Source organism: Streptomyces sp. NPDC003720, assembly GCF_042875075.1.
In the GTDB taxonomy this organism is placed as follows: Bacteria; Actinomycetota; Actinomycetes; order Streptomycetales; family Streptomycetaceae; genus Streptomyces.
The window spans coordinates 1-55693 of record NZ_JBIANZ010000009.1; the positions used below are offsets into that span (position 1 = coordinate 1).

The 55693-nt window shown below is 72.7% G+C and carries 57 protein-coding genes and 2 riboswitches (1 of these 59 cut by a window edge); of the genes, 36 read left to right on the plus strand and 21 right to left on the minus strand.

Features of this window, described 5'->3' with window-relative positions:
• From ACFYU0_RS24335 to ACFYU0_RS24345, 3 genes are all read left to right on the plus strand, one after another.
• A partial coding sequence (locus tag ACFYU0_RS24335; RefSeq protein WP_389304148.1) for a cbb3-type cytochrome c oxidase subunit I occupies nt 1-858 on the plus strand: 858 nt, incomplete at its 5' end.
• On the plus strand, nt 855-1253 hold the full coding sequence (locus ACFYU0_RS24340) for a cytochrome c oxidase subunit 4 (RefSeq protein ID WP_351673575.1): 399 nt from the start codon (nt 855-857) through the stop codon (nt 1251-1253). The genes ACFYU0_RS24335 and ACFYU0_RS24340, both read left to right, overlap by 4 nt.
• A gap of 141 nt (nt 1254-1394) precedes the next feature.
• Nucleotides 1395-2660, plus strand: coding sequence for an Ig-like domain-containing protein (locus tag ACFYU0_RS24345; RefSeq protein WP_389304151.1), 1266 nt, complete (start codon nt 1395-1397; stop codon nt 2658-2660).
• Between the two features lie 48 nt (nt 2661-2708).
• Here ACFYU0_RS24345 and ACFYU0_RS24350 read toward each other — a convergent pair whose 3' ends face one another.
• Nucleotides 2709-3110, minus strand: a complete 402-nt coding sequence (locus ACFYU0_RS24350) for a hypothetical protein (protein ID WP_389304152.1) — start codon at nt 3108-3110, stop codon at nt 2709-2711.
• Between the two features lie 146 nt (nt 3111-3256).
• Between ACFYU0_RS24350 and ACFYU0_RS24355 the strand changes: the two genes are divergently transcribed.
• The 6 genes from ACFYU0_RS24355 to ACFYU0_RS24380 all read left to right on the plus strand — a co-directional run bounded on the left by ACFYU0_RS24355 (nt 3257) and on the right by ACFYU0_RS24380 (nt 10372).
• Entirely contained in the window at nt 3257-3877 is a 621-nt protein-coding gene (locus ACFYU0_RS24355) for a heme-copper oxidase subunit III (RefSeq protein WP_143636562.1), read from the plus strand.
• 59 nt (nt 3878-3936) lie between these two features.
• Entirely contained in the window at nt 3937-4749 is an 813-nt protein-coding gene (locus ACFYU0_RS24360) for a c-type cytochrome (protein ID WP_351673581.1), read from the plus strand.
• On the plus strand, nt 4746-5804 hold the full coding sequence (locus ACFYU0_RS24365; protein WP_351673583.1) for a Rieske 2Fe-2S domain-containing protein: 1059 nt from the start codon (nt 4746-4748) through the stop codon (nt 5802-5804). The genes ACFYU0_RS24360 and ACFYU0_RS24365 overlap by 4 nt, the downstream gene beginning before the upstream one ends.
• On the plus strand, nt 5801-7432 hold the full coding sequence (locus ACFYU0_RS24370; RefSeq protein ID WP_351673585.1) for a cytochrome bc complex cytochrome b subunit: 1632 nt from the start codon (nt 5801-5803) through the stop codon (nt 7430-7432). Before ACFYU0_RS24365 ends, ACFYU0_RS24370 begins: the two co-directional genes overlap by 4 nt.
• Before the next feature lie 123 nt (nt 7433-7555).
• The gene (gene trpD, locus ACFYU0_RS24375) at nt 7556-8620 is read left to right on the plus strand and encodes an anthranilate phosphoribosyltransferase (RefSeq protein WP_389304155.1); all 1065 of its coding nucleotides are present in this window, start codon (nt 7556-7558) and stop codon (nt 8618-8620) included.
• An 84-nt stretch (nt 8621-8704) separates the two neighbouring features.
• A riboswitch (SAM riboswitch) is annotated at nt 8705-8821 on the plus strand.
• Nucleotides 8822-9001: 180 nt separating this feature from the next.
• Entirely contained in the window at nt 9002-10372 is a 1371-nt protein-coding gene (locus ACFYU0_RS24380; RefSeq protein ID WP_351673589.1) for an aminotransferase class V-fold PLP-dependent enzyme, read from the plus strand.
• A gap of 26 nt (nt 10373-10398) precedes the next feature.
• Here ACFYU0_RS24380 and ACFYU0_RS24385 read toward each other — a convergent pair whose 3' ends face one another.
• Both ACFYU0_RS24385 and ACFYU0_RS24390 read right to left on the minus strand, forming a co-directional pair.
• A complete protein-coding gene (locus ACFYU0_RS24385) occupies nt 10399-10680 on the minus strand; it encodes an Lrp/AsnC ligand binding domain-containing protein (RefSeq protein ID WP_351673591.1) in 282 nt (93 codons plus the stop codon).
• The gene (locus ACFYU0_RS24390; protein ID WP_351673593.1) at nt 10677-11420 is read right to left on the minus strand and encodes a rhomboid family intramembrane serine protease; all 744 of its coding nucleotides are present in this window, start codon (nt 11418-11420) and stop codon (nt 10677-10679) included. Before ACFYU0_RS24390 ends, ACFYU0_RS24385 begins: the two co-directional genes overlap by 4 nt.
• Nucleotides 11421-11572: 152 nt before the next feature.
• Between ACFYU0_RS24390 and ACFYU0_RS24395 the strand changes: the two genes are divergently transcribed.
• The 5 genes from ACFYU0_RS24395 (at nt 11573) to ACFYU0_RS24415 (ending at nt 16961) form a co-directional block, all read left to right on the plus strand.
• Nucleotides 11573-11812 carry a hypothetical protein gene (locus tag ACFYU0_RS24395; protein ID WP_029382693.1) on the plus strand — a complete coding sequence of 80 codons (240 nt, stop codon included), beginning with the start codon at nt 11573-11575 and terminating at the stop codon, nt 11810-11812.
• 37 nt (nt 11813-11849) lie between these two features.
• On the plus strand, nt 11850-13193 hold the full coding sequence (locus tag ACFYU0_RS24400; RefSeq protein ID WP_389304158.1) for an NYN domain-containing protein: 1344 nt from the start codon (nt 11850-11852) through the stop codon (nt 13191-13193).
• Nucleotides 13194-13405: 212 nt separating this feature from the next.
• Nucleotides 13406-14437 carry an NlpC/P60 family protein gene (locus ACFYU0_RS24405; protein ID WP_389304160.1) on the plus strand — a complete coding sequence of 344 codons (1032 nt, stop codon included), beginning with the start codon at nt 13406-13408 and terminating at the stop codon, nt 14435-14437.
• Nucleotides 14438-14672: 235 nt separating this feature from the next.
• On the plus strand, nt 14673-15695 hold the full coding sequence (locus ACFYU0_RS24410) for an NlpC/P60 family protein (protein WP_389304162.1): 1023 nt from the start codon (nt 14673-14675) through the stop codon (nt 15693-15695).
• A 63-nt stretch (nt 15696-15758) separates the two neighbouring features.
• Nucleotides 15759-16961 (plus strand): hypothetical protein, encoded by a 1203-nt coding sequence (locus ACFYU0_RS24415; protein WP_351672697.1) that lies wholly within the window; start codon nt 15759-15761, stop codon nt 16959-16961.
• Here the strand turns inward: ACFYU0_RS24415 and ACFYU0_RS24420 are convergent.
• A complete protein-coding gene (locus tag ACFYU0_RS24420) occupies nt 16918-18147 on the minus strand; it encodes a glycosyltransferase family 87 protein (protein WP_351672699.1) in 1230 nt (409 codons plus the stop codon). The two genes, ACFYU0_RS24415 and ACFYU0_RS24420, sit on opposite strands and share 44 nt — an antisense overlap.
• Nucleotides 18148-18230: 83 nt before the next feature.
• Here ACFYU0_RS24420 and ACFYU0_RS24425 point away from each other — a divergent pair, with 83 nt between their 5' ends.
• Nucleotides 18231-19373: a glycosyltransferase family 4 protein gene (locus ACFYU0_RS24425; protein ID WP_389304164.1), complete on the plus strand. Its 1143-nt coding sequence runs from the start codon at nt 18231-18233 to the stop codon at nt 19371-19373.
• 117 nt (nt 19374-19490) lie between these two features.
• On the opposite strand, the gene ACFYU0_RS24430 is transcribed toward ACFYU0_RS24425, so the two are convergent.
• The gene (locus ACFYU0_RS24430; protein WP_389304166.1) at nt 19491-21287 is read right to left on the minus strand and encodes an AMP-dependent synthetase/ligase; all 1797 of its coding nucleotides are present in this window, start codon (nt 21285-21287) and stop codon (nt 19491-19493) included.
• Between the two features lie 307 nt (nt 21288-21594).
• On the opposite strand from ACFYU0_RS24430, the gene ACFYU0_RS24435 reads away from it, so the two are divergent.
• From ACFYU0_RS24435 to ACFYU0_RS24460, 6 genes are all read left to right on the plus strand, one after another.
• Entirely contained in the window at nt 21595-22392 is a 798-nt protein-coding gene (locus ACFYU0_RS24435; RefSeq protein WP_351672705.1) for a metallophosphoesterase, read from the plus strand.
• A 127-nt stretch (nt 22393-22519) separates the two neighbouring features.
• The gene (locus ACFYU0_RS24440) at nt 22520-22963 is read left to right on the plus strand and encodes an SRPBCC family protein (protein ID WP_351672707.1); all 444 of its coding nucleotides are present in this window, start codon (nt 22520-22522) and stop codon (nt 22961-22963) included.
• 43 nt (nt 22964-23006) lie between these two features.
• Nucleotides 23007-24179, plus strand: coding sequence for an ArsA-related P-loop ATPase (locus ACFYU0_RS24445; RefSeq protein ID WP_389304168.1), 1173 nt, complete (start codon nt 23007-23009; stop codon nt 24177-24179).
• A 56-nt stretch (nt 24180-24235) separates the two neighbouring features.
• Nucleotides 24236-24727 carry a DUF5304 domain-containing protein gene (locus ACFYU0_RS24450; RefSeq protein ID WP_351672711.1) on the plus strand — a complete coding sequence of 164 codons (492 nt, stop codon included), beginning with the start codon at nt 24236-24238 and terminating at the stop codon, nt 24725-24727.
• A gap of 66 nt (nt 24728-24793) precedes the next feature.
• Nucleotides 24794-25747 (plus strand): ROK family glucokinase, encoded by a 954-nt coding sequence (locus tag ACFYU0_RS24455; RefSeq protein ID WP_351672713.1) that lies wholly within the window; start codon nt 24794-24796, stop codon nt 25745-25747.
• 68 nt (nt 25748-25815) lie between these two features.
• Nucleotides 25816-26568: an endonuclease/exonuclease/phosphatase family protein gene (locus ACFYU0_RS24460; protein ID WP_389304170.1), complete on the plus strand. Its 753-nt coding sequence runs from the start codon at nt 25816-25818 to the stop codon at nt 26566-26568.
• Between the two features lie 13 nt (nt 26569-26581).
• On the opposite strand, the gene ACFYU0_RS24465 is transcribed toward ACFYU0_RS24460, so the two are convergent.
• Together ACFYU0_RS24465 and ACFYU0_RS24470 are read right to left on the minus strand one after the other, a co-directional pair.
• Nucleotides 26582-27139, minus strand: coding sequence for a hypothetical protein (locus ACFYU0_RS24465; RefSeq protein ID WP_351672717.1), 558 nt, complete (start codon nt 27137-27139; stop codon nt 26582-26584).
• Entirely contained in the window at nt 27132-27911 is a 780-nt protein-coding gene (locus ACFYU0_RS24470; RefSeq protein ID WP_389304172.1) for an alpha/beta hydrolase, read from the minus strand. Before ACFYU0_RS24470 ends, ACFYU0_RS24465 begins: the two co-directional genes overlap by 8 nt.
• Nucleotides 27912-28061: 150 nt before the next feature.
• On the opposite strand from ACFYU0_RS24470, the gene ACFYU0_RS24475 reads away from it, so the two are divergent.
• From ACFYU0_RS24475 to ACFYU0_RS24490, 4 genes are all read left to right on the plus strand, one after another.
• A complete protein-coding gene (locus ACFYU0_RS24475; RefSeq protein ID WP_351672771.1) occupies nt 28062-28796 on the plus strand; it encodes a lysophospholipid acyltransferase family protein in 735 nt (244 codons plus the stop codon).
• A gap of 30 nt (nt 28797-28826) precedes the next feature.
• Nucleotides 28827-30059: a MacS family sensor histidine kinase gene (macS, locus tag ACFYU0_RS24480; protein WP_351672721.1), complete on the plus strand. Its 1233-nt coding sequence runs from the start codon at nt 28827-28829 to the stop codon at nt 30057-30059.
• Entirely contained in the window at nt 30056-30733 is a 678-nt protein-coding gene (locus ACFYU0_RS24485) for a response regulator transcription factor (protein WP_351672723.1), read from the plus strand. Before macS ends, ACFYU0_RS24485 begins: the two co-directional genes overlap by 4 nt.
• A 124-nt stretch (nt 30734-30857) precedes the next feature.
• On the plus strand, nt 30858-31886 hold the full coding sequence (locus tag ACFYU0_RS24490) for a 6-phosphofructokinase (RefSeq protein ID WP_389304175.1): 1029 nt from the start codon (nt 30858-30860) through the stop codon (nt 31884-31886).
• Nucleotides 31887-31955: 69 nt separating this feature from the next.
• Here ACFYU0_RS24490 and ACFYU0_RS24495 read toward each other — a convergent pair whose 3' ends face one another.
• The gene (locus tag ACFYU0_RS24495; RefSeq protein ID WP_389304177.1) at nt 31956-33818 is read right to left on the minus strand and encodes an anthranilate synthase family protein; all 1863 of its coding nucleotides are present in this window, start codon (nt 33816-33818) and stop codon (nt 31956-31958) included.
• 105 nt (nt 33819-33923) lie between these two features.
• Nucleotides 33924-33980 carry a trp operon leader peptide gene (locus tag ACFYU0_RS24500; protein WP_115913573.1) on the minus strand — a complete coding sequence of 19 codons (57 nt, stop codon included), beginning with the start codon at nt 33978-33980 and terminating at the stop codon, nt 33924-33926.
• Between the two features lie 105 nt (nt 33981-34085).
• Between ACFYU0_RS24500 and ACFYU0_RS24505 the strand changes: the two genes are divergently transcribed.
• The gene (locus ACFYU0_RS24505) at nt 34086-35438 is read left to right on the plus strand and encodes a class II 3-deoxy-7-phosphoheptulonate synthase (RefSeq protein ID WP_351672728.1); all 1353 of its coding nucleotides are present in this window, start codon (nt 34086-34088) and stop codon (nt 35436-35438) included.
• A 136-nt stretch (nt 35439-35574) separates the two neighbouring features.
• Nucleotides 35575-35799 carry a (2Fe-2S)-binding protein gene (locus tag ACFYU0_RS24510; protein WP_351672730.1) on the plus strand — a complete coding sequence of 75 codons (225 nt, stop codon included), beginning with the start codon at nt 35575-35577 and terminating at the stop codon, nt 35797-35799.
• Nucleotides 35800-35830: 31 nt separating this feature from the next.
• Here the strand turns inward: ACFYU0_RS24510 and bfr are convergent, their stop codons facing one another.
• Nucleotides 35831-36349, minus strand: coding sequence for a bacterioferritin (bfr, locus tag ACFYU0_RS24515; protein ID WP_351672732.1), 519 nt, complete (start codon nt 36347-36349; stop codon nt 35831-35833).
• A gap of 173 nt (nt 36350-36522) precedes the next feature.
• Between bfr and ACFYU0_RS24520 the strand changes: the two genes are divergently transcribed.
• On the plus strand, nt 36523-37155 hold the full coding sequence (locus ACFYU0_RS24520; protein ID WP_351672734.1) for a sulfite oxidase-like oxidoreductase: 633 nt from the start codon (nt 36523-36525) through the stop codon (nt 37153-37155).
• A gap of 19 nt (nt 37156-37174) precedes the next feature.
• On the opposite strand, the gene ACFYU0_RS24525 is transcribed toward ACFYU0_RS24520, so the two are convergent.
• From ACFYU0_RS24525 to thiO, 6 genes are all read right to left on the minus strand, one after another.
• Nucleotides 37175-37714, minus strand: a complete 540-nt coding sequence (locus ACFYU0_RS24525; protein ID WP_389304180.1) for a DUF4396 domain-containing protein — start codon at nt 37712-37714, stop codon at nt 37175-37177.
• A 78-nt stretch (nt 37715-37792) separates the two neighbouring features.
• Entirely contained in the window at nt 37793-38695 is a 903-nt protein-coding gene (locus ACFYU0_RS24530; protein WP_389304181.1) for a deoxyribonuclease IV, read from the minus strand.
• A 65-nt stretch (nt 38696-38760) separates the two neighbouring features.
• Nucleotides 38761-40686, minus strand: coding sequence for a Stk1 family PASTA domain-containing Ser/Thr kinase (gene pknB, locus ACFYU0_RS24535; RefSeq protein WP_351672738.1), 1926 nt, complete (start codon nt 40684-40686; stop codon nt 38761-38763).
• Between the two features lie 85 nt (nt 40687-40771).
• Complete coding sequence (locus tag ACFYU0_RS24540; RefSeq protein ID WP_351672740.1) at nt 40772-41581, minus strand: thiazole synthase; 810 nt, start codon at nt 41579-41581, stop codon at nt 40772-40774.
• 2 nt (nt 41582-41583) lie between these two features.
• A complete protein-coding gene (thiS, locus tag ACFYU0_RS24545) occupies nt 41584-41784 on the minus strand; it encodes a sulfur carrier protein ThiS (protein WP_389304534.1) in 201 nt (66 codons plus the stop codon).
• Nucleotides 41785-41786: 2 nt separating this feature from the next.
• Nucleotides 41787-42947, minus strand: coding sequence for a glycine oxidase ThiO (gene thiO / locus ACFYU0_RS24550; protein WP_389304183.1), 1161 nt, complete (start codon nt 42945-42947; stop codon nt 41787-41789).
• Nucleotides 42945-43056, minus strand: a riboswitch (TPP riboswitch). It overlaps the preceding gene by 3 nt.
• A 52-nt stretch (nt 43057-43108) precedes the next feature.
• Here thiO and ACFYU0_RS24555 point away from each other — a divergent pair.
• The 6 genes from ACFYU0_RS24555 (at nt 43109) to ACFYU0_RS24580 (ending at nt 47916) form a co-directional block, all read left to right on the plus strand.
• Nucleotides 43109-43459 carry a hypothetical protein gene (locus ACFYU0_RS24555; RefSeq protein ID WP_351672746.1) on the plus strand — a complete coding sequence of 117 codons (351 nt, stop codon included), beginning with the start codon at nt 43109-43111 and terminating at the stop codon, nt 43457-43459.
• 32 nt (nt 43460-43491) lie between these two features.
• Nucleotides 43492-44721: an NAD(P)/FAD-dependent oxidoreductase gene (locus tag ACFYU0_RS24560; protein ID WP_389304185.1), complete on the plus strand. Its 1230-nt coding sequence runs from the start codon at nt 43492-43494 to the stop codon at nt 44719-44721.
• A 64-nt stretch (nt 44722-44785) separates the two neighbouring features.
• Nucleotides 44786-45151 (plus strand): Rv2175c family DNA-binding protein, encoded by a 366-nt coding sequence (locus tag ACFYU0_RS24565; RefSeq protein WP_351672750.1) that lies wholly within the window; start codon nt 44786-44788, stop codon nt 45149-45151.
• Between the two features lie 86 nt (nt 45152-45237).
• Nucleotides 45238-45885, plus strand: a complete 648-nt coding sequence (thiE, locus tag ACFYU0_RS24570; protein WP_351672752.1) for a thiamine phosphate synthase — start codon at nt 45238-45240, stop codon at nt 45883-45885.
• Nucleotides 45886-46018: 133 nt separating this feature from the next.
• Nucleotides 46019-46942 (plus strand): methylenetetrahydrofolate reductase [NAD(P)H], encoded by a 924-nt coding sequence (gene metF / locus ACFYU0_RS24575; protein ID WP_351672754.1) that lies wholly within the window; start codon nt 46019-46021, stop codon nt 46940-46942.
• A gap of 56 nt (nt 46943-46998) precedes the next feature.
• The gene (locus ACFYU0_RS24580; RefSeq protein WP_389304187.1) at nt 46999-47916 is read left to right on the plus strand and encodes a hypothetical protein; all 918 of its coding nucleotides are present in this window, start codon (nt 46999-47001) and stop codon (nt 47914-47916) included.
• Nucleotides 47917-47938: 22 nt separating this feature from the next.
• Here ACFYU0_RS24580 and ACFYU0_RS24585 read toward each other — a convergent pair whose 3' ends face one another.
• From ACFYU0_RS24585 to ACFYU0_RS24605, 5 genes are all read right to left on the minus strand, one after another.
• The gene (locus ACFYU0_RS24585; protein WP_389304188.1) at nt 47939-49453 is read right to left on the minus strand and encodes a phytoene desaturase family protein; all 1515 of its coding nucleotides are present in this window, start codon (nt 49451-49453) and stop codon (nt 47939-47941) included.
• 57 nt (nt 49454-49510) lie between these two features.
• Nucleotides 49511-50125 carry a DUF4126 domain-containing protein gene (locus tag ACFYU0_RS24590; RefSeq protein WP_351672760.1) on the minus strand — a complete coding sequence of 205 codons (615 nt, stop codon included), beginning with the start codon at nt 50123-50125 and terminating at the stop codon, nt 49511-49513.
• 412 nt (nt 50126-50537) lie between these two features.
• A complete protein-coding gene (locus ACFYU0_RS24595; RefSeq protein ID WP_351672762.1) occupies nt 50538-51167 on the minus strand; it encodes a TetR/AcrR family transcriptional regulator in 630 nt (209 codons plus the stop codon).
• Between the two features lie 47 nt (nt 51168-51214).
• Nucleotides 51215-53299 (minus strand): YhgE/Pip family protein, encoded by a 2085-nt coding sequence (locus tag ACFYU0_RS24600; protein ID WP_389304190.1) that lies wholly within the window; start codon nt 53297-53299, stop codon nt 51215-51217.
• Nucleotides 53271-54125: an ATP-binding cassette domain-containing protein gene (locus ACFYU0_RS24605; protein WP_389304192.1), complete on the minus strand. Its 855-nt coding sequence runs from the start codon at nt 54123-54125 to the stop codon at nt 53271-53273. Before ACFYU0_RS24605 ends, ACFYU0_RS24600 begins: the two co-directional genes overlap by 29 nt.
• A 166-nt stretch (nt 54126-54291) precedes the next feature.
• Here ACFYU0_RS24605 and ACFYU0_RS24610 point away from each other — a divergent pair, with 166 nt between their 5' ends.
• Entirely contained in the window at nt 54292-54852 is a 561-nt protein-coding gene (locus tag ACFYU0_RS24610) for an SAV_6107 family HEPN domain-containing protein (RefSeq protein WP_389304194.1), read from the plus strand.
• Between the two features lie 179 nt (nt 54853-55031).
• Nucleotides 55032-55693, plus strand: the 5' portion of a protein-coding gene (locus ACFYU0_RS24615) for a methyltransferase (RefSeq protein ID WP_351672769.1). It continues 109 nt past the right edge of the window; 662 of the gene's 771 nt are visible here — the first part of the coding sequence; its start codon is at nt 55032-55034; its stop codon lies off the right edge, out of view.

The following is a 55693-nucleotide window of genomic DNA, read 5'->3' on the forward strand; positions in this document are numbered from 1 at the left end:
CCGATGTTCGGCTACATGGGCCTGATCGCCGCGACGATCTCCATCGCCGGCCTGTCCGTGACCGTGTGGGCCCACCACATGTACGTCACCGGCGGTGTGCTCCTGCCGTTCTTCTCCTTCATGACCTTCCTGATCGCGGTCCCGACCGGTGTGAAGTTCTTCAACTGGATCGGCACCATGTGGAAGGGCTCGCTGTCCTTCGAGACCCCGATGCTCTGGGCCATCGGCTTCCTGATCACCTTCACGTTCGGTGGTCTGACCGGTGTCATCCTGGCCTCGCCGCCGATGGACTTCCACGTGTCCGACTCGTACTTCGTGGTGGCCCACTTCCACTACGTGGTCTTCGGCACCGTCGTCTTCGCCATGTTCTCCGGCTTCCACTTCTGGTGGCCGAAGATGACCGGCAAGATGCTGGACGAGCGCCTGGGCAAGATCACCTTCTGGACGCTGTTCGTCGGCTTCCACGGCACGTTCCTGGTCCAGCACTGGCTGGGCGTGGAGGGCATGCCGCGCCGGTACGCCGACTACCTGGCGGCCGACGGCTTCACCGCCCTGAACACGGTCTCGACCATCAGCTCGTTCCTGCTGGGCCTGTCGATCCTGCCGTTCCTCTACAACGTGTGGAAGACGGCCAAGTACGGCAAGCCGGTCGGCGTGGACGACCCGTGGGGCTACGGCCGCTCGCTGGAGTGGGCGACGTCCTGCCCGCCGCCGCGGCACAACTTCCTCACCCTGCCGCGGATCCGCAGTGAATCCCCGGCGTTCGATCTGCACCACCCCGAGATCGCCGCGCTCGAGCAGCTCGAGCACGCCGGTCACGGCACCGCCATCGCGGGCGAGAAGGAGGCCGGCAAGTGAGGATCCAGGGCCGGATGTTCATCTGGCTGAGCTTCTTCCTCCTGATCATGGCCGTCGTGTACGGCGTGTGGTCGAAGGAGCCCGCCGGCACCACGGCGCTCTTCCTGGCCTTCGGCCTGGCCATCATGATCGGCTTCTACCTGGGCTTCACCGCCCGGCGAGTCGACGCCGGTGCCCAGGACGACAAGGAGGCCGATGTCGCGGACGACGCGGGAGAGCTGGGTTTCTTCAGCCCGCACAGCTGGCAGCCGCTCATGCTGGGCGTCGGCGGCGCGATCGCCTTCCTCAGCATCGCGGTCGGCTGGTGGCTGATCTTCTTCGCCGCACCGATCATCCTCATCGGCCTGTTCGGCTGGGTGTTCGAGTACTACCACGGTGAGAACCGCACCCAGTAGCACGCGGTGACGCCGGCGCCGAGCGCGCCAGGAGCCCGGACCCTCCGTCAGGAGGGTCCGGGCTCCTGCTTTCGCCACGGCGCATCACCCGAACGACTTACGTACCGCGCCAAGCAGGTCCTCATCTCATAGCGTGATCATATGAATCACACTCCGCGGACCCGCACCGTCGTCAGCTGCGCGTTGCTGGTGATCGCCCTCGGCGCGGGCGTCACCTCCTGCGGTTCGGACGGCAACCCTCTGTCGGCCAGTCCGTACGACGCGGCGGGCGAGATCTCCTTCAACGGCCCCACCGAAGCGGGGAAGCGGGCCGACCCGGACAAGCCCCTGGAGATCACCGCCGAAAGCGGTGAGGGGCGGATCACCGACGTCACCGCCCAGGACTCCACAGGGCGCTTCGTGGCGGGCGAACTCGCCGCCGACGGCAGCCGCTGGCACAGCATCTCCCCGCTGGCCGCGAACGCCCACTACACGGTCCGCGTCAGCACCGAGGACGACGACGGGGCGCCCGGCCGCAAGGTCCTCACCTTCGACACCAGCAAGCCCACCAGCAAGCAGCGGCTGAACGTCACGTTCGGGCCCGAGGCGGGCGTCTACGGTGTCGGGCAGCCCATCACCGCGCAACTCGACCGCGAGGTCAAGGACAAGGCGCAGCGGGCCGTCGTGGAGCGCGGCCTGCGGGTGGACTCCGTGCCGGCCGTGCAGGGCTCCTGGTACTGGGTCAGCAACAAGGAGCTGCACTTCCGCCCCAAGGACTACTGGCCCGCCCACGCCACCATCCAGGCGCACAGCAACCTGGAGGGCGTGAAGATCAGCGACCGGCTCTGGGGCGGCAAGGCGAAGGCGTTGAAGATCACAACCGGTGACCGGATCGAGGCGATCACGGACGCCTCCACCCACCAGTTGACGTACTACAAGAACGGGCAACAGGTCGAGCAGATCCCGGTCACCACGGGCAAGCCCGGCTTCGAGACCCGCAACGGAGTCAAGGTCGTCCTGGAGAAGCAGTACTTCGTACGCATGCGCGGCACCACCGTCGGCATCGCCGAGGGCAGCTCCGACTCCTACGACCTGCCGGTGTACTACGCCACCCGGGTCACCTGGTCCGGCGAGTACGTGCACGCCGCGCCCTGGTCGGTCGGCTCCCAGGGCTCCGCCAACGTCAGCCACGGCTGCACCGGGATGAGCACGTCCAACGCCGAGTGGTTCTTCGACAACGTCCATCCGGGTGACATCGTCAAGGTGGTCAACTCCAACGGCGACCCGATGGAGCCCTTCGGTAACGGCTTCGGCGACTGGAACCTGGACTGGAACAAGTGGCGCACGGGCAGCGCCCTGACGGCGGGCACGCCGGACGCCTCGGCACCGTCCCGCGACGCCCCCAGGCTGCGGCCGGTGGCCCTGTGACCCGGGGCGCGGGGCGGTACGGCCCGCCCCGCGCCCCAGGCCCGCCCGTCAGACGCCCAGCAGCCGCTTGCGGCGCAGCAGGGAGGCCAGGGCGGAGGCGAACTCCACCGGCTCCACCGGCAGCGTCACAGCGGCGTCCGCACGGCTCCAGGTGGCCAGCCAGGCGTCCTGCGGCCGCCCCATGAGCAGCAGCACGGGCGGGCAGTCGAACACCTCGTCCTTGATCTGCCGGCACACCCCCATGCCGCCCATCGGCACGGCCTCGCCGTCGAGCACGCACACGTCGATGCCGCCCTTGTCCAGCTCGCGCAGCACCGCCTCGGGCGTCGCGCACTCCAGGAACTCCACGGCCGGCACGTCCGGCGCGGGCCGCCGCCCGGCGGCCAGCCCCACCTGCTCGCGGGTGTTGGAGTCGTCGCTGTACACCAGCACTGTGGCGGTCGGCTGCATGCTTCCTCCGAGACGTGGGCGTCGTGCGGACAGGGCCGTTCGTGGCGGATGTTACTCCCATGAACACCACGTCAACACCGGTTCGGCGGGGCAAGACACTCCGAACGGCACCCCCCGGAGTGAGGGCGGGATAAGCGACCGACATAATGTCGGTCGTGGCGACAGCAACGACAGTAGAAACCGGGCACGCGCACCCGTCGGTCAATCGGCCGAACCTCACCAGCGTCGGAACCATCATCTGGCTGAGTTCCGAGCTGATGTTCTTCGCGGCCCTCTTCGCGATGTACTTCACCCTCCGGTCGGTGACCGGACCGGCGCACTGGAAGGAGATGGCGGAGGCACTCAACGTGCCGTTCTCCGCCACGAACACCACGATCCTGGTGCTCTCCTCGCTGACCTGTCAGCTCGGCGTCTTCGCCGCCGAGCGCGGGGACGTGAAGAAGCTCCGTGGCTGGTTCATCCTCACCTTCATCATGGGCGCGATCTTCATCGGCGGTCAGATCTACGAGTACACGGAGCTGGTGAAGAAGGACGGGATCTCCCTGTCCTCGGACCCGTACGGCTCGGTGTTCTACCTGACCACCGGCTTCCACGGCCTGCACGTGACGGGCGGTCTCATCGCCTTCCTGCTGGTCCTCGGCCGTACATACGCGGCGAAGAGGTTCACGCATGAGCAGGCGACCGCCGCCATCGTCGTGTCCTACTACTGGCACTTCGTCGATGTCGTCTGGATCGGCCTCTTCGCCACGATCTACCTGATCAAGTAGCCGGGACCGTTCCCGCACATCCAGCATCGACGCAGAAGATCCTGACACCGGGGTAATCCGTGAAAAAGCTCTCCGCACGACGACGCCATCCGCTGGCGGCGGTCGTCGTCCTACTCCTCGCGCTGGCGGCCACTGGGGGGCTGTACGCCGCGTTCGCGCCCGCGAGCAAGGCACAGGCCGATGAAACCTCCCAGTCCCTGACCATCAAGGAGGGCAAGAAGCTCTACGAGGTCGGCTGCGCCAGCTGCCACGGCACCGGTGGCAAGGGCTCCTCCGACGGGCCGAGTCTGGTCGGCGTGGGCGCCGCGGCCGTCGACTTCCAGGTCGGCACGGGGCGCATGCCCGCCTCGACCTCGCAGATGGCGCAGATCCCGCGCAAGAAGGTCGTGTACACCCAGGCCCAGATCGACCAGCTCGCCGCTTACGTGGCGTCGCTGGGCGCCGGCCCGAACGTGCCGACGAAGCAGCAGTACGGCCCGGAGGGCGCGGACATCGCCAAGGGTGGCGAGCTGTTCCGCACCAACTGCGCGCAGTGCCACAACTTCACCGGCAAGGGCGGTGCCCTCACCAAGGGCAAGTACGCGCCGAGCCTCGAGGGCGTGGCCCCCAAGCACGTCTACGAGGCCATGCAGACCGGCCCGCAGAACATGCCGTCCTTCCCCGACACCACGATGTCGGAGAAGAACAAGAAGGACATCATCGCGTACCTGAACGCGGTCAACGGTGACGAGACGGTCAACCCGGGCGGCCTCGAGCTGGGCGGCCTCGGGCCGGTCAGCGAGGGTCTGTTCGCCTGGATCTTCGGTCTCGGCGCACTGATCGCGGTTGCCGTGTGGGTCGCCGCCCGGACCGCAAAGGCCAAGAAGTCATGAGTAGCCAAGACATTCCAGAAGAGAACCTGCCTTCGGCGCAGGACCACGCGCACGGCGCCGTGAGCGTCGCGGACGAGGCGAACCCGTTCGCGGACCCGGGGCTGCCGCCCCACGAGCACCGGATCCAGGACATCGACGAGCGGGCCGCCAAGCGGTCCGAGCGCGTCGTGGCCCTGCTGTTCACGGTCTCGATGCTGGCCACCGTCGGCTTCATCGCCTCGTACGTGACGATCACGCCCGACACCTCGGTCTACATCTTCCCGATCGGGCACATCAGCGCGCTGAACTTCGCGCTCGGCCTGACCCTGGCCGTGGCGCTGTTCTGCATCGGCGCGGGCGCGGTCCACTGGGCCCGCACCCTGATGTCCGACGTGGAGGTCGCCGACGAGCGGCACCCGATCGCGGCCTCCCCGGAGGTCCGCGCCAAGGTCCACGCGGACTTCCGCGAGGGCGCCAAGGAGTCGGCGCTCGGCCGTCGCAAGCTGATCCGCAACACGATGCTCGGCGCGCTCACCCTGGTGCCGCTCTCCGGCGTCGTCCTGCTGCGCGACCTCGGTCCGCTGCCCGGCACCTCGCTGCGGCACACCCTGTGGGCCAAGGGCAAGCTCCTCGTCAACATGAACACGAACCAGCCGCTGCGTCCCGAGGACGTCGCCGTCGGTTCGCTCACCTTCGCCAGGCCCGAGGGCCTGGAGGAGACCGACGAGGACTTCCAGAACGAGATCGCCAAGGCCGCCCTGATGATCATCCGGCTGCAGCCGGGCAACATCAAGGACAAGCGCGAGCTCGACTGGTCGCACGAGGGCATCGTCGCCTTCTCGAAGATCTGCACCCACGTCGGTTGCCCGATCTCGCTGTACGAGCAGCAGACGCATCACGTCCTGTGCCCGTGCCACCAGTCCACCTTCGACCTCTCCGACGGTGCCCGAGTGATCTTCGGCCCCGCCGGTCACGCCCTGCCGCAGCTCCGCATCGGCGTGAACGACGAGGGTTACCTCCAGGCGCTCGGCGACTTCGAGGAGCCCGTCGGTCCTGCATTCTGGGAGCGCGGATGAGCACCAACGGAAACAACGAGCGACGCGGCAAGGCGCCGGCAGGCGAGCGCGTCGCGGACTGGGCCGACGGCCGGCTGGGGATCTACTCCCTCGCCAAGGCCAACATGCGCAAGATCTTCCCCGACCACTGGTCGTTCATGTTGGGCGAAGTGTGCATGTACAGCTTCATCATCATCATCCTCACGGGTGTGTACCTGACGCTGTTCTTCCACCCGTCGATGAACGAGGTGGAGTACCACGGCAGCTACGTCCCGCTGCAGGGCCAGCTGATGTCCGAGGCGTTCAACTCGACCCTGCACATCTCCTTCGACGTGCGCGGTGGTCTGCTCATCCGGCAGATCCACCACTGGGCCGCGCTGATCTTCCTCGCGGGCATGTTCGTGCACATGATGCGCGTGTTCTTCACCGGCGCCTTCCGCAAGCCGCGTGAGATCAACTGGCTGTTCGGCTTCCTGCTGTTCGTCCTGGGCATGTTCACCGGCTTCACCGGTTACTCGCTCCCGGACGACCTGCTCTCCGGCACGGGTGTGCGCTTCACCGAGGGCGCGATCCTGTCCATGCCGATCGTCGGCACGTACATCTCGTACTTCCTCTTCGGCGGCGAGTTCCCCGGCCACGACTTCGTGGCCCGGTTCTACTCGATCCACATCCTGCTGCTGCCGGGCATCATGCTCGGCCTGATGGTGGGCCACCTGATCCTGGTCTTCTACCACAAGCACACGCAGTTCGCGGGTCCCGGAAAGAGCAACAAGAACGTCGTCGGCATGCCGCTGCTGCCGGTGTACATGGCCAAGGCCGGAGGCTTCTTCTTCCTGGTCTTCGGCGTGATCGCGGCCATCGCCGCGATCACCCAGATCAACCCGATCTGGGCCATGGGCCCCTACCGGCCCGACCAGGTGTCCACCGGCGCCCAGCCCGACTGGTACATGGGCTTCGCCGAGGGTCTGGTCCGCTACATGCCGGGCTGGGAGATCAACTTCTGGGGTCACACGCTCGTCCTGGGCGTGTTCATCCCGCTGGTCCTCTTCGGCCTGGTGCTCGCCGCGATCGCGCTCTACCCGTTCATCGAGTCCTGGGTCACCGGGGACAAGAACGAGCACCACATCCTGGACCGCCCGCGCAACGCCCCGACGCGCACCGCGTTCGGCGTCGCCTGGATCACGGTCTACATGGTCGGCCTGGTCGGCGGTGGCAACGACCTCTTCGCGACCCACTTCAGCCTGTCGCTGAACGCGGTCACGTGGTTCGTCCGGATCTCCTTCTTCGCCGGACCGGTCATCGCCTTCATCGTCACCAAGCGGATCTGCCTCGGCCTGCAGCGCCGGGACCGCGAGAAGGTGCTGCACGGCCGTGAGACGGGCATCATCAAGCGCCTGCCGCACGGTGAGTTCATCGAGATCCACGAGCCGCTCAGCCAGGAGCAGCTCCACACCCTCACCGCCCACCACCAGTACGAGCCGGCCGAGATCGGCCCGACGGTGGACGAGAACGGTGTCGAGCGCAAGGTGAAGGGGTCCGAGAAGCTGCGCGCCAAGCTCAGCAACGCCTACTACGGCGAGGACAACCAGATCCCGAAGGCAACCGTCGAGGAGTACCGGGAGATCACCAGCGGCCACGGCCACCACTGATCCCCGAGCGTCGCCACGCCACAGTCGAAGGGCCCCGTCCGGCTTGCGGACGGGGCCCTTCGCCGTGTCCGGGGCTGGATAGGGTGGGAGCACACCGTTGTGCGACGACACCCAGGAGCGGCTATGAGCGCTGTGACCCCCGCTGGAGGCGACACCGCGGCGGGCCGTTCCTGGCCCGCCCTGCTGAACGGCCTGCTGGACGGCCGGGACCTGTCCGCCGACGACACCGCCTGGGCCATGGACCTCATCATGCGCGGGGAGGCGACCGACGCCCAGATCGCCGGGTTCATGGTGGCGCTGCGCGCCAAGGGCGAGACGGTGCAGGAGATCACCGGACTCGTGCGGACCATGTACGAGCACGCCAATGTGATCGAGGTGCCCGGGCCGGCCGTCGACATCGTCGGCACCGGCGGCGACGGCGCGAAGACGGTGAACATCTCCACCATGTCGTCGATCGTCGTCGCCGGCACCGGCACGAAGGTCGTCAAGCACGGCAACCGCGCCGCGTCCTCCGCCTCCGGCTCCTCCGACGTGCTGGAGAAGCTCGGCATCAACCTGTCCCTGACCCCGCGGCGGGTCGCCGAGGTCGCCGAAGAGGCCGGCATCACCATCTGCTTCGCGGTGAAGTTCCACCCGTCGCTGCGCCATGTGGCGGCGGCGCGCGGCCAGTTGGGCATCCGCACCACCTTCAACGTGCTCGGCCCGCTGACCAACCCGGCCAAGGTGCGCGCCCAGGCGGTCGGCGTGGCCGATCCGCGCATGGCGCCGATCGTGGCCGGGGTGCTGGCCGAGCGCGGCAACTCCGCCCTTGTCTTCCGGGGCGACGACGGGCTGGACGAGCTGACCACCACCTCGACGTCCCGGGTGTGGGTGGTCCGGGACGGCGAGGTCGCCGAGGAGCGCTTCGACCCCCGGGACGCCGGCATCGAGCTGGTCCCCGTGGAGGCGCTGCGCGGCGCCGACGCCTCGTACAACGCGGAGGTGGCCCGGCGCGTGCTGGACGGCGAGCACGGCCCCGTCCGGGACGCGGTGCTGCTGAACTCGGCGGCGGCGCTGGTCGCCCTGCGGCCGTCCGGCGAGCCGCTCACCGAGCAGCTCCGGGCCGGCATGGCGAGGGCGGCGGAGTCCATCGACAGCGGTGCGGCGAAGCGGACGCTGGAGCGCTGGGTGGCGGCCAGCAACGCCTGACCCGCCCCGGTGCGACGCGAGGCGCGGTCCGGATGCCGGACCGCGCCTTGCGCATAGAAGATCGTGTGGCAGGATACTGAACCAGGTCATGAGTGACAGCCATTCGGCCCCGGCCGGCTGTCCGGCAACCCTCCGTCCGTGGCGGGGTGCCCCGGGTGAGGACCAGGTCGTGGGCAGCGAGGTCCACGGCAAGCGCGGACCCCTCGCGCGGCTCCTGAAGGAGCGCGGGACCAGGGGTCCTGGTCGTCGAGGGAGCCTTCTGTGAGCAAGCGAATGCGATAGGGCGTAGAGCCCCGCCTCCGCGTACCCCTTTTCACCTTCCGCCGTGCTCGAGCCGTACCGCTCGCACGGTGATTCCAGCCTGCCTCACGGGAGTTCACCATGTCCGTCTCCACCGCTGCCGCCGTCCAGACCATTTGTGGCGAGCTGCCCGTTCTGGGCCGCGACGTCTCCGTCCCGCTCGTCACGGGCGGCGAGGTCGCCTACGCCGCGCTCGACTACGCCGCCAGCGCCCCCGCCCTGCAGCGCGTCTGGGACGACGTCGCCGCCTACGCGCCGTACTACGGCAGCGTCCACCGCGGCGCCGGCTACCTCTCCCAGCTCTCCACCGACCTGTTCGAGAACGCCCGCCGGACGGTCGCCGGATTCCTCGACTGCCGCGCCCAGGACCAGGTGGTCTTCACCCGCTCGACCACGGACTCCCTGAACCTCCTCGCCCGGGCGCTCCCGGCCGGCTGCGAGGTCTTCGTCTTCGAGACCGAGCACCACGCCGCCCTGCTGCCGTGGCGGGACGCGCGGGTGACCGTCCTCGACGCGCCGCGCACCCCGCGGCAGGCCGTGGAGACGCTGGAGCGGGCCCTCGCCGACCGCGACCCGTACGGCCCGGCCCTGGTGTGCGTCACCGGCGCCTCCAACGTCACCGGCGAGCTGTGGCCGGTGCGCGAGCTGGCCGCCGCGGCCCACGCGCACGGGGCCCGGATCGTCCTGGACGCCGCCCAGCTCGCCCCGCACCACCCGGTGTCCGTCCGGGACCTGGACGTCGACTGGGTGGCCTTCTCCGGGCACAAGCTGTACGCGCCCTTCGGCTCCGGCGTGCTGGCCGGCCGCGCCGACTGGCTGGCCGCGGCCGAGCCGTACCTCGCGGGCGGCGGCGCCAGCCGCAGGGTCACGCGGCGCGAGGACGGGGGAGTGGACGCGGAGTGGCACGAGAGCGCCGCCCGCCACGAGGCCGGCTCCCCGAACGTCATCGGCGCCTACTCCATCGCCTCCGCCTGCAAGGCCCTCACCGAGGCCGGCTGGGAGGCCCTGGTGGCCCGCGAGCAGCACCTGATCGCCCGGGTCCGGGCGGGTCTCGCCGAGGTCCCGGAGGTCAGGGTGCTGTCGCTGTTCGGCGACGACGCCCCGCGGGTCGGCGTGATCTCCTTCGTGGTCGAGGGCTGGAACAGCTCCCACTTCGCCGCCGCGCTCTCCGCCGAGTACGGCATCGGCGTCCGCGACGGCCTGTTCTGCGCCCACCCGCTGGTGCGCACCCTGCTGGGCGGCGACCCCGGGGCGCCGGGAGAGTGCGGGGCGCCCGAGGCCGCGCCCGGCGAGAGGTCCCTGAACGCGGTCCGGGTCAGCTTCGGGGCGGGCACGCCCGACGAGCACGTCGAGCGCTTCGTCGACGCGGTGCGGGAGCTGGTCCGCGACGGCGCGCGCTGGCGCTACCGCACCGAGGACGGCCGCTGCGTGCCGGTGCGCGATCAGGTCTGAGCCGCAGGCGCGACGTCAGGCGGCGTTCACGAGTCGAGGCCGATCGCGAACGCCGCCTCCAGGTCGTGCTGGGAGTAGGTGCGGAACGCGACGTGCGTGTCGGTGCCCTCCACGCCGGGGATCTTGCTGATCCGCCCGGGGATGACGTCGGCCAGGTCGTCGTGCCGCCGCACCCGCACCATGGCGATCAGGTCGTAGGTGCCCGTGACGGAGAAAACCTCGCTCACCGAGTCCAGCGAAGCGATCTGCTCCGCGATCTCGGGGATCCGGTCCACGCTGGTCTTGATCAGGACAATCGCGGTGATCACGGTTGGTTCTCTCCCTCGGGGGCCGGGGCCGGTGCGGTCCTCACTCTAGTAGTCGGCCCGTAGCGCACCCACGCGTAGCCGAAGCCGAGGCCGAAGCCGATCAGGTGGGCCAGGTAGGCCACCCCGGGACCCTGGCCGGCACGGCCCGCCGCGAGCCACTGCAGGGCCGCCCAGAAGGGCAGCACGACCCAGGCCGGGAAGCGCAGGGGGAGGAAGAACAGGAAGGGGAGGAGACTGGTCACACGGGCACGTGGGAACAGGTAGAGGAACGCTCCGAGAACCGCCGAGATCGCCCCCGAGGCGCCCACCAGCGACTGTCCGGAGGCGGAGTTGGCGGCCGCGTAGCCCAGCAGGGCCAGGTAACCGCAGCCCACGTAGAAGAGGGTGAACTCGACCCGGCCCATCCGTTCCTCGGTCATCAGCCCGAAGACGAAGAGGAAGAGCATGTTCCCGAGCAGATGCACCCAGCTGCCGTGCACGAACAGCGCGGTGACCGGGGTCAGGGCCGCCCGGAGCGAGGGCTCGAACAGCTCGGCCGGGACCACGCCCCAGTGCCGGAAGTACGCCCGCTGCGCCGCGAACAGCGCGCCGCCCGAGCCGTACGCCGGGGTGAGGCCGGAAGCCGGGCCCAGCACGAAGATCACGGCGCACAGGACGAGGAGGACGTACGTCATCGGCGCGGAGACGCCCCGGACCGCCCGGAACGCATCCCGGGCCGCCGTGCCCCAGGTGCGGATCATGACTACAGAGCATGACGTAACGGGACACAGGTCGACAGATCGCCTCGCCGCCGTGGACGGACGGGCGGCGATCGACCGGCAGGCCGTAGGGTTACGAGCCACACGCGTCGGGGAGCGGCGCGGACGTCCCGAGAAGGAAGCGAACAGTCACGATGACGGTTCCCCTGCCGACCGCCACGACACGGTGGCGCTGCGCCCTCTGCGGCAACCTCACCCGCTTCGACGTGACCCGCTCGTCGAAGGTCGTCGAGTACGTTCACCTCGACCTCGCGGGCGAGCCGACGGTGGAGGAGCGCGAGGTGGTCAGTGAGACCATCGAGTCGGTCCGCTGCCGCTGGTGCAACGCGGTGGACCAGGTGGAACTCGTGGACAGGCCGGGCGCCGGCTCCTGAGCGGAGCGGGCCCCGTAGAGGTATTGGGGTGTGACGGATGGTGGAGACCGCAGGCGGGGGGCCGGGCGACGGCACCGCTGAGGTGCTTGACCGTCCGCTGCCCGACGGCGTGCGCCGGCGGGTCGTGCAGATCGTCTCGGACGGCTTCGGACTGCTGACCGTGACGGAACTGCCCGCCCAGTTGCGGCAGTACGCCCGGTTCGCCCCCAATCGCCGGGCCAAGTTCGCCGGTAACGCGATGGCGGCCGCGGTGGAGACCGACACGCTGTTCCGGCAGCGGATCGGGGAGAAGTTCAGAGAGGCGCAGCCGGAACTCTCCGGCGCCCTCGACTCCGGCTCGCCGCCCCCGGCCGCGGATCCGCTCGATGTGGCGGCCGCGGCCTACGTACTGCGGCCCGCGGGCTGGGTGAAGCTGGTGACCGCGGCCGGCGAGGAGGCGCAGCGCGCCGACGCCGAGCGGGCCGACGAGGAGAGCCGCGCCGAACTCGAGCGGCTGCGCGCGGAGCTGGACCAGGCCCGTGAGCAGGCCCGTACCGAGACCGAACGGCTGCGCGCCGAGGCGGAGTCGGCCAAGCGGGAGGCGGAGTCGCTGCACCGCAAGCTGCGGGCCGCGCTCAGCGACGTCAAGCGCGGCGAGGCCGCGCTGCGCAAGGTCCGCGGCGAGATCGACGCCGTGCGCGCCGAGGGGCACGCGCAGCTCTCGGCCGCGGAGAGCGAGTCCCGGCGGCTCAAGGCGCGCCTGGGCGAGGCGGAGGCGGCGCTGGAGGCCACCCGCCGGGCCGCCCGCGAGGGCCGCAGCGTGGAGGACATGCGGGTCCGGCTGCTGCTGGACACCCTGCTGGACGCCGCCCAGGGGCTCCGGCGCGAACTCGCCCTGCCGCCGGTCTCCGTGCGCCCGGCCGAGACCGTGGACGCGGTCGAACCGGGACGGATGACCCCGAAGGACATCGCGGCCCGGGCGCTGTCCGAGAACGACCCGGCGATCCTCGACCAGTTGCTGGCGCTGCCGCAGGCCCATCTGGTGGTCGACGGCTACAACGTCACCAAGACCGGCTATCCGCAGATGCCGCTGGAGAAGCAGCGGCTGCGTCTGCTGGGCCAGCTCTCGGCGCTCGCCGCGCAGACCGGCGCCGAGGTGACCTGTGTCTTCGACGGGGCCGAACTGGCCGCGCCGGTGCTGCTCGCGCCGCCCCGCGGAGTGCGGGTGCTGTTCTCCAAGCCGGGCGTCACGGCGGACGAGCTGATCCGCCAGCTCGTGCGCGCCGAGCCGCCGGGCCGTCCGGTCATCGTCGCCTCGACCGACCGGGAGGTGGCCGACGGGGTGGCCCGCGCCGGGGCCCGGCCCGTCGCCTCTGCGGTACTTCTGAAGCGACTGTCCTGAACGTGCAACGCGCATATGCATTGCCCGAATTGGCCGTATCGTCACGCAACGTAGCGTCAATCGGGCATCACCGCACGTGAGTTGCGTGCAAAGAATGCGTTGCGTCACCGGATTTTTCGCCGCGGGGATTTGAACTGATCACAACTGGGTCACTAGGGTCTGGGCTCGAACCTCCGAACGGGTGATCACTCACAAGAAGGAGATCGTCCCTCGTGGCGTCCCACCGTCGACCCAAGCAGCCCAGCCGCACGCGTGTCACCGTGCTGACCACCGCGGCCGCCGCCGCCGTCGCGCTGAGCGCGAACGCCGCCAACGCCGCTCCGAGCGAGAAGCTCGGCAAGGACGAGGTCAAGGCGAAGGTCGACAAGCTCTACGAGCAGGCGGAGCAGGCCACCGAGAAGTACAACGGGGCCAAGGAGAAGCAGCAGAAGCTGCAGAAGGAAATCTCCACCATCCAGGACAACGTGGCCCGCGGCCAGGAGGAGCTCAACAAGCTCCGCGACGGCCTGGGTTCGCTGGCCACCGCGCAGTACCGCTCCGGCGGCATCGACCCCTCGGTCCAGCTCTTCCTGTCCGCGGACCCGGACGACTACCTCGACAAGGCCTCCACGCTCGACCAGTTGAGCGGCCAGCAGGTCGAGGCGCTGAAGAAGATCCAGGACAAGCAGCGCGAACTCGCCCAGGAGCGGGCCGAGGCCACGGAGAAGCTCAAGGACCTGGCCTCCACCCGTACCGAGCTGGGCAACAAGAAGCAGGAAGTCCAGGGCAAGCTCGCCGAGGCGCAGAAGCTGCTCAACACCCTGACGGCCAAGGAGAAGGCGGCCCTCGCCGCCGAGCAGCAGCGGGCCAACCGCTCCTCCACCGACCGGGTGGACCTGGGCAACGACTCCTCCGCCTCCGGCCGGGCCGCCGCGGCCTTCTCCGCCGCGCAGAGCAGGATCGGCTCGCCGTACGTCTACGGCGCCACCGGTCCGTCCTCCTTCGACTGCTCGGGCCTGACCTCCTGGGCCTACGCCCAGGCCGGCGTCTCCATACCGCGCACCTCCCAGGCCCAGGCGGGCTACGGCGCCCACCTGTCGCAGAGCCAGCTCCAGGTCGGCGACCTGGTGTTCTTCTACGGCGACCTGCACCACGTCGGCCTCTACGCCGGCAACGGCCAGGTGCTGCACGCCCCGCACACCGGCGCCGTGGTCCGCTACGAGTCGATCAACAACATGCCGTTCCAGTTCGGCGTCCGCGTCTGACCCCGCCCGGCGCCGGTCCCGGAGCGCCCGAACGGGCGAATCCCGAGTACCGCGACTGACCCTCCGCCCCGCCCTGACCTGCGTCAGCGGCGGGGCGCGGTGGTTGTGGGGCCGTTGACGGCCTTTGGCCGCCGTCCTCCCGCACGGTTACTGTCTGCCGCGTTTCCCCGGCGCGGGGGTCTCCCCGTCCCCCGCGCCGGAGAGACCGCTCCTGTCCGCCAGCAGAAGGACCGCCGTGGGTTCCCATCGCCGTCTCGCACCGTCCGGGTTCGACCGGGGCGCCTCGGTCGCCCTGTGCGCGCTGTCGGCCGCTGCCGCCGCCCTCGGGGCCGCACCGGCCGGCGCGGCGCCGCACCACGACACCCGTGCCGAGGTGGACCGCCTCTACGAGGAGGCGGAGAAGGCGACCCAGGCCTACGACAAGGCCGACGAGCGGGCCGACGCGCTGCGCCGCGAGGTCCGGGACGCGCAGGAGCACATCGCGCGCCGGCAGCAGCGTGTCAACACCATGCGGGAGCGGCTGGGTTCGCTGGCCGGCGCCCAGTACCGCTCCGGCGGCCTCGACCCGGCCGTCGCCCTCCTCCTGTCCGACGACCCGGACGCCTACCTCGACCGGGCCGCCACCCTCGACCGCATCGGCGTCCAGCAGGCCGGACAGCTCCGGGAGTTGCGCGGCGAGATGCGGCGACTCGCCCAGGAGCGGGCCGAGGCCGCCGGGAAGCTCGCCGAGCTGGAGCGCAGCCGCAAGGCCGTCGGCACCCACAAGCGGATCGTGGAGCGCAAGCTCGCCCGGGCCCGGCAGCTGCTCAACTCCCTGCCCGCCGCCGAACGCGCCGCCTACGACCGCGCCTCCCGCGCCGGCCGCACCGATCTGCCCGGACTGCCGGACCTGGCCGGCGCCGTCGCCCCCGACGCCCGCGCCGCGGCCGCCGTCGCCGCCGCCCGCTCCGCCCTCGGCCGCCCCTACGTGTGGGGCGCCAGCGGCCCCTCCGGCTTCGACTGCTCGGGCCTGATGCAGTGGTCGTACGCCCGGGCCGGCGTCCATCTGCCGCGCACCTCCCAGGACCAGCGGCACGCCGGCCGGCAGATCCCGCTGTCCCAGATGCGCCCCGGCGACCTGGTCGTCTACCGCTCCGACGCCAGCCACGTGGGGATGTACGTCGGCGACGGCCGGGTGATCCACGCGCCCTACCCGGGCGCGCCGGTGCGCTACGACCCGGTCGGCATGATGCCGATCTCCTCCGTCACCCGGCCCTGACCCTCCGGGGCCCCGGCCCGATCCGTGGGACGCACCCCGTGTCACGCGCCGTACGATCGGCGGGTGACTGTTCGTGGACGGGCCCGGCGGACGTGGCGCGCCGCGGCGGCGGGGCTCTGCCTGCTGCTCCTGCCACCCCTGGCCGGGTGCGCCGGACGGACGGCCGCCGACCCGGTCACCGCCGAGGTGCAGCGGGTCCTCGACAAGCGGTCGGCGGCCCTGCTCGGGCACGACGAGAAGGCCTTCGGCGCGACCGGCGCCCGCACCGCCTACGTCCGGCTGCGCGCGCTGCCCCTGGCCTCCTGGGCGTACCGGGTGACGGACCTGCGCCGCCGCGGCGGCGGCGCCACCGCCGACGCCGAGCTGCGCTACCGGGTCGCCGGCTACGACCGGGCTCCGGTCAGCGTCCGCCGCACCCTCACCCTGCGCCGCGCCGACGGCGCCCGGTGGTACGTCACCGGCGACCGGCCCGCTGGGAAGTCCGGTCAGCAGCTCTGGGACCAGGGCCCGGTCACCGCCGTCAGGGGCGCCCGCAGCCTGGTCCTCGGAACCGGCCAGGGCGCCGCCGAGCTGCGCCGCTACGCCCGGCTCGCCGACCGCGCCGTACCGGCCGTCTCCGCGGCGTGGGGGACGTCCTGGCCCCGGCGGCTCGTCGTCCTGGTCCCGCGCAGCCTGGAGGGCATGGCGGGACTCCTCGGCTCACCCGCCTCCGGCTACCGGGGCATCGCCGCGGTCACCACCGGCGAGGCCGGCAGCCCGGGGAGCGCGCCTGCGGACCGCGTGGTGGTGAACCCGGAGGCGTACGCGGTGCTGGGGGAGACCGGCAAGCAGGTGGTGCTCACGCACGAGACCACCCATGTGGCCACCCGGGCGCACACCACCGCCGCCACCCCGCTCTGGCTTTCCGAGGGCTACGCCGACTGGATCGGCTACCTCGGCACCGGCCGCACACCGGCCGAGGCCGCTCCGGAACTGAGCCGCGCGGTCCGGGACGGCAAGGTGCCGGCCGCCCTGCCCACCGACGGCGACTTCGCCTTCAGCGGCGACCCCGACCGCCTCGCGCAGGCCTACGAGGGCGGCTGGCTGGCCTGCCGGATGATCGCCGCCCACTGGGGCGAGAGCCGCCTCGGCGCCTTCTACCGTGCCGTGGGCGCCCACGGCGAGCGCGCCGGCGCCCTCGACGAGGCCCTGCGCAAGACCCTCGGCACCACCCCGAAGGCGTTCACCGCCCAGTGGCGCGACTACGTGCGGGATCAGCTGGGCTGACCGGCACCGGCGCGGCGCCCGCCGGGACGGTGGACCGCCACAGGGTGCGGGCCGCCGAGAGGGCCGCGGTGACGAGCAGGGCGTTGCGCAGCAGGAGCAGGGCCACGCCGTAGGCGTCGCTCTGGATGACGTGGACGAAGCCGACGGGGAACTCCAGCAGCGTGACGAGGGCGGCCGCCAGGACCAGGGCGGCGGGCCGGCCCGTCCGGCTCGCCGGGAAGCACCCGCAGACGGCGGCCAGCCCGATCAGCCACACCAGGTACTGCGGGCTGAGCACCCGGCTGGTGACGGTGAGGAGCAGCACCGCGGTGAAGGCCGCGTCGGCGAGTGTGTGCGGCTCGAACCTGACCGCCCGCAGCCGCCACAGCAGCAGCCAGCACAGGGCGCCGGCGCTCAGCGCCACCGCGGCCTTGCCGATCAGCCCGGCGTACGGGCCGAGGAACTCCACCGAGCCGTAGTTCAGCACCACTTCGCCCGGCCAGCCGAAGCGCCGGGCCACATGGAGGACCAGGCCGCCCAGCGACTCCACCTCGGTGCCCCGGTCCCGCTGGAAGGCCAGGAAGGCGAAGGCGCCCGGCATCGTCACCGCGAACAGCGCCGCGCCCCCGCCCGCGGTCACCGCCGCCGAGAGCCACGCCCGCAGCCGGGTGGCGCCCACCAGCAGCAGTACGGGCCACACCTTCAGCAGCGCCCCGAACGCCGCCAGCGCGCCCAGCACCCGCGGGTGGCGGGTCCCGGCGAGCAGCGCCGCCACGGCCACCGCCGTCACCATCAGGTCGTACCGGGCGTACGCCGTCGGGCCGAGCAGCGGCAGGCCCGCCACCCAGATCCACGCGCCGCGCGACGACCGCCCGGGCCGCCGGCCGGCGTACGCCAGCAGCCCGGACACGGCCAGGTCGGCGAGGCAGGTCAGCACGAAGAAGGCGGGCGCGTAGCCGAGGAACGGCAGCAGGGCGGGGGACAGGATCGCCAGCGCGGCCGCGGGCGGGTACTGCCAGGTCACGTCGTTCAGCGGGAACGAGCCCTGGCGCAGCACCTCGGACCAGCCCTGGTAGATCACCGACACATCGGTGGTGACGTCCGCGCCGGGCAGGGAGACCACCCGGAAGACCAGCAGCAGCAGCGCCAGCCGGGTGGCGCACCAGGTCCACGGCAGCGCCGCCGGCCACCCGCCCGTCCTCTTCACCCGCGCTCCCGTCCGTCCGCCGTCCAGGGTCAGGGAACCATGATTCCCCAGCGGGCCGCGGGCGCGCGGTAGGGTCGGCGGCGATGCACAAGACCCTCATCGTGACCAACGACTTCCCGCCCCGGCCGGGCGGCATCCAGGCCTTCCTGCACAACATGGCCCTCCGGCTGGACCCCGAGCGGCTCGTCGTCCACGCCTCCACCTGGAAGCGCGGCGAGGAGGGCGCCCGGGCCACGGCCGCCTTCGACGAGGAGCAGCCTTTCACCGTCGTACGCGCCCGTACGACCATGCTGCTGCCGACGCCCGCGGCCACCCGGCGGGCCGCCGGGCTGCTGCGGGAGCACGGCTGCACCTCGGTGTGGTTCGGGGCGGCGGCGCCGCTCGGTCTGATGGCCCCGGCCCTGCGGAAGGCGGGCGCCGAGCGGCTGGTGGCGACCACCCACGGGCACGAGGCCGGCTGGGCGCAGCTGCCCGCGGCCCGGCGACTGCTGCGCCGGATCGGCGAGTCCACGGACACCCTCACCTACCTCGGCGAGTACACCCGCTCCCGGATCGCCACCGCCCTCACCGAGGACGCGGCCGCGCGCATGACGCAGCTTCCGCCCGGGGTCGACGAGAAGACCTTCCACCCGGACTCGGGCGGCGACGAGGTGCGGGCGCGGCTCGGGCTCACCGAGCGGCCGGTGGTGGTGTGCGTCTCGCGGCTGGTGCCGCGCAAGGGCCAGGACACCCTCATCCAGGCCATGCCCCGGATCCTGGCCGCCGAGCCGGACGCCGTGCTGCTGATCGTCGGCGGCGGGCCCTACGAGCGGGACCTGCGGCGGCTGGCCCGGGAGACCGGCGTGGAGGCCTCGGTCCGCTTCACCGGCGCCGTGCCCTGGGCCGAGCTGCCCGCGCACTACGGCGCGGGCGACGTCTTCGCCATGCCGTGCCGCACCCGGCGCGGCGGACTGGACGTGGAGGGGCTCGGCATCGTCTACCTGGAGGCCTCCGCCACCGGGCTGCCGGTCGTCGCCGGCGACTCGGGCGGCGCGCCGGACGCGGTGCTGGACGGCGAGACCGGCTGGGTCGTCCGGGGCGGCGAGCCCGCCGAGGCGGCCGAGCGGATCACCGCTTTGCTCGGCGACGCGGGGCTGCGCCGCCGGATGGGCGAGCGCGGCCGCCAGTGGGTCGAGGAGAAGTGGCGCTGGGACCTGCTGGCGGAGAAGCTCAGGGCCCTGCTCTAGGCGCGCCCGCGGCACACGCACGGCGACGCACGGCGTACGCACGGGGACGCCCGGCGACGCACGACGGCGCGGATCCCCGTCGGGGACCCGCGCCGTGACGCGTTCTCGGCGGGCGGCCTACTTGGCGTAGATCGCCTCGATCTCGTTCGCGTAGTCCTTCGCCACCACGTTCCGCTTCAGCTTCAGCGACGGGGTGAGGTGGCCCGACTCCTCGGTGAACTGCGCCGGCAGGATGCGGAACTTGCGCACCGACTCGGCCTTCGACACCGCGGCGTTGCCGTCGTCGATCGCCGCCTGGATCGCCGCCCGCAGTTCCGGGTCCTCGCGCAGCGACGCCGCGGTGCAGCCGGCCGGCTTGCCGTGCTCCTCCGCCCAGCGGCCCAGGAACTCCTCGTCGATGGTCACCAGCGCGCCGACGAACGGGCGCCCGTCGCCCACCACCATGCACTCGGCGACCAGCGCGTGCGCCCGGATGCGGTCCTCTATCACGGCCGGGGCCACGTTCTTGCCGCCCGCCGTGACGATGATCTCCTTCTTGCGGCCGGTGATCCGCAGATAGCCGTCCTCGTCGAGGGTGCCTATGTCACCGGTGTGGAACCAGCCGTCCGCCAGCGCCTCGGCGGTCGCGCCCGGGTTGTTCCAGTACTCCTTGAACAGGTGCTCGCCGTGCAGCAGCACCTCGCCGTCGTCCGCTATCCGGACCACCGAGCCGGGCAGCGGCTGGCCGACCGTGCCGATCTTCTGCCGGTCCCAGGGGTTGAACGCGGTGGCCGCGCAGGACTCGGTCAGGCCGTAGCCCTCCAGCACCGTGAAGCCGATGCCCCGGAAGAAGTGGCCGAGCCGCTCGCCCAGCGGGGCGCCACCGGAGATCGCGTACTCGCCGCGGCCGCCGAGGACCGCGCGCAGCTTGCCGTAGACCAGCCGGTCGAAGACCTTGTGCTTGATCTTCAGGCCGAGGGACGGGCCCGAGGGGGCGTCCAGCGCCTTGCTGTAGGCGATCGCGGTGTCGGCCGCCTTGTCGAAGATCGCGCCCTTGCCGTCCGCCTGCGCCTTGGCGCGGGCCGTGTTGTAGACCTTCTCGAAGACCCGGGGCACGCCGAGGACCAGGGTCGGCCGGAACGCGGCCAGTTCGTCGGTGAGGTTCTTGATGTCCGGGACGCAGCCCAGCTTGATCGGCGCCATCATCGGGGCGATCTGCACCAGCCGGCCGAAGACGTGCGCGAGCGGCAGGAAGAGCAGCACCGAGCACTCGCCGGTGCGGAACAGCGGACGCAGCCGCTCGACGATGTTGCCGCACTCGGCGAAGAAGCTCCGGTGGGTGAGCACACAGCCCTTGGGGCGGCCCGTCGTGCCGGAGGTGTAGACGATGGTCGCCGGGTCGTCGGCCCGGGCGAGCGAGCTGCGCTCCTCCACGGTCGCGTCCGCGACGCCCTGGCCGAGCCGGGCCAGTTCCTCCAGGCCGCCGGCCTCGATCTGCCAGACGTGCTTCAGCGCGGGCAGCGAGGCCCGCACCGACTCCACGGCCTCGGCGTGGCCGTCCAGCTCCACGACACAGGCGGTCGCGCCCGAGTCGGACAGGATCCACTGCACCTGCTCCGGCGAACTGGTCTCGTACACCGGCACGGTCACCGCGCCCGCGCTCCAGATCGCGAAGTCCATCAGCGTCCACTCGTACCGGGTGCGGGACATCAGCCCCACCCGGTCGCCCGGCTGCACTCCGGCGGCGATGAGGCCCTTGGCGGCGGTGTGCACCTCGGCGAGGAACCGGGTCGCCGTCACGTCCTGCCAGACGCCGCCCACCTTGCGGGCGATGACGGCGACGTCGGGATGCTGCGCGGCGTTTCTGCGGACGATGTCGGTCAGGTTGCCGTCGGCAGGGACCTCGTACAAAGCCGGAAGGCTGAACTCGCGCAAGACTGCTGCTCCTCATAGGGCGCCGGCGCCACGACTCTGTGTGATGCGACGGTGCGGTCCAAGGCTCGGGAGTGCTCCGGAGATCACATGCGGATTCACATGTTGAAATCCTGAGCACGACTGGACGGCCCGGACGTTACCCGCCGGTATGGCTTCTACGACAGGGGGTCCCGGTGAGATGTTCGCTGCGTCACACAGGTTGGCGTTCCTTCGCGCACAGTAGTCCACGGCACAACCGACCGGCGAGTAACCGCAGGCCGGACCGGCACTGTTCACAAGGGCCGCGCGCCGCCTACGCTTGATCGCCATGGCACCCACACCGACCGGCGGCCGCAGGACACGGGTCCACGTGGTCAGCGACGTGCACGGCAACGCCCGCGATCTCGCCCGCGCCGGCGAGGGTGCGGACGCCCTGATCTGCCTGGGCGACCTCGTCCTCTTCCTCGACTACGCCGACCACTCGCGCGGGATCTTCCCCGACCTGTTCGGCGAGGAGAACGCGGACCGGATCGTGGAACTGCGCACCGCCCGCCGGTTCGAGGAGGCCCGGGCCTTCGGCGCCCGGCTGTGGTCCGGGATCGGCGCCGACCGGGCCGCCGCGATCGAGCGCGCGGTGCGCAAGCAGTACGCCGAGCTGTTCGCCGCGTTCCCCACACCGACGTACGCCACCTACGGCAATGTCGACATGCCGCCCCTGTGGCGGGAGTACGCCCGGCCCGGCACCACCGTGCTGGACGGCGAGCGGGTGGAGATCGGCGGCCGGACCTTCGGCTTCGTCGGCGGCGGACTGCGCACGCCGATGCGTACGCCGTACGAGATCGACGACGAGGAGTACGCGGCGAAGATCGAGGCGGTCGGCGAGGTGGACGTGCTGTGCACCCACATCCCGCCCGAGGTGCCCGAACTGGTCTACGACACGGTCGCCCGCCGCTTCGAGCGGGGGAGCCGGGCGCTGCTGGACGCCATCCGCCGCACCAGGCCGCGCTTCGCCCTGTTCGGGCACGTCCACCAGCCGCTGGTGCGCCGGATGCGGATCGGCGCGACCGAGTGCGTGAACGTGGGGCACTTCGCGGGCACCGGCCGGCCGTGGGCGCTGGAATGGTGATCGGAACGCCGACGCGGACGGGGTGAAGGCGGCAGGTCGGGGGCGCGGTAGCCTTCACGCTGCACACACGTGCGCGGCCCGCGCACGGCAAGAGTCTCTTCGGTCCGTATCTGGAGGAGCCACGGCGATGGCGGAACACACCAGTTCGAGCATCACGATCGAGGCGGCTCCGGCCGACGTCATGGCGGTGATCGCCGACTTCGCCCGCTACCCGGACTGGACCGGCGAGGTCAAGGAGGCCGAGGTGCTGGCGGCCGACGAACGGGGCCGCGCCCAGCAGGTCCGCCTCGTCATGGACGCCGGCGCCATCAAGGACGACCAGACGCTGGCCTACACGTGGACCGGCGAGAACGAGGTCTCCTGGACCCTGGTCAAGTCCCAGATGCTCCGCTCACTCGACGGCTCGTACATCCTCAAGCCGACGGGACCGGGCGCCACCGAGGTGACCTACCTGCTGACGGTGGACGTCAAGATCCCCATGCTCGGCATGATCAAGCGCAAGGCCGAGAAGGTCATCATCGACCGCGCCCTGGCGGGTCTGAAGAAGCGCGTGGAGTCGGGGGAGAAGTAGTCACCCCGTCCGGAGCCCGCGCACTCCGTTACCGTTCAGCCTCATGCGCACCCTCCTGATCACGGGCCCGGGCGGCAGCGGCCGTACGACCATCGCCGCCGCCACCGCACAGCGCGCCGCGGCCGCCGGCACCCGCACCCTGCTGCTCGGCGCCGACCACACCGACACCCTCGGCGCGGCGCTGGGCACCGGGACGGGACCGGCCCCCGCCGGGGCCGCCGAGAACCTCACCGTCTGGCGGCCCGACGCGGCCGACCGGTTCCGGCAGGACCTCACCGCCTTCCAGTCCCGGGCCGCGAACGTCCTGAACCTCCTCGGCGCCGCCCGGCTGGACGCCGAGGAGGTCACCCCGCTGCCCGGCGCCCAGGAACTCTCCTTCCTGCGGGCCCTGCGGGACGCCGCCCTCTCCGAGCGCTACGACCTCCTCGTCGTCGACCTGCCGCCGCTCCCGCAGGCCCTGCCCCTGCTCGCCCTCCCCGAGGAACTGCGCCGCTACCTGCGCCGGCTGCTGCCCCCCGAGCGGCAGGCGGCCCGCGCCCTGCGCCCGGTCCTCGGCCGGCTGGCCGGCGTGCCCATGCCCGCCGAGTGGCTGTACGAGACGGCGGCCCGCTGGGACATGGAACTGGCCGCCGTGGACGCGGTGCTCACCGACCGGCACACCTCCGTACGCCTGGTCGCCGAACCGGGCCCGGCCGGCGCCGACGCCGTACGCGCCGCCGGCCTCGGCCTCGCCCTGCGCGGCCTGCGCCTGGAGTCCGTGGTCGCCAACCGGGTGCTGCCCGACACCGTGCCCGACACCTGGCTCGCCGGACTCCTCGCCCAGCAGCTCAAGACACTCGCGGAGTGGCAGACGGAGCACGACGTCCACCGCGTCCCGCACCTCGGCCGCGACCCGCACGGCGCCGACGACCTCGACGCCCTCGCCGTGCCCGGCGTCAACCCGGCGCCCGCCCCGGTCGAGTGGCCCGTCGCCGACGCCCTCGCCGCCGACGGGGTGCTGGTCTGGCACATCCCGCTGCCCGGAGCCGTCCGGGACGACCTGGACCTGATCCGCCGCGGCGACGAACTCGTGGTGACCGCGGGCCCCTTCCGGCGGATCGTTCCGCTGCCCTCCGCCCTGCGCCGCTGCACCGTCGCCGGCGCCGGGCTGCGCGAGGGCGAGCTGCGCGTCCGGTTCGCCCCCGACCCCGGGCTGTGGCCAGGCGCGGGCCGGTGAACCGGGTAGGCCGTTCGGGTAACGTCGTAGGGGCGAACCGTAGTCAGGAGTCCGCCATGAGCGAAGAGCGTCCCGCACCCGATCCCGCCGCGGAGGTCCACGAAGAAGGGGCGGCCGACGCCGACGCCTGGTCCACGGCCTGCGCCGAGGACCTCGCCGCCGAGCAGGCCCGCCGCCGCTTCGAGCAGGGCCCGCCTCCCGGCTCCGCCGCCGAGGAACTGCGCAGGCTCGTGGACACCGTGGCCGACAAGCTGTCCGGCCTGCAGTCCCCTCTCCTCGGGGGCCTCGCCGGACCCGCCGCCCAGCAGGCGGTGCGCCAGGTCGTCCAGCAGGCGAAGGCCGCCGTGGAGCCCGTCCTCGAACGCAACCCGGACGTGTTCGACCACCTCGCGGCCGCCGGCAACGAGCTGCTCGCCGCCTACCGGTCGGCCGTCCAGAACCAGGAGCGCCGCTGGACCTCCGGCTCGGCCGGCGCGAAGGACGAGTGGCCCGACGGCCCCGGCCCGGACGAGGACGGCGGTCCGGGGGAGCGCATCGACCTGGACTGAAGCCCTCCCACGGCGGGGCCTCGGGTACGGTTGGCCGTAGCGGGGCTCGACCGAACTGAGGGATTCATGGGACTCACCATCGGCGTCGACATCGGCGGCACCAAGATCGCGGCCGGCGTGGTCGACGAGGAAGGCAACATCCTCTCGACCTTCAAGGTGCCGACCCCCACCACGCCCGAGGCCATCGTGGACGCCATCGCCTCGGCGGTGGAGGGCGCGCGTGCCGGGCACGAGATCGTCGGCGTGGGCATCGGTGCGGCCGGGTACGTGAACCGGCAGCGCTCGACGGTCTACTTCGCGCCCAACATCGACTGGCGCAACGAGCCGCTCAAGGAGAAGGTCGAGGCCCGCGTGGGCCTCCCCGTCGTGGTCGAGAACGACGCCAACGCGGCGGCCTGGGGCGAGTACAAGTTCGGCGCCGGCAAGGGCCACCGCAACGTCATCTGCATCACGCTCGGCACCGGCCTCGGCGGCGGCATCATCATCGGCAACAAGCTGCGCCGCGGCCACTTCGGCGTGGCCGCCGAGTTCGGCCACATCCGGATGGTGCCGGACGGCCTGCTGTGCGGCTGCGGCTCGCAGGGCTGCTGGGAGCAGTACGCCTCCGGCCGCGCCCTGGTGCGCTACGCCAAGCAGCGCGCCAACGCCACCCCGGAGCGCGCCGAGGTGCTGCTCTCCCTGGGCGACGGCACCCCCGACGGCATCGAGGGCAAGCACATCTCCATGGCCGCCCGCCAGGGCGACCCGGTCGCCGTCGACTCCTACCGCGAGCTGGCCCGCTGGGCCGGCGCCGGTCTCGCCGACCTCGCCTCCCTCTTCGACCCCTCCGCGTTCATCGTCGGCGGCGGCCTCTCCGACGAGGGCGACCTGGTCCTGGACCCGATCCGCAAGTCCTACAAGCGGTGGCTGGTGGGCGGCAACTGGCGCCCGGTCGCCGATGTGATCGCCGCCCAGCTCGGCAACAAGGCGGGCCTGGTCGGCGCCGCCGACCTGGCCCGGGAGCCCGACCCGATCATGTGACGAGCCCGTACGACAGTGCCCGCCGAGTCCGGTCCCCGGACGGCGGGCATCGTCGTATGTTGATCGTCATGGCAACCCCGACGCTCCCCAACTCCCGCACCGAACCGGACGGTTCCGCCGTCATCCGGGTCCTCGCCTACAACGTCCGCTCGATGCGCGACGACACCGACGCGCTCGCCCGGGTGATCACCGCCTGCGCCCCCGACCTGGTCCTCGTCCAGGAGGCCCCGCGCTTCTTCCGCTGGCGCAAGAAGCTGGCCCGGCTCGCGGCGGCCTCCGGCCTGACCGTCCTCACCGGGGGCGCGACGGCGGCGGGCCCGGCGATCCTGTGCTCGCTGCGGGCCACGGTCGAGCGCACGCAGGACGTGCTCCTGCCGCTCACCCCGGGTCTGCACCGGCGGGGTTTCGCCACGGCCGTCGTCCGGTTCGGCGACGCCCGCCTGGGCGTCCTGAGCTGCCATCTGAGCCTGCGCCAGGACGAGCGGTACGAGCAGGGCGGGATGCTCCTCGACCACCTGGCCGCGCTGGGCGTGGAGCATGCCGTGGCGGGCGGCGACCTCAACGAGCGCCCCGACGGCCGCACCTTCCGCCGCCTCGCCGCCGCCCTGCGGGACTGCCGGGCCGTGAGCCCGTGGGGCGGCGAGTTCACCTCCCCCGCCGCCGACCCCCACCAGCGCATCGACGCCGTCTTCGCCACCGAGGGCGTCGAGGTCCTCGGCTGCGGGGTGCCGCTCGGCCTGCCGGGCGTGCGCGAGGCCGATCTGCGGAGGGCCACGGACCACCTCCCGGTTCTGGCCGCCCTCAGGATCCCGGCGGCCTAGCGCGGGCCGGCGGTCAGACCACGGCCCCGCGCCCCGGGTCGTCCCCGTCCTCGTCCGTCCGCATCCGCGCCACCAGCGTCACGAAGCCGCCGAGGAACCCGCCGATGCCCAGGGTCGCCAGGTACCAGGTCATCTCCCAGCCGAGCAGCACGGCGAGCAGGAGCAGGACCGGTCCGCCGACCACCCCCAGCCAGGCGAACCTGGCGGTCGTGTCGGCGGTCGGCAGTGGAGGCGGCTCCGGCGGCACGAAGTGGCCCTCGTCGTCCTCGCCGAGGTCGTCGTCGGAGGGCTCGGCCACACGGTAGTCGCGCGGCCCCACCCCGGGCGCGAACGAGACCGAGCTGCCCACCGGCCGGTCGGGCCGCGGCTCGCTTTCCTCGGCGTCCTCGCCGGCGGGTTCCTTCTCGAGCAGCGCGAGATCCTCGACCGGCTTGTAGGGCCGGGCGCCCGGCGGGTCCGGCGGCTCGGCGCCGTAACCCGCGACGATCGCCTGCCAGGCGGCCTCCTCGTCGAGGGGGACCCCCTTCTCGTCCGGTTCGCGATCCCCGCGGTCGGAGTCGTGCTCAGCCAACTGCGGCCGTCCCTTCCTTGCCGGTCATGGGTGCGAGCCGGCCGATGAAGGCGAGGCTCTCCTCGAAGATCCGGTCCGCGTCGTAGTCCAACGTCGCCACATGGCGGCTCTGTTCCAGCACGATCTCGGTGACGTCCCTGGAGGACACCCGGCTCAGCACGCGCGCCGCGTCGGCCGCCGGGACCACGTGGTCGTGGGCGCCGCGCAGCAGCAGCAGCGGCTGGGTCACCTGGGGCAGCTCGCCGTCCAGCCGGCGCAGGAACCCCCGCAGGGAGGCCGCCGCGTGCAGCGGAACCCGGTCGTAACCCAGCTCAGTGACGCCTTCCTTGGCGATGTCACCGGTGACGCCCCTCGTCGTGCGCACCGCGTGCCGGGCCACCGGAAGAGCGTGCGCCGACAGCCCGTGCACCCGGTTCACCGGGTTGACGGCCACCACGCCCGCGACCTCGTCACCGTGCTTCGCGGCGAGCCGCAGCGCCAGCGCCGCGCCCATGGAGAGGCCGCCGACGAACACCCGCGAGCAGCGGCCGGCCAGCAGCCGCAGCTCGCGGTCCACCTCCGCGTACCAGTCCTGCCAGCCGGTGACCTGCAGGTCCTCCCAGCGGGTGCCGTGCCCGGGCAGCAGCGGCAGCGACACGGTCAGACCGTGTGCCGCGTGGTGCTCCGCCCAGGGGCGCAGCGACTGGGGCGAGCCGGTGAAGCCGTGACAGAGGAGGAGACCCACCTCCCCGCCCTCGTGGCGGTACGGCTCGGCTCCGGGAAGAACCGGCACCTTTCGGGCTCCTGTTCCTGAGAAAGGCGTGAAGAACTGGCGGATGTGGTTCACCGTACGCGACCGCACTGACACCGACCAGGGTCGTCGGGCCCATTGGCGGCACTCCGGGTTATGGTCTGACCGTCGGAAACAGGAGGCACGCGGGTGTTGTACGGCACGATGAAGGTCGCCATCGGAGGGCCGCTGAAGGTCGCCTTCAGGCCCTGGGTGGAGGGACTGGAGAACATTCCGCCCGAGGGCGCCGCCATCCTGGCGAGCAATCACCTCTCGTTCTCGGACTCGTTCTTCCTGCCCGCGGTCCTCGACCGCAAGGTCACCTTCATCGCGAAGGCCGAGTACTTCACCACCCCCGGCGTCAAGGGCCGCCTCACCGCGGCGTTCTTCAAGGGCGTCGGCCAGCTCCCGGTGGACCGTTCCGGGGCGCGCGGCGCCGGCGAGGCGGCGATCAGGAGCGGGATAGAGGTGCTGGAGCGCGGAGAGCTGTTCGGGATCTACCCCGAGGGCACCCGCTCGCCCGACGGCCGGCTGTACCGGGGCAAGCCCGGCGGCCTCGCGCGCGTGGCGCTCGCCACCGGCGCGCCGGTGATCCCGGTCGCGATGATCGACACCGAGAAGATCCAGCCGCCCGGCCAGGTGATGCCCAAGCTGATGCGCCCGGGCATCCGCATCGGCAAGCCCCTGGACTTCAGCCGCTACCACGGCATGGAGCACGACCGGTTCGTGCTGCGCGCGGTGACCGACGAGGTCATGTACGAGATCATGAAGCTCTCCGGCCAGGAGTACGTCGACATGTACGCGACCGCCGCCAAGCGGCAGATCGCGGAAGCGGCGAAGGCGGCCAAGGAGGCCGAGAAGGCGGAGAAGAAGCAGACCGGGAGCTAGCGGGGAACCGGGGGATCGGGGGGCGGGGCCATGCCCAGGCGCGAGCGGGTCATGAGGATGTCGGTCGAACTGCCGCTGTGGCGCGCGCTCACCGGCTACCGCGTGCTGTCGATGCTGTACGCCATCGGCCTGTGCGCCACCGCGTACGACCACTTCGTACGCCCCTGGGTCGCCGTCGGCTACTACGCCGTCCTGGTCCTGTGGACCCTCGCCACCCTGCCCAGGGTGGCGAACGCGGCGAGCTGCACCCGGGGCTTCCTGGCCGCCGACCTGACGGTCGCGCTCACCGGCATCCTGCTCACCCCGCTCGCCGACAGCCACGAGCGGATCGCGGGCGGCGGACCGACCCTGCCGTCGATATGGACCGCAGGCGCGGTGCTGGCCTTCGCCATCAAGGGCGGCTGGCGCTGGGCCGCCGCGGCCTCGACGGCCGTCGCGGTCGCCAATCTGGTGGAGCGCGGCAGCCCGGCCCGGGACACCGTGCACAACGTGATCCTGGTCTGGGTCGCCTCCATCGCCATCGGCTACGTCGTGGAGGTCGCCCGCGCCTCCGAGCGCACCCTCGCCCGCGCCCTGGAGATCGAGGCGGCGACCCGCGAACGCGAGCGGCTGGCCCGGGACATCCACGACGGCGTGCTCCAGGTCCTGGCGATGGTGCAGCGGCGCGGCGCGGTCATCGGCGGCGAGGCCGCGGAGCTGGGGCGGCTGGCCGGCGAGCAGGAGGTGGCCCTGCGCACGCTGGTCTCCGGCGGTCTGCTGCCGGTGTCCCGGGTCTCCGAGGACGCCGCGGCCGGGGCCGTCGTACGCGCCGTCGACGAGCCGTACGACGACGCACCGGACGGACCCGTCGACCTGCGCGCCCTGCTCGCCCCCCACGCCGGCGCCCGGACCAGCCTCGCCGAGCCCGGCGCCCCGGTCGAACTGCCGCGGCCGGCCGCGCGGGAGCTGGCGGCGGCGGTCGGGGCGGCCCTGGACAACGTGCGCGAGCACGCCGGAGCCGAGGCCCGTGCCTGGATCCTGGTCGAGGACGAGCCGGACGAGATCGTGGTGACCGTGCGGGACGACGGCCCCGGCATCCCCGAGGGCCGGCTGGCCCAGGCCGAGGGCGAGGGCAGGCTGGGCGTGGCCCAGTCGATCCGCGGCCGGCTGCGCGACCTCGGCGGCAGCGCCGAGCTGATCTCGGTGCCCGGACAGGGCACGGAAGTCGAGTTGAAGGTACCGAAGGGCGCCGCTGGGGCGCGGGGGAAGGCGGAGCGGCGATGACGCAGGCAGAGGGTCCGATCAGGGTCATGGTGGTCGACGACCACCCCATGTGGCGCGACGCGGTCGCCCGGGACCTCGCCGAGTCCGGCTTCGAGGTGGTCGCCACCGCCGGCGACGGCGAACAGGCGGTCCGCCGCGCCAAGGCCGTGGCCCCGGACGTCCTCGTGCTGGACCTCAACCTGCCCGCCAAGCCCGGTGTGACGGTGTGCAAGGAACTGGTGGCCCACAACCCCGCGCTGCGCGTCCTGGTGCTCTCCGCCAGCGGCGAGCACGCCGACGTGCTGGAGGCGGTGAAGTCCGGCGCGACGGGCTACCTGCTGAAGTCGGCCTCCACCGCGGAGCTGCTGGACGCGGTGCGCCGTACCGCCGTCGGCGACCCGGTGTTCACGCCCGGCCTCGCCGGACTGGTCCTCGGCGAGTACCGGCGCCTGGCCGCCGAGCCCGCCCCCGCCCCGGACGCCGACTCACCCGGGGCGCCCCGGCTGACCGAGCGGGAGACCGAGGTGCTGCGGCTGGTCGCCAAGGGCCTGAGCTACAAGCAGATCGCCGAACGCCTCGTCATCTCCCACCGCACCGTCCAGAACCACGTTCAGAACACCCTCGGCAAACTCCAGCTCCACAACCGGGTCGAGCTGGTGCGGTACGCCATCGAGCGCGGCCTCGACGAGGAGTGAGACCGCCTGGCCGAACGATCGCCCGACATTTCACCGGAATCGCCCTCCCCGCCTCTCGCCGTGTGACACGCATCACCATTACCGTGAGTGAGCGTCAGGTAACCGCGGTGAAGGGACGTGTGGCATGCGGGTGGGAGTACTGACCGGAGGCGGGGACTGCCCCGGGCTCAACGCCGTCATCCGGGGCGTCGTCCGCAAGGGCGTGCAGGAGTACGGATACGACTTCGTCGGCTTCCGGGACGGCTGGCGGGGGCCGCTGGAGAACTACACGGTCCGCCTGGACATCCCCGCGGTGCGCGGCATCCTGCCCCGCGGGGGCACCGTCCTCGGCTCCTCGCGGACCAACCCCCTCAAGGTGGAGGGCGGCATCCGGCGCATCAAGGAGAACCTGGCCAAGCAGGAGGTCGACGCGCTCGTCGCGATCGGCGGCGAGGACACCCTTGGCGTCGCCGCCCGTCTCTCCGACGAGTACGGCGTGCCCTGCGTCGGCGTGCCGAAGACCATCGACAACGACCTGTCCGCCACCGACTACACCTTCGGCTTCGACACCGCGGTCGGCATCGCCACCGAGGCCATCGACCGCCTGCACACCACCGCCGAGTCCCACATGCGGGTCCTGGTCTGCGAGGTGATGGGCCGTCACGCCGGCTGGATCGCCCTGCACTCCGGACTGGCCGGCGGCGCCAACGTCATCCTCATCCCCGAGCAGCGCTTCGACCTCGACCAGGTGTGCGCCTGGATCACCTCCCGCTTCAAGGCCTCGTACGCCCCGATCGTCGTCGTCGCCGAGGGCGCCATGCCCAAGGACGGCGAGATGGTCCTCAAGGACCAGTCGCTGGACTCCTTCGGGCACGTCCGGCTGTCCGGGGTCGGCGAGTGGCTGGCCAAGGAGATCGAGAAGCGCACCGGCAAGGAGGCCCGCACGACCGTGCTCGGGCACATCCAGCGCGGCGGCACCCCCAGCGCCTTCGACCGCTGGCTCGCCACCCGCTTCGGCCTGCACGCCGTCGACTGCGTGCGCGACGGCGACTTCGGCAAGATGGTCGCCCTGCGCGGCACCGACATCGTGCGCGTCCCGATCGCCGAGGCCACGGCCCGGCTGAAGACCGTGGACCCGAAGCTGTACGAGGAGGCCGGGGTGTTCTTCGGCTGACGGCATGTCAAGGCCCGCGGGCCCGGGCCCGGGGACCGGCCCACGGTCCCCGGGCCCCGCCCGCGGCCGTCAGCCCGCCGCGCTCACCCCGCGCAGCCCGCCGATCAGCTCCCGCACCACCGCCGCCCCGTCGAGGGTCAGCACCGACTCCGGATGGAACTGCACCCCGGCGAACCCCGGGCCCCGCAGCGCGTGCACCTCCCCGTTCGCCGCCCGGCTCACCTCCACGTGGTGCGCGGCGAGCTCCCGGGCGGCCTCGTCGTCGCAGCGCGCCGTGAAGCTGTTGTAGAAGCCGACCGTCTCCGGCCGCCCGAACAGGTCGATCGTGGTCTGCGCCCCCTGGTACGGGACCTCCTTGCGGACGATCTCGAGCCCCAGCTCCGCCGCGATCAGCTCGTGCCCCAGGCAGACCCCGAGCACGCCGTGCGGGTGCTCCCCGAGCACGGCGGCGGCCAGGTCCCGCAGGACGCGCATCTTCGGGTCGGCCGCGTCGGCCGGGTCGCCCGGGCCCGGGCCCAGCACCACCGGGCCCTCGTGGGCGAGCACGGTCCGCCGCAGCTCGGGCTCGTCGTACCGCCGGACCGTCACCTCCAGCCCGGCGGAGCGCAGCACGTGCGCCAGCATCGCCGTGAAGGTGTCCTCGCCGTCGACGACGAGCGCGTGCCCCGTGAGGGCCCCGGAGCGCTCCTGCATCCGCAGCCAGAACGGGGCGAGGGAGGCCCGGCGCCCGTCCAGCGCGGCCCGCACCCGGGGGTCGTCCGCCAGCCGGGGACGCTCGCCCTCCGTGCGCGGCGCGGACGGCCGTACCCCGAGGGCCGCGAGCACTCCCGCCGCCTTCGCGTGCGTCTCCGCCACCTCGCCCGCCGGGTCCGAGCCGCGCACCAGCGTCGCGCCGACCGCGACGCGCAGCCGCCCGGCGGCGTCGATGTCGGCGGTGCGGATCAGGATGGGGGAGTCCAGCGTCTGGGCGCCGCCGGAGTCCCGCCCGAGCAGGGCCAGCGCGCCCGCGTAGTAGCCGCGCCCGCCGGTCTCGTGCCGCTCGATCACCCGGCAGGCGTTCTGCACCGGCGACCCGGTGACCGTGGCCGCGAACATGGTCTCCCGCAGCACCTCCCGCGCGTCCAGGGAGGACTTCCCGCGCAGCTCGTACTCGGTGTGCGCGAGGTGCGCCATCTCCTTCAGACGCGGCCCGACGACCACCCCGCCCATGTCGCCGACGGTGCACATCATCTTCAGTTCCTCGTCGACGACCATGGACAGCTCCTCGATCTCCTTGCCGTCGGCGAGGAAGTCCAGCAGGTGCTCGGGCGTCGGCCCCCCGGCCGGATAGCGGTACGTGCCGCTGATCGGGTTCATCACGACCGTCCCGCCCGACATCCGCACGTGCACCTCGGGACTGGCGCCGACCAGGGTCCGCTCCGGGGTGTGCACCAGGAACGTCCAGTACGCGCCCCGCTCGCCCGCCAGCAGCCGCCGGAACAGGGCCAGCGCGTCCGCCCGCCCGAAGCCGGGGATCCCGCCCTCGTACGTCCGCCGGATCACGAAGTTGGCGCCCTCGCCCCGGCCGATCTCCTCGCGCAGCACGCGCCCGACGATCTCGCCGTACTCCTCGTCGCCGACGTCGAAGCCCCCGCCCTCGACCCGCACCTCGTGGCCGGGCAGCGACCGCAGGGCCTCGGCGAGCGGGAACTCGTACGACTCCTCGGGGGTCAGCACCAGCAGCGGTGTGCCGTCGTCCCGGACGTCGAAGCCGCGCTCGCGGATCTGCCGGAACGGGACCAGCGCCAGGCCCTCGTCGGGCAGGTCGGCCAGTCTGTCCCGGGCGGTGACGGGGCCGAGCAGCAGCTCCACCGGGTGCTCGTCCCGGCCCGGGACGCGCCGGCGCAGCAGGGCGAAGGGGCGGTGGTCGGACAACAGGTCCTGCAGGTTCACGGGTGGGGCTCCTTCTCGGTCGTCTGTCGGACGGAGAGGAACGGCCCCGGGAAACGCGGAAGGCCGCCCCTCGGGCGGCCTTCGCGAAGTCTTGCGTACGCGCAGTCAGTGGGCCGCCGGATGAGCGGTCCACCACCAGTTCTGGATCGAAAGCGCGAACATGCCGGGAACCCTACCGCACCGGTCCGGCGTCCACGGGGCAAACCGTCCGTCTCACCTTTCGAGCCGGACCGAGAGCATGCGACACGACCCCGTAATGTTTGAGGGGTGACCGTGAACGCTAAGACCAGCGCGAGCGCTGGCAACACCTGGCGAGACCTGCCCGCGGCGCAGCAGCCCGAGTACCCCGACACCGAGGCTCTGCGCGCAGTGATCGCGGACCTCGAGTCGTATCCGCCGCTCGTCTTCGCGGGCGAGTGCGACCAGCTGCGCGCCCGGATGGCGGCCGTCGCCAAGGGAGAGGCGTTCCTCCTCCAGGGCGGCGACTGCGCCGAGGCCTTCGACGCGGTGTCCGCCGACCACATCCGCAACAAGCTGAAGACGCTGCTCCAGATGGGCGCCGTCCTGACCTACGCGGCCCGTGTGCCCGTGGTGAAGGTCGGCCGGATCGCCGGCCAGTACTCCAAGCCGCGCTCCAAGCCGACCGAGACCCGCGACGGCGTGACGCTGCCCACCTACCGCGGCGACTCCGTCAACGGCTTCGACTTCACCGAGGAAGCCCGCGTCCCGGACCCTGAGCGGCTGAAGCGGATGTACAACGCCTCGGCCTCCACGCTGAACCTGGTGCGCGCCTTCACCACCGGCGGCTACGCCGACCTGCGCCAGGTGCACGCCTGGAACCAGGACTTCGTGAAGTCCTCCCCGTCCGGGCAGCGCTACGAGCAGCTCGCGCGGGAGATCGACAGCGCGCTGAACTTCATGCGGGCCTGCGGCACCGACCCGGAGGAGTTCAAGACCGTCGAGTTCTACTCCTCGCACGAGGCGCTGCTGCTGGACTACGAGTCCGCCCTGACCCGGGTCGACTCCCGCACCGGCAAGCTGTACGACGTCTCCGGGCACATGGTGTGGATCGGCGAGCGCACCCGGCAGCTCGACGGCGCGCACATCGAGTTCGCCTCGCGCATCCGCAACCCGATCGGCATCAAGCTCGGCCCGACCACCACGGCCGAGGAGGCGCTGCGGTACATCGACCGCCTCGACCCCGAGCGGGAGCCGGGCCGGCTGACCTTCATCGTCCGCATGGGCGCCGACAAGATCCGCGACCGGCTCCCCGAGCTGGTCGAGAAGGTCACGGCGTCCGGCGCCACGGTGGCCTGGGTGACCGACCCGATGCACGGCAACACCTTCGAGGCGGCCTCCGGCCACAAGACCCGCCGCTTCGACGACGTGCTCGACGAGGTCAAGGGCTTCTTCGAGGTCCACAAGGGGCTCGGCACCCACCCGGGCGGCATCCACGTGGAGCTGACCGGCGACGACGTCACGGAGTGCGTGGGCGGCGGCGACGAGATCTTCGTCGACGACCTGCACCAGCGCTACGAGACGGCCTGCGACCCGCGGCTGAACCGCAGCCAGTCCCTCGACCTGGCGTTCCTCGTCGCGGAGATGTACCGGGACCAGTGAGTGATCTGGGGCGCGGATCACACCGGATCCGCGCCCCACGTCTTTCGGCATTCCGACGCTGTGGGTAAGGTTAGGTTTGCCTCACCGGGAAACGGGACGGCATGACACCAGCGATCCCGTCGGGAGGTGAACCCGCGTGTACGTCTGCAGCTGCTTCGGCATCACCGAGGCTCAGGTCAAGCAGCACGCGGAGGACGGCGCCGGCACCCCCCGCCAGATAGCCTCCGCCTGCAAGGCGGGCACGGACTGCGGCGGCTGCGTACGGCGCATCCAGGCACTGCTCGGCCGGGGAGCCTGCCCCCGCCGCGAGCTGCTGGACCGGCGCGCGCCGGCGCTCGGCCGGCTGGACGACGCCGCCTGACACCCCGCCGGGCTCTGCCCGCGTGGGCCGCTCAGCCGGTGGAGAAGCCCCCGGTGCCCGGTCCGGAGGAGTCGGGTTGGCTCTGCTCGATCACGGTCGACAGGTAGAGCGCCTCGCCCAGCTTGTCCACGAGTTCGAGCTGCGTGTCCAGGTAGTCGATGTGGTGCTCCTCGTCGGCCAGGATCGCCTCGAAGATGTTCGCCGACGTGATGTCGTCCTTCTCGCGCATGACCTGGACGCCGCGGCGCAGCCGGTCGATGGCCTCGACCTCGATCTGCCGGTCGGCCCGGAACATCTCGGCCACCGTCTGCCCGACCTGCACATGGAAGAGCCGCTGGTAGTTCGGCAGGCCGTCCAGCAGCAGGATGCGGTCGGTGAGGACCTCCGCGTGCCGCATCTCGTCGAACGACTCCGCCCGGGTGTACTGGGCGAGCTTCGTCCATCCCTTGTGGTCCTGCAGCTTGGCGTGCAGGAAGTACTGGTTGATCGCGGTCAGCTCGGCGGTCAGCTGCTCGTTGAGCAGTTCGATGACCTCGGGGTCGCCCTGCATCGCGATGGACTCCTTCGGGTGGTCGAGCCATGTGCTAGCGCCGCATGATTTCACCGGCCGAGAAGATCGTCCAGTAAGTGCGTACTAATAACGTAAGTGGCGTCTTGCTGGCATTTATCCCTTGTGTGAGCGGGTGGTCAAGGGCACTGCCCGAGGTCTGTCAGGATGGATACATGGGTCATCCGGTGGAGCGAGCGTCTGGAGAAGCGGCAGGGCCCGAGCTTCCGCCGGGGCAGCGGCCGCAGCGTGGCTGGCCGGTGACGCACTACGGTCCGGTGCCCAAGTTCCGGCCCGAACGCTGGGAGTTCCGGGTCTTCGGCGCCACCGCCGACGGCGACAAGCACACCTGGGACCACGAACAGTTCACGGCGCTGCCGTACACCACCGTGGTGGCCGACCTGCACTGCGTGACGAAGTACAGCATGACCGGCGCGGAGTGGGGCGGCGTCCCGGCGGCCGCGGTCCTCGACCTCGCCCCGCCGGCCGCGGACGTCACCCATGTGATGGTGTGGGCGGAGTACGGGTTCAGCTCCAACCTGCGGCTCGCGGACTTCGCCTCCGACCGCACGATCTTCGCCACCCACAAGGACGGCGAACTGCTCACCGCCGAACACGGCTTCCCGGTCCGCCTGATCGTCCCCCACCTGTACGCCTGGAAGGGCCCCAAGTGGGTCCGCGGCGTGGAGTACATGACCGCCGACCGGCGCGGCTTCTGGGAGGAGCGCGGCTACCACAACGTCGGCGACCCCTGGAAGGAACAGCGCTACTCCTACCAGGAAGAGCCCGGGGAGGGCCCCGAGCTCTGATCCTGGCGTCCGCGCCGGGTCAGTGGTGGTACTGGTGCACCACCGCGTGCCCCTTGCCCCGGCCGATCGTCCACTTGTTGACCGGGGTGGTCACGACGAAGGCGATCACCAGGGAGACGGCCAGCGAGATCCAGAACAGCGCGTCGGCGAGCGTGGCGTCCATCGCGGCCGGCCAGACCAGGATCACCCCGTTGTCGATCAGCTCCATCACGGCGATGGACAGGGTGTCGGCGGCCAGGGCCACGCGGATCGCGGTCCGCAGGTCCACTCCGGCCCGCAGGACCCCGCGCATCGTGAGCGAGTAGCCGAAGAGGAAGGCCAGGACGATCGCGAGCAGCGTGGTCGGCAGGTTCCCCCAGCCGGCCGCGGTGCCGACGACCATGCCGAGCACCTCGCCGACGGCGCAGCCGGTGAGGCAGTGCAGAGTGGCCTGCGCGGCCATCGCCCAGCTCGCCGAGCCGTGGCCGTGACCGGCTCCGTGGTCGTGCGCCTGACCCTGCTGCCGCTCTTGGTGCTGCTGCTCGTGGTGCTGGTGCTCGGTGTGTGCCGTGTGGTCCATGAGGTCCCCCAATGCCGGACGGGCGGTTCCCGTGCACTCATCGGAACCATATACCCCCAGGGGGTATTCCCGTGGGGGTCAGGAATCCCGGAGCTTCTTCAGCCGCTCCACGTCCGCCGAGTGCCCCGCCTGGCCGCCGGGAGTCTCGATGACGAGCGGCACGCCCTCCGTCGCCGGGTGGCTCATCAGCGCGCGGAAGGGGTCCTCGCCGATGTGACCGGCGCCGATGTTCTCGTGCCGGTCCTTGTGCGCCCCGGCCACGTCCTTGGAGTCGTTGGCGTGGATCAGCTTCAGCCGGCCCTCGCCGACGGTGCCGACCAGCAGATCGAGGGTCCGGTGCATGCCGTCGGGACCGGTCAGGTCGTGCCCGGCGGCGAAGATGTGGCAGGTGTCCAGGCAGACGCCGAGCCTCGGGTGGGCGTCCAGCGCCTCGAAGTACGGCCCGAAGTCCCAGGTGCGCGAGCACAGCGACGCGCCCTGCCCCGCGGTCGACTCCAGCAGCAGGAACGGGTCGTCGTCGTGGGTCAGCTCGTCCAGCAGCGGCAGCAGCCGCTCGCGCACCTGCCTCAGCGCCACCTCGCGCTGCCGCCCGCCGGTCGCGCTGCCGGTGTGCACCACCACGCCGAGCGCCCCGATCTCCCGGGCGCGCCGCAGCGAGTGCCGCAGCGACTCCACCGAGCGCTCCACGGTCGCCTCGGTGTGCGAGCCGAAGTTGATCAGATAGGGGGCGTGCACGTACGCCGGGACCGACTCCGCGGCGCACGCCTCGCGGAACGCCTCGTCCTGCCGCGGGTTCCCGGCCGGCGTGGCCCACCCGCGCGGGTTGGCGACGAAGACCTGCACGGCCTCGGCCTTCAGTTCGCGGGCGTAGGAGAGCCCCACCGAGTGCAGACCGCCGGCCACCGGGACGTGGCCGCCGACCGGGTTGCGGGCGGGACCGGGAAGGAGCGGGGCGGCGGGACGGCACGGCTGGGATGTCACCTGTTCAGGGTGTCACGCCGTCCCCCGCCGCCGGACCGCGGTCCCGGGTGACCCCGCTCACCGGGTCAGCGGATGGTGATGGTGATCGTCGATCCCTTGGGCGCCTTCCTGCCCGCGTCCACCGACTGCTCCTTCACGGTGTCGCCGAACAGCCCGAGCAGGCCCCGGTCCTCGTCCACCTCGAAGCCGGCGGCCTCCAGCCGCTGCGTGGCGTCGTCCACGCTCGACCCGACCACGTCCGGCACCGTCACCATGACCGGGCCCTTGGACAGGGTCAGCGTCACGGTGTCGCCCTCGGCGGCCTGGCCGCCGGCGCCCGGGGTCTGCCGCGCCACCTGGCCCTTGTCGTACTCGGAGTTGACCTGCTGCGCGGCGATCCGCACCTTCAGGCCCGCGTCCTCGAGGTCCTGCCGGGCGCTGTCCTGGTCCTCACCGGTGACGTCCGGCACGTCGACCGGGCTGCCCTTGCTGACGACGAGCGCGATCGCCGAGCCCGCGTGCCGCCTGACGCCCGTCCCCGGCTCGGTGCTGATCACCGAGCCCCGGTCCACGCTGTCGCTGAAGGCGCGGCTGACCATGCCCGGCTCCAGTCCGGCCGACTTCAGGCGCGAGCGGGCCTCGCCCAGCGGCACCCCGTTCAGGTCGGGCACCTTCACGATCTCCGGGCCCCGGGAGATGACGAGGGTCACCGAGCCGTTGCCCCGGATACGGGCCCCGGCCGTCGGGTCGGAGCTGATGACCGTGCCGCTGCCGACCGTGTCGCTGTACTCGCGCCTGATCTCCTTGACGTGCAGCCCCGACGACTTCAGCCGCGCCGTCGCCTGCTCCTCGGTCTTGGCCAGCAGCGGCGGCACCTTGGTGAACTGCCCGGAGTTGATGTACCAGACCCCCGCGCCCACGCCGAGGACCACGAGCACGGCGGCGACGAGCGCGGCGAGCCGGCGTCCCGGCCGCAGCGGCGCCCGCCGGGCGGGCGCCGGCGGGCTCTGCAGCCGGCTGGTGTGCCGGACGTCCGCCGGGCCCTCGTCCTCGTTGACGGGCAGCGGCCGGGGCACGGTCAGCGAGCGCGGGATCACGCTCGTACGGTCCCCGGCGTTGTCGTGCTCCGCGGACAGCGCCTGCGGCGGCACCGCGTCGAGCTGACCGGCGCTGAGCCCGGCCCGGGCCCGCAGCACCTGCCCGAGCAGCGCGGCGGCGTCGTCCGGCCGGAGGTCCGGGACGCGCGCCGTCGCCGAGGCGACCAGCTCGTCCAGCTCCGGCGGCAGCCCCGGCACGAGCGCGGAGGGCGGCGGCACGTCCTCGTGGATGTGCTTGTACAGGATCTGCGCCGGGGAGTCCCCGGAGTGCGGCTTGCCGCCGGTCAGCATCTCGTAGAGCACGACACCGCAGGCGTACACGTCGACGCGCGGGTCGGCGGCGCCCTGCTCCATCTGCTCGGGCGCGAGGTACGACACGGTGCCGAGGACCGCGCCCGTGGTGCTGGTCACCGTGTCCACCGACCGCACCAGCCCGAAGTCGGCGACCTTGACCCGCCCGTCGTCGCCTATCAGCACGTTCTCGGGCTTCATGTCCCGGTGCACGAACCCGGCCCGGTGCGCGGCGCCGAGCGCGGCCAGTACCGGCTCCAGGATGTCCAGCGCCGCCCGGGGCTGCAGCGCCCCGCGCTCGCGCAGCACGTCCCGCAGCGTGCACCCGGCGACGTACTCCATCGCCAGGTACACGTAGGACGCGTCGGTGCCCTGGTCGAAGACCTGCACCACGTTGGGGTGGGCGAGCCGGGCGACCGACTTGGCCTCGCGGATGAACCGGTCGACGAACGACCCGTCGGCCGCCAGCGCCGGGTGCATCACCTTGAGCGCGAGCACGCGGTCCAGGCGGGTGTCCAGGGCCCGGTAGACCGTGGCCATCCCGCCGACCGCGATCCGCGCCTCCACGCGATAGCGTCCGTCGAGCACCTGCCCGACGAGCGGGTCCTGAAGGGTCGTATCCACGCAGGCGAGTGTACGAGGACCGGCCGACACCGCCGCGCGCTGCGCCGTTCCGGTGACGTACTGCAGCAGACCTGTGACTGTCCCGTCAGGCGGGCGCGGACCGGAACGCGGGCCGCTCGGGGTCCAGGTCGGCGCGGCCCCGGGCGGGGGAGGAGGCCTCGGCGAAGTGCCTGCGCGGGATCCGGCCCGCCAGCCGGGCCAGCCGTCCCGCCTCCACCGCGTGCCGCATCGCCGCGGCCATCGTCTCGGGCCGCTGGGCGCGGGTCACGGCGGAGGCGAGCATCACACCGGCGCAGCCCAGCTCCATCGCCAGCGCGACGTCCGAGGCCGTACCGGCGCCCGCGTCCAGGATCACCGGCACGCGCGCGTGCTCCACGATGAGCTGGAAGTTGTGCGGGTTGCGGATGCCCAGCCCGGAGCCGATCGGGGAGCCGAGCGGCATCACCGCCGCACAGCCCACGTCCTCCAGCTTCCGCGCGAGCACCGGATCGTCGTTGGTGTACGGCAGCACCGTGAACCCGTCGTCGACCAGCGTCTCCGCCGCCTCCAGCAGTTCCACCGGGTCCGGCAGCAGGGTGCGCTCGTCGGCGATGACCTCCAGCTTCACCAGGTCGGTGCCCAGCGCCTCGCGCGCCAGCCGCGCCGTCAGCACGGCCTCCCCGGCGGTGAAGCAGCCCGCGGTGTTCGGCAGCACCCGGATGCCCAGCCGCTCCAGCACCGACAGCACCGAGCCGTGCACCCCGGGATCGACCCGCCGCATCGCCACCGTGGTCAGCTCCGTGCCGGAGGCGACCAGCGCGCGCTCCAGCACGTCCAGGCTGGGCGCGCCGCCGGTGCCCATGATCAGCCGGGACCCGAGGGGCACCCCGCCCACCACGAAGGGATCGTCGGTCATGGTCAGCCTCCCTGCACGGCGGTCAGGACCTCGACACGGTCGCCGTCGAGGAGCGTGGTGGCCGCCCACCGCGCGCGCGGTACGACGGTCTCGTTGACGGCCGCGGCCACCCCGGAGGGCGCCGCGGTCAGGGTCCGCACCAGCGCGTCCAGCGCGGTGCCCGGGGCGATCTCCCGGCGTTCTCCGTTGACCGAGACGCGGATGTTCATACGGGCTGCTCCACGAGTGCGGCGCCGAAGCGCTCCGGGGTGAACGGACGGGCCGCCTCCGGCAGCTCGCCGCCGGCCAGCAGCTCGGCCATGACGTCCCCGGTGACCGGCGTGAGCAGCACACCGTTGCGGTAGTGCCCGGTGGCCAGCAGCAGCCCGTCGAGCCCGGACGGGCCGAGCAGCGGGGCGTTGTCCGGGGAGCCGGGGCGCAGACCCGCCCGGGTCTCGGTGAGGGGCAGCTCGGTGATCCCCGGGACCAGCTCGTGGGCGTCGCGCAGCAGCTCGTAGACGCCCCCCGCGGTCACCGTGGTGTCCCAGCCCAGCTCCTCGCTGGTCGCGCCGACGACCAGCTCGCCGTTCTCCCGGGGCACCAGGTAGACCTGGCTGCCGCGCACCACGGCCCGCACGGTGCGGCTCAGGAACGGCGCGTACCGCCGGGGCACGGTCAGCCGCAGCACCTGTCCCTTCACCGGCCGCACCGGGGGCAGCAGGTCCTGCGGGACGCCCGCGAGCCGCCCGCTGAGGCTGCCGCCCGCGAGCACCACCCGTCCCGCGCCCAGCCGGGCGCCGTCCGCGGCGGTGACGCCGGTGGCCCGGCTCCCGGCGACGTCGAGCCGCTCGGCCCAGCACCGGTGGAACACCACCCCGGCCCGCTCGCACGCCGCCACCAGGGCGGACGCCAGCCGTCTGGGATCGATTTGGTGGTCGCCGTCGACCCGCAGTCCGCCCCGCACCCCGGGCGCGAGCATCGGTTCGAGGCGCCGGCACTCCCGCCCCGACAGCCACACCGAGTCCAGTCCCGAGCGCCGCTGCAGCGCGTGCAGCTCCCGCAGATGGGCGCGGTCGTCGGAGTCGAGCGCCACCGCGAGCGTCCCGCAGCGCCGGTAACCCAGGTCATGGCCGGTCAAGTCGGTCAGCTCGGCCGCGAAGTCCGGGTAGCGGCGGGCCGATTCCAGGTTGAGGGCGAGCAGTCTCTCCTCGCCGTAGTGCAGTTCGGTGACCGCGGCCAGCATCCCCGCCGCGACCCGCGCGGCCCCGCCGCCGGGCTCGGGGTCCACCACGGCCGTGGCGAGCCCGCGCTGCGCGGCTCGCCAGGCCGTGACCAGGCCGATGATCCCGCCCCCGATGACGAGGACGTCGGACGTACGTGACGGCATGGGCGTCCAGCCCCTCCCTTCGCCGGCATGACCCGGATCAGGTTCGTACGGTCGGAGGCCGCCAGCCTCCCTCTCAGCCCGGTGCGTCCGGGCTCCCGCGAGTGCTTGTACGGTGGCCACCCTAGCCTTCGGCCCCCCGACCCCGTAAGGAGCCCCGCCCCATGGCCCCCTCGCTCGACGGACTCGTCCTCGCCCCCGTCGCGGACCAGGCTCCGGGCCAAGTGGGTACGCGCACCCGCTTCGCCTACCACGAGGAGAACGGCGAGATATGGGCCGAGTACGCGGGCGGCGACGTGGTGCGCGGCCACCTGGTCGGCACCCGGGAGGGCGACCGGCTGGACTTCCGGTACGTCCAGCTCAAGCAGGACGGGACCACCTCCTCGGGGCACTGCGAGTCGACGGTCGTCGAACTGCCGGACGGCCGGGTGCGGCTGGAGGAGACCTGGGAGTGGGAGTCGCAGGAGGGCGCCGGGACCAGCGTGGTGGAGCAGGTCGCCGAGCACGCCCGCTGACTGACGCTCCGTCAGTTGTCTAAGGTGATCGGGTGAGCGAGCAGACAGCACAGCAGGGCACGCCGGAACGGCGCGTGGTGGTCGCCGGCGCGGGCATGGCCGGGGTGCAGACCGCGGTGGCCCTGCGGGAACAGGGCTTCACGGGCGCCGTCACCCTGATCGGCGCCGAGCCCCACCAGCCCTACGACCGGCCGCCGCTGTCCAAGGCCGTGCTCCTCGGCACGGCCGAGGGCTCCGCCTTCGACGTGGACTTCGAGTCCCTCGGCATCGAACTCAGGCTCGGCTGCGAGGTGCTGGGCGTGCGCCCCGCCGACCACGAACTGGACACCGAGGCCGGGCCCGTGCCGTACGACGTCCTGGTCCTCGCCACCGGCGCCGAACCGGTCACGCTGCCCGGCACCGAGGGCGTGCCCGGCGTGCACCTGCTGCGCACCCTGGACGACGCCGAGCGGCTGCGGCCGGTGCTGGCCCGGCAGCACGACATCGTGGTCGTCGGCGCCGGCTGGATCGGCGCCGAGTTCGCCACCGCCGCCCGCGAGGCCGGCTGCGCCGTGACCGTCGTGGAGGCCGCCGACCGGCCGCTCGCCGGTGCGCTGCCCGCCGAGGTGGCCGCGCCCATGGCCTCCTGGTACGCCGACAGCGGAGCCGTACTGCGCACCGGCGCGCGCGTGGCGGGCGTGGAGCCCGGCGCGGTGCTGCTGGACGACGGCACCCGGCTGCCCGCCGGCGCCGTCGTGGTCGGCATCGGCGCCCGCCCCGCCACCGGCTGGCTGGCCGGCTCCGGCGTCGAGCTGGGCGAGCACGGCGAGGTGCTGGCCGACGAGCGGCTGCGCGCCTCCGCCGAGGACGTGTACGCCGTCGGCGACTGCGCCTCCTTCCCGTCCGCCCGCTACGGCGCGCGGCTGCTGGTCCACCACTGGGACAACGCCCTCCAGGGGCCGCGCACGGTCGCCGCGAACATCCTCGGCGATATCCCCGCGGTCTACGACCCGGTGCCGTACTTCTGGTCGGAGCAGTTCGGCCGGTTCGTGCAGTACGCGGGCCACCACGCCGCCGCCGACCGCATGGTGTGGCGCGGCGGGCCGGAGGGACCGGCCTGGTCCGTCTGCTGGCTGCGCGAGGACCGGCTGGTGGCCCTGCTGGCCGTGGGCCGGCCCCGCGACCTGGCCCAGGGCCGGCGGCTGATCGAGGCCGGCCGCCGCATGGACGCCGAGGCCCTGGCCGACCCGGCGCGGCCCCTGAAGACCGCCACCCTCGACTAGCGGGAGCCCCCGCGCGGACCGGCCTGGCTTCCGACTGTCGGTGGCGGATGGCAGGCTAGATCCCGTGACCGAGATTGACGCAAAGATCGATGCACTCGTCCCCGGCTGGCTCACCCTCCCCGACATCGCCGAACAGCTCGATGTCGAGGTGACGCGCGTGCGGCAGCTGGTCAAGGAGGGCCAGCTCATCGCCGTACGCCGAGGTGAGAACCGGGCGCTGCACGTCCCCGCCGCCTTCATCGACGGGGACAAGGTCGTCAAGGGCCTGTCCGGGACCCTGACGCTGCTGCGTGACGACGGCTTCACGGACGAAGAAATGATCGAGTGGCTCTTCACCCCCGACCCGACCCTGCCCGGCACGCCCGCGCAGGCCCTGAGCGAGAATCGCGGCACGGAGGTGAAGCGGCGCGCCCAGGCGCTCGCCGTCTGAACCGACCCGCACCGCGCGGGTGGCGTACCGGCCGCGGCCGCGGCGCCACCCGCACGCCCAGGACACCGACCCGGGGGGACCCACGCATGTCCGACACCGCTCGCGACCGACTCGCCGACGCCCGCCTCTACCTCTGCACGGACGCCCGCAGGCGGCAGGGCGACCTCGCCGAGTTCCTGGACGCGGTCCTGGCGGGCGGCGTCGACATCGTGCAGCTCCGCGACAAGGGCATGGAGGCCGCCGAGGAGCTGGAGCACCTCCAGGTCCTCGCGGACGCCTGCGCCCGGCACGGCAGACTGCTCGCGGTCAACGACCGGGCCGACGTCGCCCACGCCGCCCGCGCCGACGTGCTCCACCTGGGGCAGGGCGACCTCCCCGTGCCCGCCGCCCGCGCCGTCCTCGGCGACGGCGTGCTGATCGGCCGCTCCACGCACACCGAGTCCGAGGCCGCGGCGGCCGCCGTCCAGCAGGGCGTGGACTACTTCTGCACCGGCCCGTGCTGGCCCACCCCGACCAAGCCCGGCCGGCCCGCCCCGGGCCTCGGCCTGGTGCGGTACACCGCGGCCCTGGGCACCGACCGCCCCTGGTTCGCCATCGGCGGCATCGACCACGGCAACCTGGAGCAGGTGCTGGACGCGGGCGCCCGCCGGGTGGTCGTGGTCCGCGCGATCACCGAGGCCGACGACCCGGGGGACGCCGCCGCGCGGCTCGCCAAGCGGCTGCGGCAGCGGTAGCGGCGCCGCGGACGGACGCGCTCCGGGGGCCTCTGTCCGGGTTTCTGTCCGAGGGGTGGACGGGGAAGCGACAAAAAGGGCAAATGGGCGGCGTCCGGTTGGGGTACCGCCCACCCCTGACTAACCTGCGGGTATGGCCCTCGGAACCGCATCCACCAGGACTGATCGCGCACGCACCGTGCGCGACATCCTCGCCACCGGCAAGACGACGTACTCGTTCGAGTTCTACGCGCCGAAGACGCCCCAGGGCGAGCGGAACCTGTGGAACGCGCTGCGCAGGGTCGAGGCGGTGGCGCCGGACTTCGTGTCCGTCACCTACGGCGCCGGCGGCACCACCCGCACGACCACGGTCCGGGAGACCCAGCAGATCGTCGTCGACACGACGCTCACACCGGTCGCCCACCTCACCGCGGTCGACCACTCCGTCGCCGAACTGCGCAACATCATCGGCCAGTACGCGGACGCCGGCATCCGCAACATGCTCGCCGTGCGCGGCGACCCGCCCGGCGACCCGATGGGCGAGTGGGTCCCGCACCCCCAGGGCCTGGAGTACGCGGCCGAACTCGTGCAACTCATCAAGGAGTCGGGCGACTTCTGCGTGGGCGTCGCCGCGTTCCCCGAGATGCATCCGCGCTCCGCCGACTGGGACACCGACGTCCGGCACTTCGTCGACAAGTGCCGCGCGGGCGCCGACTATGCCATCACACAGATGTTCTTCCAGCCGGAGTCGTATCTGCGGCTGCGCGACCGGGTCGGGGCCGCGGGCTGCGAGACGCCCGTGATCCCCGAGATCCTGCCGGTCACCAGCGTGCGGATGCTGGAGCGGGTGCCCAAGCTCAGCACCGCCCTGTTCCCGGACGCCCTGAAAGAGCGGATCCTCACAGCGAAGGACGATCCGGCGGCGGTACGCTCCATCGGTATCGACTTCGCCACGGAGTTCTGCGCACGGCTGCTGGCCGAGGGAGTGCCCGGACTGCACTTCATCACGCTCAACAACTCCACGGCGACCCTGGAAATCTACGAGAACCTGGGCCTGCACCACCCCCCGCAGGCCTAGACCGGCCGCACCGCGATACGACACACTGCGTAGCGGCCACTGGGAGAGGGGCGTACATGGGCTGGACGGTCCTCTACATCGCGTTCGGCGTCGTCGCACTGTGGTTGCTCGGTGAGGTGCTGCTGCAGTACAAGGCGCGGCTGCGCTGGCGGCTGCTCGCCTTCGCCGGCTTCCTCGGCGTCGTCGTCGGGGTGCTGATGCCATCGGTCGTCGTCATCGGCGCGGGCGCGATCGCCTTCGCGCTCGGCCAGACCTACGTCACGCTGTCCTTCCGCCGCGGCTTCGCCGCCGGCTGGGCGGTCAAGCGTCCGGAGGACGAGGCGGTGAACGGCGGCAGCAAGCGCCGTCGCGGCAGGGCGGAGCGCCAGGACTTGACCCTCGAGGTCTCCGACCCGGAGGCGGCCGAGGGCCACGACGACGCCGGCTACGCACAGGAGCGGCTCGCCCAGAGCGACGACTACGACCACGACGACGTCTTCACCCCGGCCCGTTCCGCCGAGCCGTCCGCCGCCGAGACCACCACCGTCTACGAGCCCCAGCCGCTCCCGGACGACACCGGCTCCTACGGCGTCTACGGCGAGAACGCCTACGCGGCCGCCGCCCAGCAGCCCCAGGGCGCCGACCAGAACTACGCCTACGACTACTCGGGCTACGGCCAGCAGAACTACGGTTACGACGCCGGCGGCCAGCAGGGCTACGCCAACTACTCCGACCCGTACGTCGGCAGCCAGGGCTACGGCGGCACCGCCTACGACGCCGGCTACGGCCAGCAGCAGTACGGCCAGCAGGGCTACGCCCAGGACCAGTACGCCACCGGCGGCTACGGCGAGACCCCGGCCGGCGGGGTCTGGGTCCCGCAGCAGCGCAGCGACGAGTCCTACGGCGGCGAACTCCCGCAGGAGCAGCCGTACCCGTACCAGGGCAACGGGCAGCAGCAGCCCGGAGCCGGGTACGACGAGCAGTACCGCTTCTGACGCCCGGCTCCCGGCTCCCGCCTCACTGGGAGCCGCGGAACCCGGGCCCCTCCACGATCAGACCGGCCACCAGCGCCCCCGACATGCCGGCGTGCGGCAGCCCGCCGCCGGGATGGGACCAGCCGCCCACCCGGTACAGCCCCGGCAGACGCGTGGTGTTCCCCGGGTACAGGTAGCGGCCCCGGCCCGCGGCGAGGGCGGGAGCGGGCACGGCCCCGGACCGGGCGCCCGTCTCCCCCTCGGTGTGCACGGGTGTGCGCACCTCGTGCCACAGCAGGCGCTCCCGCAGCCCCGGCACCGCACGCTCGGCGGCTCCGAGCAGGAAGTCCGTGTAGCACCGGACGGTGCCGTCGTCCTCCCAGGCGGCCTCGGCCGACACCACGGCGGACACCACCACGGACTCGTGCGCGCCGTCCGGGGCCAGCGCGGGGTCGTCCGGACGCATGACGGTCACCGTGGGGCACACCGGCCGGTCGCCCCCGGGCGACGCCAGGAAGTCCAGCTCGGCCTGGGCGTCCGGCGCGTGGACCACCGTGCGGTGGACGGCCCCCGGCTCGCGCCCGCCCCGCAGGGCCAGCAGGGCCGTGAACCGCCCGGGCCGGGGCAGGACCGGGTCACCGGCCCGCACGTCCCCGTCCGCGTCCAGCGGACGCTCCGTCAGGGCCCGCAGCCGCGCCGGGTCCACACCCGCCACCACGTGGTCCGCCCCGGCCGTCGAACCGTCGGCGAACTCCACCCCCGCCGCCCGGCCGTCCTTCTCCAGGATCCGGGTCACCTCGACGCCGAAGCCGAACTCGACCCGCCGCCGCAGGCACCGCTCGTACACCGCGCGAGCCAGCTCCCGCATGCCCCCGCGCACGTACCAGGTGCCGAAGGCGTGGTCCATGTACGGCAGTACGGCCGCGCTCGCCGGAACGGTCCGCGGATCGAGGCCGTAAGCGAGCACCTGGCTCTCCAGGAGGGCCGCCAGCCGCTCGTCGCGCAGCTCCCAGGCGCCGATCTCGGCCGGGGTGCCCGCCCGGCGGGTGCGCAGCAGCCGCTTGTGCGGCACCGACGGATAGGGGTCGCGCTCGGCCAGCACCTGCCAGTTCGGCCACAGCGGCTCCTCCAGCAGCGGCCGCCGGGTACGGTCCCAGGCCTCGCGGGCCCGCACCAGGAAGTCGCCCCAGCGCTGCCCGGCGCCCGCGCCCAGTGCCTCGTCCAGGGCGGCGACCACACCCGCGCGGGAGGCGTTCGGCAGGGCCACCTCGGTGCCGTCCGCGAAGACGTGCCGCGCGGAGGGGTCGACCTGGACCAGCTCGACGACGTCCTCCAGCGCCTCCTTGCCCGTCTTGACGAACAGGTCCCGGTACACGGCGGGCAGCGGCAGCAGCCCCGGCCCGGTGTCGAAGGCGAACCCGTCCCGCTCGAAGCGGCGCACCGCCCCGCCGTACGTCCCGTCCCGCTCGTACACCGCCACCCGGTGGCCCGCGACGGCCAGCCGGGCAGCGGCCGCCATCGCGCCCATCCCGGCGCCGATCACCGCAATCCGTGCCATGACCGCGACTTTATCCACCGGCGCCGGCAGCCCGGCCGACGGGCCGCCCGGAGCGGATCAGCCCGGCGGTCCCGGCACCCGGGAGGCCATCCGCCGCTCCTCCCGCCGCTGCGCCCGGCGCCGCAGGAAGCGCCGGATCCGGGACACCAGGAACCACAGCACGACCAGCCCCGCGGCCAGCAGCACCGCCGCGATGATCGCGGCCGCCTCGGGATGGAACATCGCGAACGACACGATGCCGGCGACCCCCAGGTCCTCGGCGGTGCTCAGCACGAAGTTGCTGAACGGCTCCGGCGAGGTGTTGACCGCCATCCGGGTGCCTGCCTTCACACCGTGGCTGGCCAGCGCCGTCGAACCGCCGAGCAGCCCGGCCGCGACCTCCGGCAGCGAACCGCTCTGCCCGGCCAGCAGCGCCCCGATCCAGGCGCCCGCGAGCGGCCGTACGACGGTGTGCGCGGTGTCCCACGCCGAGTCCACGTACGGGATCTTGTCGGCGACCGCCTCGCACAGGAACAGCACGCCCGCCACGATCATCACCTCGGGCCGCTGCAACGCCTGCGGGACGTCGTCGCTCACCCCCGTCCTGCCGAACAGGCCGAGCAGCAGCACCACCGCGTAGGCGTTGATGCCGCTGGCCCAGCCGCTGGTGAAGACCAGAGGGAGTACGGACACGCAAGGGATCGTAGCCACCCGCCGGGCCGGCGTCCCGGGCACGCGCGCGCGGCGGTGAGTATCCGTACTCAGACGGCCAGATGAGTACGCGCACGGATGGGCCGCGGTCGCAGGGCACGGGAGAGTGGAGCCACGGCAGGGGGCGCGGACCGGTACCGCCGGCACGGGGCGGCGGAACGGCGCCCGCGCCCCGGCCGCTCCTTCCGCCGACGCCGTCGGCGGAAGCGAGGCACGGGGGACCCGCGGCGGACCGCCACGGGGGAAAGTCGGGGGAGAACCGTACGGGGGAGCCCGGGGGGAGTACGGGCAGTACGGGGGAGTGGGAAGGCGCCGGTCCGGCAAGGGACCGGCGCCTTCTCCGTGTTCCCGGCGCCTTCGGCACCCGGCGCCTTCCGGGTGCTCCGCGCGGGCGTCAGCCCTTGCCGCTCACCCGTCCCTGGAGCAGCCGGGACAGGGCCGCGTGGACGTCGTCGAGCGAGCGCTCCGGCTGGAACGACTTCCAGTCGAGGGCGGCCACCAGCACCATGCCGACCAGGGCGGCCGCCGTGAGCTGGACGTCGATCTCGTCGCTGAACTCCCCGGCCGCCACACCCTCGCGCAGCACCCCCTCCACGACGGCGACGGCCTCCTGCCGGACCACCATCAGCGTGGACTGCCAGGCGCGGTTGGTGCGCCACAGCTCGGCCACGTAGAGCTGGGTGAACGCCGGATAGCGGTCGATGAAGACCAGGCCCGCGCGGACCATCGCGTCCAGGGCGTCCACCTTGCCGCGGCCCTCCGCGGCGGTCCGCTCGGCCGCCTCCCTGAGGGAGGCGGTGAGCAGGCTCACGCCGTGCCGCAGCAGCTCCTCGAAGAGGACCGACTTGCTCGCGAAGTTGTAGTAGACCGTGCCCTTCGCGACCCCGGCCCGCTCGGCGATCTCGTCCACGGTGGTGGCGGAGAAGCCCTGCTCGGCGATGAGCGTGACGGCGGCCTCGTAGAGCTTCTGCCGGGTGGCCTCGCGGCGCGTGCTGCCGCCGGAGGTGGCGCTGCTGCTTTCCATGGCCCCGATTGTCACAGGTACGCGCGCGTGCGGGGACGTCCCGGGGATCACAGGCTCAGCTCCGGGTGCAGCCGGTCCAGCGTCCACACCTGGCGGCGCCGGGCCGCCAGGGCGGTCAGCGCGAGCGCGCCCGTCGTGAAGGCGGCCAGCACGCCGCACGCCTGCCAGACCGGGCCGAGCCCGCCGCCCGTGATCAGCCGGCGCAGGGCCTCCACGATGTAGCTCATCGGCAGGAACGGGTGGATGGCGTTGAAGAAGCCCGGGCTGGTCTGCACCGGGTAGGTGCCGCCCGCCGAGGTGAGCTGGAGCATCAGCAGCGCCAGCACCAGGATCCGGCCCGCCGCGCCGAAGCGGGCGTTGAGCCACTGCACGATCGCCGCGAAGCACGCCGCCACCAGGAACAGGAACCCGACCGTGCCCGCCGCCCGCGTCATCTGCAGCCCGACCGCCCAGTGCAGCACGGCCATCAGCGCGGCCGTCTGCAGCACACCCACCGCGGCCACGGGCAGCCAGCCGGCCAGCGCGATCCTCCAGGCCGGCGAACCGGCCGCGAGCGCACGCCGGTTGAGCGGCGGGATCAGCATGTACGCCACCATCGCGCCGACCCACAGGGACAGCGGTATGAAGTACGGGGCGAAGCCGGTGCCGTAGTTGGGCGCCTTGTGCAGGTCGTGGGAGGCGAGCTGGACCGGGTCGGCCATCACGCCGGTGCGCCGGTCGCGGTCCTGCTTGTCGTAGTCGGGGATCTTCTTCGCGCCGTCGTGCAGCCCGCCGGCCAGCCTGCCGGAGCCGTCGACCAGCTTGTACATGCCGCCGCTGAGGGTCTGCGCGCCGGACGCCGCGGTTCCGATGCCCTTGTCGAGCTTGTCCGCGCCGGTGCCGGCGGTGCCGATCCCGGCGTGCAGCTTCTTGGCGCCGGCGGCGACCTGGGCCGCGCCGTCGTTCAGCGCGTTGATCCTCTTGACGGCGTCGTCGACGTCCTCGTAGAGATGCGGGGCGCGCGCGGCGAGCGCCTCGGCCTGCTTCTGGAGCGTGGCGAGGTTGGCCCGCATGGTCTTCAGGGAGCCGTCCTGGTCGGCGATCAGCGTGTTGAGGTCGTCGGCCACGGTGGCCACGTCGGCCGCCGCCTGCTTGGCCTTCTTCAGGTCCGGGCAGGCCGGGTCGTCGATCACCGCCTTCTCGCAGCGGGTGCGGTAGACCTCGTCCAGCGCGGCCGAGGAGGCGTGGGCGGTCCTTGCGGCGCCGGGCGCCAGCTTCACCATGACCCCGAGGTTGCGCCGGACGGTCCTGGCCGAGTCGGCGACCAGCCGGGCGGTGTCCCCGATGGTCTTCTCGTTGTCCTTGAGGAACGGACCGGCCTGCTTGTAGACGCCGTTGACGTTGTCCGCGAGGGTCTGGGTGCCGTCCGCGACCCGCCGGGAGCCGTCCTCCACCCTGCCCGCGCCGGTGTCGAGCTTCTTGAGCCCCTTGGCCAGCTTGCCGCTGCCGCTCTTGGCGTCCTTCAGGCCGGCCGCGAGGTCCTTGGAGCCCTTCTCCGCCTTGCCGATGCCCCCCTTGAGGCGGTCGGCGCCCTTGGCGGCGGTCACGGTCTTGCCGTGGATGTCGGAGAAGGAGATGAAGATCCGGTCCAGGAAGGTCCGGGACGCCTTGCTGGAGGCGGCCGACCGGACCTCGTTGAAGACGGTCCGGGAGATCTGGCCGACGATGTAGTTGTTCGCGTCGTTGGTGCGCACCCGGAGCGCGCTCGTCTCGGGGGAGTCTCCGGAGCTGGACGCGATGCGGCCGCTGAAGTCGGCGGGCATGGTCAGCGACAGGTAGTAGGTGCCGTCCTCGACGCCCTTGCGGGCCTCGGCGTCGCTCACCTCGTGCCACTCGAAGGTGCGGCTGTCGCGCAGGCCGGCCACGATGTCGTCGCCGGCGGTGACCTTCTTCCCGCCCGCCGTGGCGCCCTTGTCGTCGTTCACCAGGGCGACCGGGATACGGTCCAGACGGCCGTAGGGGTCCCAGAAGGACCACAGGTACAGGGCGCCGTACAGCAGGGGCAGCACGAGCAGCGCGACCAGGGCGGCGCGCGGCAGCTTCCCCCGTCCGAAGCGCCTCAGCTCAAGCGCGGCCAGCCTGGGGGTGCGCATCCGCCTCCTCCTTCCGGTCGTCGTCGTCCGCAGTGTCCGCGGTGTCCGCGGTGTCCGGGGTGGCTTCAGGGGTGGCGTCGTCGGTCGCCGGGGCGCCGTCGCTGGCCGGCTCGGGCCCGTCGGCGCCGTCGCTCATCCCCGCCGCCGCGGTGGAGACGGTGAGGCAGTCCGCGGGGGCCGTGCGGCACACGGCCACCACCGTCGTGCCCGCGCGCGTGAGGGACCGCAGCAGGTCCCAAATGCCCTCGCGTTCGGCGTCGGAGAGCTTCATGTCGATGTCGTCCACCCCGAGCAGCCGCGGCCGGCCGAGGAGGGCGAGCGCGATGGACAGCCGCAGTTCCGCCGGCCGCTCCAGGTCCCGCACGGCGGTCCTGGACCCCTTGGGAAGCGTCTCCGGATCGAGTCCGGCGGCGGCCAGGGCCGCGTCGACGCGCAGCCGGGCCTCGTGGGCGCGGTCCCGGCGGGGCCGCAGCACGTCCCGCAGCGAGTCGCCGAACCGGTGCTGCAGCAGGGCCCGTTCGCGCAGGTGCTCCCCGACGGTCAGGGCCGGTTCCAGATCGGTGACACCGGCGACGTTGGCCACGGCGCCGACCCGGCGCACGGCGGCCATGTGCCGGGGGAGTTTGAAGCCGGCCACCGCGGCCACTCCCTCGGTGGGCTTCATCCGTCCGGTGAGCGCGAGCAGCAGACACGTGCGGCCGGAGCCGGACGGTCCCTCGATCGCGATCAGTGAGCCGGGCTCCGCGTCGAGCGTGACGTCCCGGAAGACCCACCCCCGGGGTCCCTTGAGCCCGAGGCCCTCGGCGATGAGATGCGCGCCGTCCACAAGCCTCCCCCTTGCTCGTCCTGTTTTTGCACTGACTGGTCAGTACAAAACTACTCCCGAACCCCTGATCGAAGCAAAGCGGCAGGTCAGAACGGATTGTCAGTGCCATACCTCACGATGGGCACATACGGCACCCGTGCCGTCACCAGACGACAGGAGGTTCGTCATGGCCAACCCGTCCGCAGCCGCCCGCCGGCGCCGCGCCACCGGCCCTGCCCCCTCACTGACCGGCCCGGCGAGCGACGTGCACCCCGTGCTCCGCCGGGCCACGGCCCCGCCCGCCGTCCTCGACCTGCTCGCCCAGGCCACCGCCGGACTCGAGGAGGCCGGCCGCCTTGAGACGCCCAACGAGCGTTACGCGACCGCCCATCTCGCCGCCCTGCGCACCGCCGCCGCGGTGCTCGCGGCCCGGGGCCGTCCCGAGACCTCCCCGCGCCGCCGGGCCCGCATCCGCAGCGCCTGGGAGGTGCTGCCCGAGATAGCCCCCGAACTGACCGAGTGGAGCGCGCTCTTCGCCTCCGGCGCCGCCCGCCGGGCCCGCGCCGAGGCGGGCATCCAGGGCGCCGCCGGCCGGCGGGACGCCGACGACCTGATACGCGACGTGGCGATGTTCCTCCGCATCGTCGAGCGGATGCTGGTGCTCCAGCCCGTCCTGCCCCGGCCCCGCCAGGACGCCGGGGAGCCGCCGGGCCCACCCGCCCGCGACGACCTCCCGGACGCGGGCTGACCTCGGCCGTCCGCCCTGCGAGACGGACACGGCCCACCCCACCGCGATGACCGGGTACGGCGGCGGAGGCAATAGGGTGGAGGCGCCTGAAGCCTTCCCTCCTCCCGCACCCGGGCCGGGGAGGCACCCCGTTCGCGCCGCCGGGCAACAGGCGGTGCCGCGCCGAGGAGTCAACTGCCGTGTCGGACCCGATGCGCCCCCGTTCCTCCCTCCGTACCGCAGTGGTCTGGGAGGTACTCCAGGACGCCCTCGACCGCCGGATCAAGGCCACGGGGCGGGAATCGCTGGACGTCCTCGACACCGGGGGCGGCAGCGGCAACTTCGCCGTGCCCCTGGCCGGCCTCGGCCACCGGGTCACCGTCGTCGACCCCAGCCCCAACGCGCTGTTCGCCCTCGAGCGCCGCGCCGCCGAGGCCGGTGTCGCCGACCGGGTCAGGGGCGTCCAGGGCGACGCCCACGGCCTGTTCGACGTGGTCGAGCGCGGCGGCCACGACGTGGTGCTGTGCCACGGGGTGCTGGAGTACGTGGACGACCCGGCCGAGGGCGTGCGCAACGCGGTGGCCGCGCTGCGCTCCGAGGGTGTGCTCAGCCTGCTCGCCGCCGGCCTCGGCGGAGCCGTGCTCGCCCGGGCCCTGGCCGGCCACTTCAAGGAGGCCAAGCAGGCCCTCCAGGACCCCGAGGGCCGCTGGGGCGCCGGGGACCCGGTGCCGCGCCGCTTCACCGCCGAGCAGCTCACCGCGCTGGTGGAGGGCGCGGGCCTGCGGGTCGGCGCCGTGCACGGCGTACGGGTCTTCGCCGATCTGGTGCCCGGCGTCCTGGTGGACACCGAGCCCGGCGCCAT

Bases quoted from the DNA above. Each gene is read 5' to 3' on its own strand.
- ACFYU0_RS24345 (WP_389304151.1), top strand. From the start codon at position 1,395: ATGAATCACACTCCGCGGACCCGCACCGTCGTCAGCTGCGCGTTGCTG.
- ACFYU0_RS24350 (WP_389304152.1), bottom strand. From the start codon at position 3,110: ATGCAGCCGACCGCCACAGTGCTGGTGTACAGCGACGACTCCAACACC.
- ACFYU0_RS24355 (WP_143636562.1), top strand. From the start codon at position 3,257: ATGTCGGTCGTGGCGACAGCAACGACAGTAGAAACCGGGCACGCGCAC.
- ACFYU0_RS24365 (WP_351673583.1), top strand. From the start codon at position 4,746: ATGAGTAGCCAAGACATTCCAGAAGAGAACCTGCCTTCGGCGCAGGAC.
- ACFYU0_RS24370 (WP_351673585.1), top strand. From the start codon at position 5,801: ATGAGCACCAACGGAAACAACGAGCGACGCGGCAAGGCGCCGGCAGGC.
- trpD (WP_389304155.1), top strand. From the start codon at position 7,556: ATGAGCGCTGTGACCCCCGCTGGAGGCGACACCGCGGCGGGCCGTTCC.
- ACFYU0_RS24380 (WP_351673589.1), top strand. From the start codon at position 9,002: ATGTCCGTCTCCACCGCTGCCGCCGTCCAGACCATTTGTGGCGAGCTG.
- ACFYU0_RS24390 (WP_351673593.1), bottom strand. From the start codon at position 11,420: ATGATCCGCACCTGGGGCACGGCGGCCCGGGATGCGTTCCGGGCGGTC.
- ACFYU0_RS24395 (WP_029382693.1), top strand. From the start codon at position 11,573: ATGACGGTTCCCCTGCCGACCGCCACGACACGGTGGCGCTGCGCCCTC.
- ACFYU0_RS24400 (WP_389304158.1), top strand. From the start codon at position 11,850: ATGGTGGAGACCGCAGGCGGGGGGCCGGGCGACGGCACCGCTGAGGTG.
- ACFYU0_RS24425 (WP_389304164.1), top strand. From the start codon at position 18,231: ATGCACAAGACCCTCATCGTGACCAACGACTTCCCGCCCCGGCCGGGC.
- ACFYU0_RS24435 (WP_351672705.1), top strand. From the start codon at position 21,595: ATGGCACCCACACCGACCGGCGGCCGCAGGACACGGGTCCACGTGGTC.
- ACFYU0_RS24440 (WP_351672707.1), top strand. From the start codon at position 22,520: ATGGCGGAACACACCAGTTCGAGCATCACGATCGAGGCGGCTCCGGCC.
- ACFYU0_RS24445 (WP_389304168.1), top strand. From the start codon at position 23,007: ATGCGCACCCTCCTGATCACGGGCCCGGGCGGCAGCGGCCGTACGACC.
- ACFYU0_RS24450 (WP_351672711.1), top strand. From the start codon at position 24,236: ATGAGCGAAGAGCGTCCCGCACCCGATCCCGCCGCGGAGGTCCACGAA.
- ACFYU0_RS24455 (WP_351672713.1), top strand. From the start codon at position 24,794: ATGGGACTCACCATCGGCGTCGACATCGGCGGCACCAAGATCGCGGCC.
- ACFYU0_RS24460 (WP_389304170.1), top strand. From the start codon at position 25,816: ATGGCAACCCCGACGCTCCCCAACTCCCGCACCGAACCGGACGGTTCC.
- macS (WP_351672721.1), top strand. From the start codon at position 28,827: ATGCCCAGGCGCGAGCGGGTCATGAGGATGTCGGTCGAACTGCCGCTG.
- ACFYU0_RS24485 (WP_351672723.1), top strand. From the start codon at position 30,056: ATGACGCAGGCAGAGGGTCCGATCAGGGTCATGGTGGTCGACGACCAC.
- ACFYU0_RS24490 (WP_389304175.1), top strand. From the start codon at position 30,858: ATGCGGGTGGGAGTACTGACCGGAGGCGGGGACTGCCCCGGGCTCAAC.
- bfr (WP_351672732.1), bottom strand. From the start codon at position 36,349: ATGCAGGGCGACCCCGAGGTCATCGAACTGCTCAACGAGCAGCTGACC.
- ACFYU0_RS24520 (WP_351672734.1), top strand. From the start codon at position 36,523: ATGGGTCATCCGGTGGAGCGAGCGTCTGGAGAAGCGGCAGGGCCCGAG.
- ACFYU0_RS24525 (WP_389304180.1), bottom strand. From the start codon at position 37,714: ATGGACCACACGGCACACACCGAGCACCAGCACCACGAGCAGCAGCAC.
- ACFYU0_RS24540 (WP_351672740.1), bottom strand. From the start codon at position 41,581: ATGACCGACGATCCCTTCGTGGTGGGCGGGGTGCCCCTCGGGTCCCGG.
- thiO (WP_389304183.1), bottom strand. From the start codon at position 42,947: ATGCCGTCACGTACGTCCGACGTCCTCGTCATCGGGGGCGGGATCATC.
- ACFYU0_RS24555 (WP_351672746.1), top strand. From the start codon at position 43,109: ATGGCCCCCTCGCTCGACGGACTCGTCCTCGCCCCCGTCGCGGACCAG.
- thiE (WP_351672752.1), top strand. From the start codon at position 45,238: ATGTCCGACACCGCTCGCGACCGACTCGCCGACGCCCGCCTCTACCTC.
- metF (WP_351672754.1), top strand. From the start codon at position 46,019: ATGGCCCTCGGAACCGCATCCACCAGGACTGATCGCGCACGCACCGTG.
- ACFYU0_RS24580 (WP_389304187.1), top strand. From the start codon at position 46,999: ATGGGCTGGACGGTCCTCTACATCGCGTTCGGCGTCGTCGCACTGTGG.
- ACFYU0_RS24585 (WP_389304188.1), bottom strand. From the start codon at position 49,453: ATGGCACGGATTGCGGTGATCGGCGCCGGGATGGGCGCGATGGCGGCC.
- ACFYU0_RS24595 (WP_351672762.1), bottom strand. From the start codon at position 51,167: ATGGAAAGCAGCAGCGCCACCTCCGGCGGCAGCACGCGCCGCGAGGCC.
- ACFYU0_RS24600 (WP_389304190.1), bottom strand. From the start codon at position 53,299: ATGCGCACCCCCAGGCTGGCCGCGCTTGAGCTGAGGCGCTTCGGACGG.
- ACFYU0_RS24610 (WP_389304194.1), top strand. From the start codon at position 54,292: ATGGCCAACCCGTCCGCAGCCGCCCGCCGGCGCCGCGCCACCGGCCCT.